Source organism: Salipiger marinus (assembly GCF_035481585.1).
GTDB lineage: Bacteria > Pseudomonadota > Alphaproteobacteria > Rhodobacterales > Rhodobacteraceae > Salipiger > Salipiger marinus.
Map to the genome: position 1 here is coordinate 1 of NZ_JAYKSL010000025.1, position 55627 is coordinate 55627.

The 55627-nt window shown below is 60.3% G+C and carries 57 protein-coding genes and 4 pseudogenes (1 of these 61 cut by a window edge); 18 read left to right on the forward strand and 43 right to left on the reverse strand.

Annotated features, from left to right (window positions below):
• The 5 genes and pseudogenes from VK682_RS22960 to VK682_RS22980 all read right to left on the reverse strand — a co-directional run.
• Nucleotides 1-379 (reverse strand): annotated as a pseudogene (locus VK682_RS22960) (endonuclease); the annotation flags it as partial.
• The gene (locus tag VK682_RS22965) at nucleotides 366-959 is read right to left on the reverse strand and encodes a helix-turn-helix domain-containing protein (protein ID WP_324782603.1); all 594 of its coding nucleotides are present in this window, start codon (nucleotides 957-959) and stop codon (nucleotides 366-368) included. The pseudogene VK682_RS22960 and the gene VK682_RS22965, both read right to left, overlap by 14 nt.
• 519 nt (nucleotides 960-1478) lie before the next feature.
• Nucleotides 1479-1685 (reverse strand): hypothetical protein, encoded by a 207-nt coding sequence (locus VK682_RS22970; protein WP_007120662.1) that lies wholly within the window; start codon nucleotides 1683-1685, stop codon nucleotides 1479-1481.
• Nucleotides 1686-2223: 538 nt separating this feature from the next.
• Entirely contained in the window at nucleotides 2224-3153 is a 930-nt protein-coding gene (locus tag VK682_RS22975; protein ID WP_100269158.1) for a DUF2493 domain-containing protein, read from the reverse strand.
• 819 nt (nucleotides 3154-3972) lie between these two features.
• Nucleotides 3973-4902: a LysR family transcriptional regulator gene (locus VK682_RS22980; RefSeq protein ID WP_230798262.1), complete on the reverse strand. Its 930-nt coding sequence runs from the start codon at nucleotides 4900-4902 to the stop codon at nucleotides 3973-3975.
• A 103-nt stretch (nucleotides 4903-5005) separates the two neighbouring features.
• Between VK682_RS22980 and VK682_RS22985 the strand changes: the two genes are divergently transcribed.
• On the forward strand, nucleotides 5006-5725 hold the full coding sequence (locus VK682_RS22985; RefSeq protein WP_045320533.1) for a putative quinol monooxygenase: 720 nt from the start codon (nucleotides 5006-5008) through the stop codon (nucleotides 5723-5725).
• A gap of 243 nt (nucleotides 5726-5968) precedes the next feature.
• Here the strand turns inward: VK682_RS22985 and VK682_RS22990 are convergent, their stop codons facing one another.
• From VK682_RS22990 to VK682_RS23070, 17 genes and pseudogenes are all read right to left on the reverse strand, one after another.
• Nucleotides 5969-6550, reverse strand: coding sequence for a rhomboid family intramembrane serine protease (locus VK682_RS22990; protein WP_076535532.1), 582 nt, complete (start codon nucleotides 6548-6550; stop codon nucleotides 5969-5971).
• Nucleotides 6551-6698: 148 nt separating this feature from the next.
• Nucleotides 6699-7106, reverse strand: coding sequence for a hypothetical protein (locus tag VK682_RS22995; RefSeq protein WP_324782604.1), 408 nt, complete (start codon nucleotides 7104-7106; stop codon nucleotides 6699-6701).
• Nucleotides 7107-7391: 285 nt separating this feature from the next.
• On the reverse strand, nucleotides 7392-8120 hold the full coding sequence (locus VK682_RS23000) for a DUF736 family protein (RefSeq protein WP_108693639.1): 729 nt from the start codon (nucleotides 8118-8120) through the stop codon (nucleotides 7392-7394).
• Between the two features lie 124 nt (nucleotides 8121-8244).
• Nucleotides 8245-8546 (reverse strand): annotated as a pseudogene (locus VK682_RS23005) (hypothetical protein).
• Between the two features lie 100 nt (nucleotides 8547-8646).
• A complete protein-coding gene (locus VK682_RS23010; protein ID WP_084615404.1) occupies nucleotides 8647-9108 on the reverse strand; it encodes a DUF6915 family protein in 462 nt (153 codons plus the stop codon).
• A gap of 1 nt (nucleotide 9109) precedes the next feature.
• Nucleotides 9110-9496 carry a DUF6878 family protein gene (locus VK682_RS23015; protein ID WP_324782605.1) on the reverse strand — a complete coding sequence of 129 codons (387 nt, stop codon included), beginning with the start codon at nucleotides 9494-9496 and terminating at the stop codon, nucleotides 9110-9112.
• 122 nt (nucleotides 9497-9618) lie between these two features.
• Nucleotides 9619-13881, reverse strand: coding sequence for a strawberry notch-like NTP hydrolase domain-containing protein (locus VK682_RS23020; RefSeq protein ID WP_324782606.1), 4263 nt, complete (start codon nucleotides 13879-13881; stop codon nucleotides 9619-9621).
• A 357-nt stretch (nucleotides 13882-14238) separates the two neighbouring features.
• Nucleotides 14239-14595, reverse strand: a complete 357-nt coding sequence (locus VK682_RS23025; RefSeq protein WP_037275584.1) for a YnfA family protein — start codon at nucleotides 14593-14595, stop codon at nucleotides 14239-14241.
• A 32-nt stretch (nucleotides 14596-14627) separates the two neighbouring features.
• Nucleotides 14628-15866: an MFS transporter gene (locus VK682_RS23030; RefSeq protein ID WP_037275586.1), complete on the reverse strand. Its 1239-nt coding sequence runs from the start codon at nucleotides 15864-15866 to the stop codon at nucleotides 14628-14630.
• Nucleotides 15863-16531 carry a cytochrome c biogenesis protein CcdA gene (locus VK682_RS23035; protein WP_037275588.1) on the reverse strand — a complete coding sequence of 223 codons (669 nt, stop codon included), beginning with the start codon at nucleotides 16529-16531 and terminating at the stop codon, nucleotides 15863-15865. Before VK682_RS23035 ends, VK682_RS23030 begins: the two co-directional genes overlap by 4 nt.
• Nucleotides 16532-16660: 129 nt before the next feature.
• Nucleotides 16661-18013, reverse strand: coding sequence for a dihydrolipoyl dehydrogenase family protein (locus VK682_RS23040; protein WP_037275590.1), 1353 nt, complete (start codon nucleotides 18011-18013; stop codon nucleotides 16661-16663).
• Nucleotides 18014-18036: 23 nt separating this feature from the next.
• Nucleotides 18037-19467, reverse strand: coding sequence for a mercury(II) reductase (gene merA / locus VK682_RS23045; protein ID WP_037275592.1), 1431 nt, complete (start codon nucleotides 19465-19467; stop codon nucleotides 18037-18039).
• A 1-nt stretch (nucleotide 19468) separates the two neighbouring features.
• On the reverse strand, nucleotides 19469-19606 hold the full coding sequence (locus VK682_RS23050) for an SHOCT domain-containing protein (RefSeq protein ID WP_157057501.1): 138 nt from the start codon (nucleotides 19604-19606) through the stop codon (nucleotides 19469-19471).
• Nucleotides 19603-19989 carry a mercury resistance system transport protein MerF gene (gene merF, locus VK682_RS23055; RefSeq protein ID WP_037275593.1) on the reverse strand — a complete coding sequence of 129 codons (387 nt, stop codon included), beginning with the start codon at nucleotides 19987-19989 and terminating at the stop codon, nucleotides 19603-19605. Before merF ends, VK682_RS23050 begins: the two co-directional genes overlap by 4 nt.
• Complete coding sequence (locus VK682_RS23060; RefSeq protein WP_045685387.1) at nucleotides 19986-20240, reverse strand: hypothetical protein; 255 nt, start codon at nucleotides 20238-20240, stop codon at nucleotides 19986-19988. The genes merF and VK682_RS23060 overlap by 4 nt, the downstream gene beginning before the upstream one ends.
• A 17-nt stretch (nucleotides 20241-20257) precedes the next feature.
• Entirely contained in the window at nucleotides 20258-20563 is a 306-nt protein-coding gene (locus tag VK682_RS23065) for a heavy-metal-associated domain-containing protein (RefSeq protein WP_037275594.1), read from the reverse strand.
• Nucleotides 20564-20578: 15 nt separating this feature from the next.
• Nucleotides 20579-21046 (reverse strand): mercuric transporter MerT family protein, encoded by a 468-nt coding sequence (locus tag VK682_RS23070; RefSeq protein ID WP_230798174.1) that lies wholly within the window; start codon nucleotides 21044-21046, stop codon nucleotides 20579-20581.
• Nucleotides 21047-21062: 16 nt separating this feature from the next.
• Between VK682_RS23070 and VK682_RS23075 the strand changes: the two genes are divergently transcribed.
• Entirely contained in the window at nucleotides 21063-21476 is a 414-nt protein-coding gene (locus tag VK682_RS23075) for a MerR family transcriptional regulator (protein WP_172794922.1), read from the forward strand.
• Between the two features lie 269 nt (nucleotides 21477-21745).
• On the opposite strand, the gene VK682_RS23080 is transcribed toward VK682_RS23075, so the two are convergent.
• The 14 genes and pseudogenes from VK682_RS23080 to VK682_RS23145 form a co-directional block, all read right to left on the reverse strand.
• Nucleotides 21746-22264, reverse strand: coding sequence for a type II toxin-antitoxin system YhaV family toxin (locus tag VK682_RS23080; RefSeq protein WP_045685393.1), 519 nt, complete (start codon nucleotides 22262-22264; stop codon nucleotides 21746-21748).
• Nucleotides 22261-22587 (reverse strand): type II toxin-antitoxin system PrlF family antitoxin, encoded by a 327-nt coding sequence (locus VK682_RS23085; protein WP_044352810.1) that lies wholly within the window; start codon nucleotides 22585-22587, stop codon nucleotides 22261-22263. Before VK682_RS23085 ends, VK682_RS23080 begins: the two co-directional genes overlap by 4 nt.
• Before the next feature lie 127 nt (nucleotides 22588-22714).
• A complete protein-coding gene (locus VK682_RS23090) occupies nucleotides 22715-23368 on the reverse strand; it encodes a DUF6927 domain-containing protein (RefSeq protein WP_324782607.1) in 654 nt (217 codons plus the stop codon).
• Between the two features lie 102 nt (nucleotides 23369-23470).
• Entirely contained in the window at nucleotides 23471-24064 is a 594-nt protein-coding gene (locus VK682_RS23095) for a regulator (RefSeq protein ID WP_324782608.1), read from the reverse strand.
• A 74-nt stretch (nucleotides 24065-24138) separates the two neighbouring features.
• Nucleotides 24139-26121: a ParB/RepB/Spo0J family partition protein gene (locus tag VK682_RS23100; protein ID WP_324782609.1), complete on the reverse strand. Its 1983-nt coding sequence runs from the start codon at nucleotides 26119-26121 to the stop codon at nucleotides 24139-24141.
• Between the two features lie 155 nt (nucleotides 26122-26276).
• Nucleotides 26277-26666: a DUF3768 domain-containing protein gene (locus tag VK682_RS23105; RefSeq protein WP_230798156.1), complete on the reverse strand. Its 390-nt coding sequence runs from the start codon at nucleotides 26664-26666 to the stop codon at nucleotides 26277-26279.
• A gap of 87 nt (nucleotides 26667-26753) precedes the next feature.
• A pseudogene (locus tag VK682_RS23110) lies at nucleotides 26754-26964 on the reverse strand (DUF6330 family protein).
• A gap of 23 nt (nucleotides 26965-26987) precedes the next feature.
• Complete coding sequence (locus VK682_RS23115; protein WP_230798155.1) at nucleotides 26988-27926, reverse strand: ArdC family protein; 939 nt, start codon at nucleotides 27924-27926, stop codon at nucleotides 26988-26990.
• 40 nt (nucleotides 27927-27966) lie between these two features.
• Nucleotides 27967-28451, reverse strand: a pseudogene (locus VK682_RS23120) (hypothetical protein).
• A 359-nt stretch (nucleotides 28452-28810) separates the two neighbouring features.
• The gene (repC, locus tag VK682_RS23125; RefSeq protein WP_230798154.1) at nucleotides 28811-30091 is read right to left on the reverse strand and encodes a plasmid replication protein RepC; all 1281 of its coding nucleotides are present in this window, start codon (nucleotides 30089-30091) and stop codon (nucleotides 28811-28813) included.
• A gap of 338 nt (nucleotides 30092-30429) precedes the next feature.
• Nucleotides 30430-31452 (reverse strand): ParB N-terminal domain-containing protein, encoded by a 1023-nt coding sequence (locus VK682_RS23130; RefSeq protein ID WP_092765122.1) that lies wholly within the window; start codon nucleotides 31450-31452, stop codon nucleotides 30430-30432.
• Nucleotides 31449-32804, reverse strand: coding sequence for a ParA family protein (locus VK682_RS23135; RefSeq protein WP_012187063.1), 1356 nt, complete (start codon nucleotides 32802-32804; stop codon nucleotides 31449-31451). Before VK682_RS23135 ends, VK682_RS23130 begins: the two co-directional genes overlap by 4 nt.
• A gap of 779 nt (nucleotides 32805-33583) precedes the next feature.
• Nucleotides 33584-34747 (reverse strand): ATP-binding protein, encoded by a 1164-nt coding sequence (locus tag VK682_RS23140; RefSeq protein ID WP_012187061.1) that lies wholly within the window; start codon nucleotides 34745-34747, stop codon nucleotides 33584-33586.
• A 119-nt stretch (nucleotides 34748-34866) separates the two neighbouring features.
• Entirely contained in the window at nucleotides 34867-35748 is an 882-nt protein-coding gene (locus VK682_RS23145; protein WP_012187060.1) for a recombinase family protein, read from the reverse strand.
• Between the two features lie 244 nt (nucleotides 35749-35992).
• On the opposite strand from VK682_RS23145, the gene VK682_RS23150 reads away from it, so the two are divergent.
• Complete coding sequence (locus VK682_RS23150) at nucleotides 35993-37042, forward strand: hypothetical protein (protein ID WP_045685478.1); 1050 nt, start codon at nucleotides 35993-35995, stop codon at nucleotides 37040-37042.
• A 173-nt stretch (nucleotides 37043-37215) separates the two neighbouring features.
• On the opposite strand, the gene VK682_RS23155 is transcribed toward VK682_RS23150, so the two are convergent.
• Both VK682_RS23155 and VK682_RS23160 read right to left on the reverse strand, forming a co-directional pair.
• On the reverse strand, nucleotides 37216-38535 hold the full coding sequence (locus VK682_RS23155) for an MFS transporter (RefSeq protein ID WP_045685098.1): 1320 nt from the start codon (nucleotides 38533-38535) through the stop codon (nucleotides 37216-37218).
• Between the two features lie 8 nt (nucleotides 38536-38543).
• On the reverse strand, nucleotides 38544-38804 hold the full coding sequence (locus tag VK682_RS23160) for a metal-sensing transcriptional repressor (RefSeq protein ID WP_007120627.1): 261 nt from the start codon (nucleotides 38802-38804) through the stop codon (nucleotides 38544-38546).
• Nucleotides 38805-39305: 501 nt separating this feature from the next.
• Here VK682_RS23160 and VK682_RS23165 point away from each other — a divergent pair.
• From VK682_RS23165 to VK682_RS23220, 12 genes are all read left to right on the forward strand, one after another.
• The gene (locus tag VK682_RS23165; RefSeq protein ID WP_009820205.1) at nucleotides 39306-40034 is read left to right on the forward strand and encodes a HupE/UreJ family protein; all 729 of its coding nucleotides are present in this window, start codon (nucleotides 39306-39308) and stop codon (nucleotides 40032-40034) included.
• Between the two features lie 17 nt (nucleotides 40035-40051).
• Nucleotides 40052-40675, forward strand: a complete 624-nt coding sequence (locus VK682_RS23170) for a hypothetical protein (RefSeq protein ID WP_037275469.1) — start codon at nucleotides 40052-40054, stop codon at nucleotides 40673-40675.
• Nucleotides 40676-41330: 655 nt separating this feature from the next.
• Nucleotides 41331-42770, forward strand: coding sequence for a multicopper oxidase family protein (locus VK682_RS23175; RefSeq protein WP_075571762.1), 1440 nt, complete (start codon nucleotides 41331-41333; stop codon nucleotides 42768-42770).
• Nucleotides 42771-42810: 40 nt separating this feature from the next.
• A complete protein-coding gene (locus VK682_RS23180) occupies nucleotides 42811-43266 on the forward strand; it encodes a DUF411 domain-containing protein (protein ID WP_009820203.1) in 456 nt (151 codons plus the stop codon).
• A gap of 66 nt (nucleotides 43267-43332) precedes the next feature.
• Nucleotides 43333-43467 (forward strand): hypothetical protein, encoded by a 135-nt coding sequence (locus tag VK682_RS23185; protein ID WP_007121580.1) that lies wholly within the window; start codon nucleotides 43333-43335, stop codon nucleotides 43465-43467.
• A gap of 149 nt (nucleotides 43468-43616) precedes the next feature.
• Nucleotides 43617-44042 (forward strand): c-type cytochrome, encoded by a 426-nt coding sequence (locus VK682_RS23190; RefSeq protein WP_045685118.1) that lies wholly within the window; start codon nucleotides 43617-43619, stop codon nucleotides 44040-44042.
• Nucleotides 44039-44635 (forward strand): DsbE family thiol:disulfide interchange protein, encoded by a 597-nt coding sequence (locus VK682_RS23195; protein WP_009820201.1) that lies wholly within the window; start codon nucleotides 44039-44041, stop codon nucleotides 44633-44635. Before VK682_RS23190 ends, VK682_RS23195 begins: the two co-directional genes overlap by 4 nt.
• A complete protein-coding gene (locus VK682_RS23200; RefSeq protein ID WP_037275463.1) occupies nucleotides 44632-45144 on the forward strand; it encodes a TlpA family protein disulfide reductase in 513 nt (170 codons plus the stop codon). Before VK682_RS23195 ends, VK682_RS23200 begins: the two co-directional genes overlap by 4 nt.
• A gap of 82 nt (nucleotides 45145-45226) precedes the next feature.
• Entirely contained in the window at nucleotides 45227-45517 is a 291-nt protein-coding gene (locus VK682_RS23205) for a hypothetical protein (RefSeq protein WP_007121402.1), read from the forward strand.
• Nucleotides 45517-46221: an SCO family protein gene (locus tag VK682_RS23210; RefSeq protein WP_045685125.1), complete on the forward strand. Its 705-nt coding sequence runs from the start codon at nucleotides 45517-45519 to the stop codon at nucleotides 46219-46221. The genes VK682_RS23205 and VK682_RS23210 overlap by 1 nt, the downstream gene beginning before the upstream one ends.
• Nucleotides 46218-46709, forward strand: a complete 492-nt coding sequence (locus VK682_RS23215; RefSeq protein WP_007121400.1) for a hypothetical protein — start codon at nucleotides 46218-46220, stop codon at nucleotides 46707-46709. Before VK682_RS23210 ends, VK682_RS23215 begins: the two co-directional genes overlap by 4 nt.
• The gene (locus tag VK682_RS23220; RefSeq protein ID WP_040652296.1) at nucleotides 46706-47446 is read left to right on the forward strand and encodes a cytochrome c biogenesis CcdA family protein; all 741 of its coding nucleotides are present in this window, start codon (nucleotides 46706-46708) and stop codon (nucleotides 47444-47446) included. The genes VK682_RS23215 and VK682_RS23220 overlap by 4 nt, the downstream gene beginning before the upstream one ends.
• On the opposite strand, the gene VK682_RS23225 is transcribed toward VK682_RS23220, so the two are convergent.
• From VK682_RS23225 to VK682_RS23245, 5 genes are all read right to left on the reverse strand, one after another.
• Nucleotides 47443-48552 carry a permease gene (locus VK682_RS23225; RefSeq protein WP_007121398.1) on the reverse strand — a complete coding sequence of 370 codons (1110 nt, stop codon included), beginning with the start codon at nucleotides 48550-48552 and terminating at the stop codon, nucleotides 47443-47445. The genes VK682_RS23220 and VK682_RS23225 overlap by 4 nt on opposite strands.
• 87 nt (nucleotides 48553-48639) lie before the next feature.
• Complete coding sequence (locus VK682_RS23230; RefSeq protein ID WP_230797761.1) at nucleotides 48640-49404, reverse strand: MauE/DoxX family redox-associated membrane protein; 765 nt, start codon at nucleotides 49402-49404, stop codon at nucleotides 48640-48642.
• A gap of 22 nt (nucleotides 49405-49426) precedes the next feature.
• Nucleotides 49427-50296, reverse strand: a complete 870-nt coding sequence (locus VK682_RS23235) for a DUF305 domain-containing protein (protein WP_045685131.1) — start codon at nucleotides 50294-50296, stop codon at nucleotides 49427-49429.
• Between the two features lie 107 nt (nucleotides 50297-50403).
• Nucleotides 50404-50823 (reverse strand): Cu(I)-responsive transcriptional regulator, encoded by a 420-nt coding sequence (gene cueR / locus VK682_RS23240; RefSeq protein ID WP_037929540.1) that lies wholly within the window; start codon nucleotides 50821-50823, stop codon nucleotides 50404-50406.
• 19 nt (nucleotides 50824-50842) lie between these two features.
• On the reverse strand, nucleotides 50843-53350 hold the full coding sequence (locus tag VK682_RS23245; RefSeq protein WP_045685139.1) for a heavy metal translocating P-type ATPase: 2508 nt from the start codon (nucleotides 53348-53350) through the stop codon (nucleotides 50843-50845).
• 138 nt (nucleotides 53351-53488) lie between these two features.
• Here VK682_RS23245 and VK682_RS23250 point away from each other — a divergent pair, with 138 nt between their 5' ends.
• From VK682_RS23250 to VK682_RS23260, 3 genes are all read left to right on the forward strand, one after another.
• Nucleotides 53489-53698: a heavy-metal-associated domain-containing protein gene (locus VK682_RS23250; protein ID WP_045685143.1), complete on the forward strand. Its 210-nt coding sequence runs from the start codon at nucleotides 53489-53491 to the stop codon at nucleotides 53696-53698.
• Between the two features lie 328 nt (nucleotides 53699-54026).
• Complete coding sequence (locus VK682_RS23255; RefSeq protein ID WP_237273213.1) at nucleotides 54027-54293, forward strand: hypothetical protein; 267 nt, start codon at nucleotides 54027-54029, stop codon at nucleotides 54291-54293.
• A 294-nt stretch (nucleotides 54294-54587) separates the two neighbouring features.
• On the forward strand, nucleotides 54588-55627 hold the 5' portion of the coding sequence (locus VK682_RS23260; RefSeq protein WP_230797760.1) for a TolC family protein. 424 nt of this gene lie beyond the right edge of the window; 1040 of the gene's 1464 nt are visible here — the first part of the coding sequence; its start codon is at nucleotides 54588-54590; its stop codon lies beyond the right edge, outside the window.

Here is a 55627-nt window from a genome sequence, read left to right on the forward strand (position 1 = left end):
CGATGGGGAAGGACATGAGCATGTGGGTGGTCTGTCCGAGCTTGGGCTTGAAGCCCGCATCCCACCGCTTGGCAAAGCGCTCGGTGAGGTCCTTGATGTCACCCGCCTCGAGCTTCGCCTTGCCATCCAAGAACCCACTGGAGTCGACGATATGGGTGGACTTGGTCGTGAGGTAATCGAGCTGGTTTGCGAGCTGCGATTTGGTATGCGTGCCCCCGCCCCGGATCGCCTTGAAGACCGCTGGCCGATGCCCCGCTGCCGCGCGAGTAAGCTGGGTCTGCTTGGCCACGTGCAGCCCCTGCATTGAGCCCCGGACGCGGCTCCAGCCATCCTGGAAGACCTCGCCCGTAACGGCATGGACGGCATCATTCAGCCGCATGCGCAAACTCCCTCAGCGCGGCCGTGGCCTGCAGCTGCATGGCGTCCCGACGGCGGCGCAGTAGCAGGTCGATCTCGTCAGCGGAATCCAGAATGAACCGCGCCAGCCCGCGCATCTGCGCAAGACGCAGTTCGGTGAACTCGGCACTCGTGCCCCCCACGGCCCCCTGCCCCATCCGGTTGGCCTGCGTCATCTGCTTGGCAATCTGCGCGACCCCATTGCCGACCTCGTGCAGTGAAGCGCGGTAGCGCGCCATCTCGGCCGCCATCTGCGCGTCCGGAACGAACACCCCGCCTGCCGCCTGAATGAGCCGCCGCAGCCCCTCGGCCCGGCTCTCGATCCCCGCCTTCGCCAGCACCGCGTCGAGCGCCGCAAGCTCAGCGGCCGTGACCTTCACACTGACCGCTGAGACCGGAATTGCGGCATCCGTCTGGCGCTCGGCATCGGCTTTGAGCGTGTACTGGATCGCCCGCACCGACACGCCAAACCGTTCCGCCAGCACTGAAGTGGAAACGCCTTCCGCAGCTTCGCGAACGATCTCCATGCGGTCCGCATCTGTGAGACGTTTTGAGCGCGACATGCGAAGAAAGACCCCCTATTTCCTGCCACCTTCCACCAAGGCTGCCCCTACATTACGATAATATACTAAGCTGTCAATTATATACTTACGTTGCATTCAGGCTCAGGCAGCCTTGGTGTCCGCTTCCCCCGCGGCCCGCAGGGGCGCGGCTCTGCCGCCCTCACCACCGGGCGACCCACCTGCCCTAAGGGTCCCGTCCGCCAGCCCCGCCCGAGGCTCTGGCCGAACACGCATGTGTTCGGACGGAACCGCGGGCGGGCGCAAACCCCACCGACAGGGCGGACAGTCAGGGTCAAGGAGGGCCAGATTTGGCTTGCCAAATCTCTGCCGCAAAAACCGGGAGGCCTTGGCCGATAGGTTTTTTGCGGATGGCCCCCTTGAGGCTGACTGGCCGGTCTGTCGCGGCCTGGTCATTCCGGGGGGAGTGCGTCCGTTTAACGCGCGGGGGACCGGCATCCCTGGAACAGGGATCGGGCCGCCCCAAGATCGTCCTGGGGCGGCCCATCCTCGTCAGAGGATTTAGTCCTGGGGATCTTTCGCGCTCGGTGGGAACATCACCAGCTCCGAGACCGCGACCGGGAAGTCGAGCTTGAGGCTGAAGAACTCCGATCCATCCCCGTTGCGGGTGTTGCGGAACATCGCACCCACGCGCTGAAAACGGGTGCGCTCCTGGCCATCGGTGTCGGTGAACTTGACGGGGACGGTGGCGACGTAGTGGTTGGTCATTTGGGTTACTCCTTGTTGCGATGGGGATCATCCAGCACGGGGGCAAGAGGCCCGGTCGCAAGCGCAAATGCGGAGGGTCCGCGGCCAGCCGTGGAAGCCGTATTTGTGCTTGCCGAAGCGGGAGCGGAGGGCACGGACGGGCCGACCCCGTGCGATCCACATCTATGAGCAAAAAGGAGTGATCCGGATGACCCTTGCCATCACGCAGCCGCCACCATCCGCGTCCGCGTCCCGCCGAGCCTGGCCGGGGTGCTGACGGAGCCCGCCCGCGTGGATGCGATGTTCCGAAACACGCCCCGAGGGACGTGCAGGTCTTCAGCCTCATGTGCGACGTCTCGACCCCTCGCGTCTTGCGCTGCTGACGATGTGCGTCATGGGCTCACCATCCCCATCCCGTACCGATGCGGATGGGCCGCACTCTGACGGACTGGGTAGAGGGATGGCAGTGCCGGCCGCTGCAGACTGCCGATCACGCATGACCGATCGCACGCGCCATGAGACATGACGAAAGGGCCGCGCCAAGCGCGGCCCCCTCTCTTCAATCCTGCGACGCCTTCTTCGCCGGGTCCGCAACCCGCATGACCGTCAGGCCTTTCGCTTCCGCCTTCTGCCCGAGGTTCAGTGCGACCCCGTTGCCGCCGAAGAGTACAACCCCCGTCGCCGCGAACTTGTCGTCCAGCATCTCATCGTTGCACTTGAACGGTGCCGCCCGCCCGTGCGCGGACCAGCGCGGATCGAAGCGCGCCTGCGCGACCCCGCGTGCCCGGGCCCACCGAGCCGCAATCATCTCCGCCCCGTGCTTGCCACCCTTGTGGCAGAGGAAGATCTCCTGGTTGCGGTTCTGCTTGATGCGTTCGCGAACCTTGTCGAGCGTGTTGAAGATCACATCGACATCGGTCCAGTCGGTGGCGCCTGAGACGATCAGGGGAACCCCCTCGACTTTCGATTTCTCGGCAGTCTCGCGGTCGTGCTGCTCCAGGAGCTGCCGTGCCTCGAAGACCGCCCCGGTCTCTTGCGCCCGGACGCTTGCGCGGGAGCCTGCCGCCGGGATGAAGGCGTGGCCCGTTTCAATCTCGTAGCATTCCGCCGCCGCCTCGCTCATCACCTCAATGGCGCTGACGATCTCGCGCAGCTGCACGAAGCGGGCCTGCGCCTCTTCGAGCGCGGTCTCGGCGATCTCCGATCCGTCGTGGGATTTTGCCAGCGCGCCGATCTTGTCGGCGGTGCGGTCGACCTCCTTGCCAAGCGCCACCTTGCGCCGCTGCAGGATCGTCGCGAGCCCATGGGCCAGCGGTTCGATTTCGGCTTCAAGCCCGGTCCCGCGCAGCTGACCGAGCAAAGCCTCGAAGCTCTCGCGGATGATGTGGTCGGTCAGGACGTGATCCTCCGGGATCGGGAGCTGCGCGTCCCTCTCGGTCAGCCCGAAAAGTTCGATGGTCTCGTAGGTGTTTGCGGTGTCGTAAGCCATGTCTGGTCTCCAGTGTTCGGTTATAGAGCCACCACGTGAGTGTGGGGGCATGGCCGAATGTCTGGTTTCCGAATCTGCCCGGGTCAGGGACGGCGCAGCCGCCGGCTTGCCGGGCGCAAAAGTTTTCCGCGCGCAACACCCGAGACACGCGCGCCCTCACGCACGGGACCGCGCCGCACCACAAGCGGCGCCCTCGCCGAAAAGTTTTGCGATCCTTGACGCGGGCTGATTTGGGGGCCATCCGGAGGATATGCTTCCGCACTCATGTGTGTGTGTTTTGACGGTAGGTTTGCCCGACCCGAGCAGGCAAACGGCCCGACCGGACGCGGAAGACGGATGGAGCGGCGGGATCGTTTTGGCCTCGGGCCAAAACAGACCAGAGCGCAATCCGGCGGAGCGGCCGGGGAGGGACGTGCTCGCGAGGCGGGCAAACCGGGATGCCAGGCGCGACGCCGCGGTGAGGCCGCATGGCCGAATGCGCGACGGACCGAAGGGCCGTTCTCCCCTGCGACACGCGAAGCCGAGCAGGGGAGGCCGCAAGGCTCTGGCCACGGTTGATGTGCAGGGACTACGCTGCCGACTATAGGGATTGCTTGTCCAGGCATTCGACGTGATCGGCGGAAAGCGGACATTCACTGCGAGTGCGAAAGCATACTGTCTGAGACATGATTGCGACAATTATTGTCTCAGCGTCAGCGCCAGTTTGACCTGCCCCCATTTTCAGAACCACTCGTAAGTCGAGCCTGATGGCACGAAAGCATCGTTTGAGCCCTAATTGCAGAATGATACACGATGCGCCCGGGTCGATAACCGGCGTCGTTATGCTGGCGTGCGCATAATCTCACGGATCAGATCATTTGTTTCTGATCTCGTCGTTTGGTGCCGATATCGAACGGCCAAAACAGTTCGTGTTATTTCAAGGCCATCGATGGGTTTCGACACCAGGCCCATGTCTGATGGAATAGCGGTGGCTGGTAGGATCACCGCACCCGAACCCTGCCGGGCAAGTTCGATTAACCAATCCACGCGATTTGACCGATAGGCCGCGTAGAGGTCGTAACCTTGATCTGCGCAGGTTCCATGTAAAGTATCCCGCATTTCGCAATTCAGTCTGTCAAGCATGTCAGTTTGAGCAAGCGTCGAAAGAGAAATTGTATTTAGTTCAGACAATGGATGCGACTTTGACACCACGACCTTGTAGTCCTCTTCATAGAGAATGTCTATACGATAGAGGTCTTCACTGACCTTGTCCGCGGTGACGACAACGTCAAAGTCACCATCTCGTAACCCGGAAAGAAGCTCGTGGGATGACGCAACGATCAATTCGATTTCGGCTTGCGGCACGCGCTTGCGCATACGCTCCATAGCTGCCGAAATTCTGCTGTGGCCAATCGTTTCGCCGACACCGACAGTGATAGGAACTCGCTCCAACCGCATATGACGGACTGCCTCGGCCTTCGCCTGTCGCGTCTCGTCGTATATTTTCTGCAATCTTGGCTGCACGAGTTTTCCCAGCGCGGTCAGCCTGCAGCCTGCACGGTCTCTGACAAACAGGTCACCTCCAAGTTCGTCTTCAAGTTTCTTGACCGCAGTCGTCAAGGAAGGTTGGGAGACATTGGAGGCACTGGCCGCGTGGGTGAAGTTTCGGTGCTCGCAGACAGCGAGAAAGTATCTGATCTGGTTCATTTCCATCGCCGCATTCTCCGTCACATCTCCGGCCGCGCCATCAAAACAAGTTCGATAGCCCATGTCTATCAAAGAATAGCATTTCGGAATTGGAGTCCACCGCATCCGGCATGGGACAAGAGTGCATCGAAACCAAACACGATGCACTTCAAAGCAGGGGCCGACCATGAAATCGCAAATTCTTCAGACACTCGCCGCACTGGCTCTGATCGCAACTTCTGCAACTGCACAGGACAATCCAATGGAAAATCATACCGCCAGCTACATCGCCATGCCCGCCGCCGAAGGCCAGTCCGAAGCTTTCGCGGAGTTTCTGGCGGGTGCCGCACCTATCGTGCGGGACACAGAGCCGGGCACCGTCCTTTGGTTTGCTCTGCAAGCCAACGATACGCTCGCAATCTTTGACATCTTTGCAGATGAAGAGGCACGGAACGCTCACTTCTCAGGAGCGGTTGCTGCGGCTTTGAACCAAAACGCCGACACACTGGTCGACGGAGGATGGGACGAAGGTGTTGTCGCGAATATCAACAACTCCGATGTCCTGTCGGTCAAGGCGCCGGTTGATCTCACCACGGCAACGACCGCAACTTACATCAAGCTTGAAGCTGCGCCGGGGAAAGGCCGCGAATTGGCAGCCTTGCTGACCGCCGCCGGCCCCATCGTCGCAGATACCGAACCCATGACATTGTTCTGGGCGGCGCTGCAAATTGACGAGAACAACTTTGCCATCTTCGACATCTTTGCCGACGATGCTGGCCGCGAAGCGCATTTTGCCGGACAGGTCGCCGGGCTACTGAATGAAAGGGCTTCGGAATTGGTCTCGGGCGGATGGGACGATGGTGTGGTGGCAAACGTCCGCAATTTCGACATCCTTGCTGCCAAGTAATCTCGAGCTGCGTTAACAAAGAAGTGCCCGGTGCAACCCATCGGGCACTTTGCTATTTGAGTTGAGAGTAAAGCCAAGTCGGTCGATTAACCGCAGCGAAATGGCATTTTATCCCAGTCTGCTGATGCTTACCCATTGAAAATTCTGCCGCCTATGCAAATGACCGTTCTAGTGCAGCTGCGCTCCAGCGCCGGACAGCTCGCCGAGCGGCAGCTTAGGGCCGACCAAGTCAGGCGTACTGCTTCAATCCAGATCGACGTCGCCCAGACGCGGCGCATGGACATGCGTTCGGACAAGAAATGCAGCGGCCGCGCCGGCCAAAGCGCCGAACAGATGAGCCTCCCACGAGACGCCAGGCTGACCCGGAAGAACGCCCCAGAGAATGGAGCCGTAGAGCAAACCGACCACCAGTGCCGCGCCCAGCGTGATCAGTGAGCGATCCACGAGGCCGCGCGCGACGAGGAAGCCAAACCAGCCGAAGACGAGCCCTGACGCGCCGATATGGATGGCCGAGCTTCCGAACAGCCAGACAAGACCGCCGCCGAGGCCGATCACCACGGCGTTCACCGGCAGCAAGGCTCGCGTGGTCGTTGCCACAAGCAGCCCACCCATCACCAGGAGCGGTGGCGTATTGGCCATAAGATGCGCGAAGCTTCCATGCAGGAGGGGCATGGCGATGACACCATCCAATCCGCTGACGTGCCGGGGGATCAGGCCGAAGGCCGGGTTCAAGCCGTAACCGATAATCCAATTGAGGAGGTGAACCGCCCAGAGCAGTGCGACAAAGGCGACAAGCGCCGCGGCGCGCCGAAAGAAGGCACGCATGTGTTCCCGGTTCATCATGTTGGCGACAGTAGACGTCACCACAGCACCTTCAACGGCTTTCGCGCGCTGCACAGGATGCCACCTCCAGGAAAGGGGGTTCGAGGCGGCCAACCTCGGTACGGCTCAAGCCAAGAGAATGGCTCCGATCTTACACGGTGTTCCCCGGGCGAAAGGGCTGCGGTTCACGCTCGGGGCGCTTCAGGGCTTCGGCGAATTTGCGGGCATTGTCATCGATCGTGCCGTGCCAAAGCTTCGAGACGAAGGCCCGGGCGTCTTGGACCGTCATGTCCTTCAGCGAAGAGGACAGCGCCATGAAAAGCTCATCCTCGCTGATCGCAGCGGCGCGGTGCATGGCGTCCGCGTAAAATGACGGGTCGTTGAAAACCTGCTGGTTCAGCGGCATCCGCGCGAGGTTCTCTTCCGGGATCGCCATGAAGATCGTGTCCTGCAGGTCGGTCAGATACGCACGCCGCGATGTGGATACCGGCTTTCCAGCTGCCTTGGCCTCCAGATATGCCTGCCTTGTCCTGTCGAGCTTTGCCCTTGCATGGGTCATGAGGACATCACGCTTGCGGTCAGGCAGCGCAAATCCGGTGCAGCGCTCGATATGGGCGAGGAGATCTGCAACCTCTGACTCAACATTAAAGCTCTCGAACCATGGAACCGTCCCTGATCTAGCCGCCACGCGCCCGCCCTCGATATTGCGATAATATATTATTGTATCGCATTTACACCAGATCGCAAGCGGGTGGCGTCCTTCACGCAAACGGACATGGAAAAAGGGGAACCGTGGTCCCACGGCTCCCCTTTGGGTTCAGATCGTCTCCCCCTCGCGCGCCGATTAGGCGACCAGCGACAGCCCCGCGCCTGCGTCTTGCGGCTGCTCACCGCTGTCGATGAACGGGATGATCGAGAAGGTCTGCCCGCCGCGCTGTTCTTCGTTCTGCACGGCGTTCACGCGCAGGTCGCCATCGGGCGTGTTGATCAGCAGCGACAGGTAGTCATTGCCCGTGCGGCTGCTTTTGGCCATCCACGCCGAGCCGACGCGGATTGGTTTACCCCGGGGCGAGCTGACCTCGATCCGGTAATCCGGGTGGGTCTCCTCGGATTTGTAGCTGTTCTCGATCAGCATGAACTCCAGATCGAACATCATGTTGGCGATGTAGCCGGTGAACGCGTTGTCGGCGTCCATGGCGGTGAGCTCGCCTGAGATCGAGCCGGATTTCATGAGGCCGTTGGAAACCAGCGGGATGATCTCGAACTCGCCGCTTTGGGCCGCGCGCGCCTCTTTCGTCTGCACCGCGTTGACCCGGAACGGGCCGAGGCCGACATCGATCTGCATCGAGATGTAGGGGTTGCCGCTGGTATTCCCGGTCTCGTTCCAGGCCGTGCCGATACGCACCTTGCGGCCTGATTTGTTGACTGCCGTCACGTCGTAATCCGGGCTGCGAGCGGACATCTTGGCCCGTGCCTCGAGCTGGATGGCGATGTCAAAGCGCGTCGAATGGATCATGCCGGTGTACTCGGCGGCTGCGGTCTCGACATTGCGGGTGAGGGTTCCTGCGAACATGGGATGGTTCCTTTTGGATTGGCCGGTGCCTGACGTTTTTGCCAACGCATCCAGGATTGCTTTCTCGACCCCTTGAGGGATCACAAATCAGAAAGCCTGCTTTCCTTTCAGCCCCGCCCACGGGTCAAAGCTGCCGTCCGAGTGGGAATGCCCCCGCGCCTCCGAGTGCTACGCCCTCCCCTGCCCGTCCGGTCTTGATTGGTTGCCCGGATTTTCCGCGCCGTCCTCCAATCGCGCGATGAAGAACTCCGCCTCTTTTCCGTTCAACCGGTGCCCGCCCCGGTCGGTCAGACCGATGCAGCTACCATTCGGCACATAGGTGATGAGGTACTGACCAAGCCGGTCCTTGTGGACAATGTAGCCGGTATTGGCCCAATGCACTGTCTGGCCGGCATCGACGGCCGCCTTGATGTCATCGAGTGTCATGGCGTCATCCTTACGAAGAATGGTGGGGAAACGACGCAAGAAGCCCGGTCGTCCAACCGGGCTTCCATGCAGCATTCGTTTGGCAAACGACCGAGATCTGTCAGGCACCTTGCGCGGCTTGCGTCGCGCGTGCCGCCATCCAATCCTTCAGGCCAAGAACCGTTCTTCCGGCGGCGACCTCGGAGGCCCAGGCAACCCTTGGGTCGCCGCAGGGCTCATCGCCAGAATGCCGGTCGATATGGCCATTGGCCATCCATGGCTCAGGCTGGATCCGTCGCAGCCAGTCCGCCATGCTCGGAATGCGGCCCTGACAGTCTTCGCGGACATGCTGCTCGCCGATCCAGCGCACGGGGATTTCTCGACCAGCGCTATTGGTCAGGGTCAGGCCGAAGACACGTTCGGCCTCGAACAGGCCTTGAGCGTGGTGGCGCATGGCTCGGTGCGTGAAGAGCGCGAGATGCTCTTTCGAGGCATCGAACCAATCGTGCACAGCCTGATAGTCAGACGGCACCCCGCCGAATTTCCGGGCAGAGCTTTCGGCATGATGAAGCGGATGGGCCATCTCAAAGACCCTCGACATAGCTGTGCGAGCATTCGACATAGCGGTCGGCATGATCCAAGGTGATACTGTCGGCGGTGATGTCCCAGGACAGCGTGCCGTAGCCGCCCTCGTTGTTTTCGAACCCCGGGTGATGGTGATAGGCGAGCGACCAGGCGAAATCGCCAACTTCTGTGACAAGCGGCTCCGGCAGGTTGACCTCTGCAGGCTGCACCGTCACATCCTCGACACTGCCGGAGTCGCCATAGCCTTCGTAATCGACAGCGACCTCGCTGATGCCAAGCGCACGTAGCTGAGCGAGCAGCTCCACTCTGGATGCCTTCAAGGTGGTTTCACGCTCTGCGCGCCACTGAGCCGCCATTGCGGCATAATCGATCTGGGGATTGGTCATGGGTCTGTCCTCTTGTCTGAAGTTGGGGGGGCCAGACGTGGCATTGGTCTGCGCGCGCCCGGAAAGCGCAGACCGGTGAAATCCCGATCCACGCCGCCCGACCGGAAGCTCGCTTTGACTTTTCAGGCGGCTTGTTCTGCAGCTCTAGCGGCTCCCTGCCCAACGATCCGGGCCAGAATGCTTCCCGTGTCGATCCCGTCCCCATGCGGCAGGAACACCCGCAACTGGAAGGCGATGATCTCCGTGAAACACCCCATGGCCTTGAGACCTTCAATCATGCCCCGATCCGCACCGCCCAGCTCGAGACGCATCTCGCCTGCGACCCGGCGACGGGTCAGGGTGAGACCCTGGCCCAGATCAACCGGCGCCGTGGTGCCGAGCGCAGCGGTCAACATCTCCTGCGGTGTTTGCGGGTTTGAGACGAGGAAGCGGGCGCGCAGCGCGGCCGCCCCTTCTTCGCTCAGCGTGCGCCCGATCATCGCTGTCGCCCCGTCCGGCGTGACCCTGTAGATGCGTTCATTGGTGGTCGGGATGTCCTTCCAGATCGGCAACAGCAGTCCTGTCAACAGGTAGAGCTTGGTCGTGGTGGTCTTGGGCAGGGATGCGGCCTCGGCATCCCAAAGTCCTGCAAACTCGGGCCTTCCGATGTCTTCCCAGGCCGAGGACTCGAAGCGCGTCTCTTCGAGGTAGCTGGAGCCATTGGGCCGCACCGCCTTGCGCATGAGCGTGACGATATCCTCGTCATACATCTGCATGGGCCGCGCCGCGATGAGCGCCGCGCGGCCAGACGCTCGGTTGACCATCGGCAGCTTGTCGGGATTGCGCGACATGGCCTCTTCGGCCCCAAGGACGTGGACCGGGTCGGTCACCTCCAGCCCGATGATCCGCGTCACGGCGCCGGATTTCGGGCAGGTCCAGAGATCCTCTGTGGAGACCTGTTCGATCTTTTCGCCGCGCAGGGTTTCGACGCCAAGATCGAGCGTGCCCGCCGCGCGCGCCCGTTCAGTCTGATCAGCGATCCGGCGCATGAACTCGGCAAAGAGCGCGTTCTGCATGTGGATGGGAAGGGCAAGCACCCGGTTGAGAAACCGCTGGATCGGGGGAAGCTCCTCAAGGAGAACCCCGTCGTTGTCGATCAGCCGCAGGGCCGTCCAGTCGGTGAAGCTCTCGTAGCTCATCGCCTCGGCCCGCCCGGCAGCAAGATCGGCGAAATACCCACGCAGCGCGGCCCGTGCGATCGGGCTTTCGAGATTGTCCTCCTCGCGGAACATGCCCTGCGAGCCGGTCTCGCGCTGACCCTTGGTCAAAGCCCCCAACTGGTCGAGGCGCTTGGCTATAGTCGAGGTGAAACGCTTTTCGCCATGCACATCCGAGGTGCAGACCCGGAAGAAGGGCGCGCTGATCTGGGCAGAGCGATGCGTGCGGCCCAGCCCCTGGATGGCCGCATCCGCGCGCCAGCCGGGCTCCAGAAGATAATGCCGGCGCCGTTTCTGGTTCTTCGCCGTTTGCGCCGCGTGATAGGACCGGCCCGTGCCGCCTGCATCGGAGAAGATAAGGATATCCTTCTCGCCGTCCATGAAGGCTTGGGTTTCGGATGAATTGCTGCTGGCGGCGCGCTTTTCGATGAAGAGATGACCATCCTCGGCCTTGAGGGGCCGGATGGACCGCCCCGTGACTTCTGCGACGGCCTCGTCGCCAAAAGCCCAGAGGATCTGATCGAGCGCCGAGGGGATCGGAGCCAGCGTCATCAACTCCATCATGGCCGCGTCACGCAGAGCGAGCGCCTCGCGCGAGACGACCAGCGCGCCAGTTTCATCGCGGAGCGGCTCGGCCACCATATTGCCATCGATCTCCACGAGCTTTTGAGCATGGATTGGGAAGGCCTGTTCGAGGTAGCCGAGAACATAGTCGCGCGGCGTCAAGGCACCCTCGACGAGTTCATCCTCGGGATCCATCGTCTCAAGCCGGCGTTTCAGCAGACTCTCGCCCGTCGAGACCACCTGGATGACGCAAGCCTTGCCCGCCGCCAGATCGTCCTCGATGGCGCGGATAATGCTTGGAGCCTTCATGCCCATCAGGAGATGGTTGAAGAAACGCTGCTTCGTGCTCTCGAAGCGGGACTTGGCCGAGGCGCGAGCGGCCGAGGCATTGGTCTCGCCAGAGGCGTCGTTGACGCCGGTCGCCGTCAGCGCGGCTTCGAGATTGTGGTGGATCGTCCGAAACGAAGCCGCGTATGCGTCGTAGATCTCGATCTGGGCCGGAGTGAGCGCGTGTTCGAGCACGTCATACTCCACCCCATCAAAACTGAGGGCGCGCGCCGTGTAGAGCCCGAGCGTCTTGAGATCACGGGCGACCACTTCCATCGCCGCGACACCGCCCGCCTCCATCGCCGAGACGAAGCTCTCGCGGCTTGGAAATGGGTATTCGGGCCCCTGCCCCCAGAGACCGAGACGCGCGGCATAGGCGAGGTTGTGCACGCTCGTGGCGCCGGTAGCCGAGATGTAGAAGACGCGGGCGCGGGGTGCTGCCAGTTGCAGCCGCAGGCCAGCAAGGCCCTGCTGGGAGGGTTTGACCCCCCTGCCCTGCTCGGACCCGGCCGCGTTCTGCATGGCATGGGCCTCATCAAAGGCCAGTACGCCTTCAAAGTCTTCGCCCATCCAGTCGAGGATCTGGCTCAGTCGTGTGGTGCCGCATTTGCCCGCGGACCGCAGCGTGGCGTAGGTGACGAAGAGAATACCGTCACCCATAGGGACGGGCTGGTCCGGTTTCCATTTTGAGAGCGGCTGGATGTCGGCTGGCGAGCCGCCGAGATCGGTCCAGTCGCGGATGGCGTCCTCGATGAGCGTGGCGGATTTGGAGACCCAGATCGCCTTTCTGCGACCGGCCAGCCAGTTCACGAGAATGAGCCCCGCGCATTCGCGCCCCTTGCCGCAACCGGTGCCGTCGCCGAGGAAATAGCCAAGGCGATAGGCACGTGCATCCGGGTCATCATCGGCGCGCGTCAGCTTGGTCTGGTCGTCATCGATCGCGAACCGACCCGGCAGGTCGCGCCCATGGGCGTCATGCGCCATGATGATGGTTTCCAGCTGCGCCTCGGATAGATGTCCCTCCTCGATCAACCGTGCGGGCAGTCGCAAGTCATCACTGCCCGTATTTGAGGGCATGGGCGGGGCAACCGAGGCCATGGCGATGCTTTCAACGAGCGGCGTGGGATGTTCCTGCGCATCCGCAATCTCGATCCGTTGCGGACGGTAGCGCGCATAGATGTCCGAGATGGGCATGTTGTTGCGCGGGGTCTGAAGGCTCGTGAAGCTGAGCGGACGGACGGCATTGGCCCTGGCTGTGGGGGCGGTGATAACACCGGCAGCGGTCTTGCGCGGGACAGATGATCGAACGGTCGGCCGAGCATGAGGGATCGCTTCAACCCGTTGGGCCGGGCTCATCTCGGTCCGTGTTGCGGCCACGGCATCGACAAATGGAAGGGCTTCATCCAGATCGAACAAAGTGGCGCGGATCATCTCGCCGCCCTCCTGCACCTTGTCGAAGACCATGAGCTGGGTTTCGACAGAGGTGCCGAGCTTGCGGTAGACCTGCCCCGGCATCGTCAGCGCCAATCGTGGCGTCAGGAGACCGCAGGCGCGGGACCAATGCGCGGCATCGCGTTCGGGCGTGAACCCCGGCGGCATGATCGCCACCAGGCGCCCACCTGGTGCCAGGCGCTTTGCAGCCGCAATGAGATGTTTGGCAGCGATGTGCTTGTCGCGGGATCGGTCGACCGAGGAGGCGAAGGGCGGATTCATCACCACGACGTCGGGTAGAACCGGCGTCTGCAGCAGATCATCGATATGCTCGCCGTCATGGCCTGTGACCTCGCCGCCGAAAACCGCGCGCAGGAGGCGCTGGCGAAAGGGGTCGATTTCATTGAGCAGAAGCGTGGCACCGGCCCGGGCAGCGAAAGCAGCCAGGGCACCGATGCCAGCCGAGGGCTCCAGCACGGTCTCGCCCTTGCGGATCGCCGCCGCCCGCAAGACCAGCGCCGCAAATGGCAGCGGCGTGGAAAACTGCTGCAGCCGGATCTGCTGCTCTGACCGGCGAGTTTCCGTCAGGAGCCGTGAGGCAAGCAGCTTTGCAGCGGCGATGTCACCTGCTGCACCGTCCCCACGCAGCACAACCTGGATGGCCGCGGCCTGCATCAGGTCATATGCCATGCGCCAGTCCCAGGCACCGCCGGCATCGCTGCCATGAAACGTCTCGCGCATGATGCGCGCGAGCGCTGAGCTGCGCAGGGGTTGGTGGTCGACCTCCGCGCCGATCTGCGCGATGGCAGAGACGAGATCAGTGTCGGAGATTGGGAATGCCGGGTTTGCCGGATTGGGCTTGGTCATGGGGGTTTCCTTTGGATCAGGGTCTGAGTTCCAAAGGACAAAAAGCCCGCTTTCGCTTTTCAGGGGATCCGGCCCAAAAGCTATTAAGAAGGGCGGGCCGTCAACGCAATCCGCCCTCCTCAGCAACAAAGAGAAAGCCACGCAGCAAAACCGCCGAACTTGTTGATCAATAAAGCCGACATTGAGGCGGCGCGCGGCGACCGGCCGCTAGGAGCCCACTTTGACCGATGCTGCACAAAGGATGTATGGCTGCTTTCGAGGGCGGTAGAAAACCTGCTTGATCGCTGCCGCGAGCGGAAGGAAAGCGCAGCCGATCTGTTGGAACGCGTGAAGCAGAAGGCGATCTAATCGAACGTTTCAGCGCTTCACCCCGTCTGCGGCCGCCTCTCTAATACTGCGCGGTGCCCAGAGAATAATACCTGCACCGACAAGGCAAATTACCGCTCCGATAACATCCAATTGATCAGGGCGATGGCCTTCCACACCCCATAGCCACAACAGGGACGATACGATGTAGATGCCCCCGTAAACAGCATAGGCGCGTCCCGCCTGGTCAGCCGGACTGAGGGTCAAAAGCCATGCAAAAGCCGCGAGGGACAGCATCCCCGGCACCACCCAGAACACGCTCTTGTCCAGCCGAAACCAAGCCCAGAAGGCAAAACATCCGGCGATTTCGGCCAGCGCGGCCACGAAGTAAATCAGAATTGTTTTCATTGGGTCAGACTTACGTATCCAAGCAATCGGGTCTATTCCTTAACATCCATTCGCGCGAGAATGATGGCTTGTCCAAATGCCGCTAACAGAGCAGTCGCGAAGACTATCCATGTTCCCAGTGCGGCGACGGCAAAGCCTCCGACGAGCGGGAGAACGAAAGCGGGTGCCGTAAGCGCGTTGAAATACCCGCTATAGGCTGGACGTTGGTCGTCCGGCGAGATCTCCATCAGCAGCCCGATGACGGCAATCGTCAGCCCATTCATTAATGCGCCGAGAACGAAGAATACGACAAGCAGGATTGGTACGAGTGCCTCCGCCGGAACGGGTATGAGCAAAAGAACCAGAAGGGCGATTGGCGGTGCGGTGCGGGCAACTGCGATCCCGCGCATCAGGCTCAGTTTGCCCCGGCTATCGCCCCACCAGCCCCAAAGTGGATTGCCCACGAGGGCCCCGATGGTCTGGGCACCGAGCAGAAGTGCTACGTTTTCAAACCCCACCCCAAGCTTGTCGGCGGCGACGATAAAGAACGGCGCTGCGATGAGAACTGCACCTCCGCACCATTGCGCAAAAACGAAGCGGCGGAACACTGGGTCTTCTCGGAAGGTCACAGCACCCTCACGCAGGTAGGCGGTAAAACTCCCGGCCACTTTGAGGGGTGTATTTCGCTCAGGCTCGCCCATCACGGTGAAGATGAAAGACGAAAGCAACATCAGGATCGCCGCGATCCCCAGCACGGCGGCATAGGATGCTGGAAATTCAAGCGTCCGCAACAGCCTGTCTGCCAACGCCGCGACGAAAAGCGCTATGACCCCTCCGCCGAAGAAGCGGATCGAAAGCATCCTGCTCCGGTGTTCTGACGGGACGGATCGGGCAACGATATCATTGTAAGGAACACCGACGATGCCGCTGAGGAAAGCGTAAAGAACCCAAAGTCCAAGGGTCGCGGCACCGAGTGTGACATGAGCCCAACCAGCGGTCGCGCCAATCCAGAGAACAATTGCGAGGATTGCAATGGCCGCCGTCCGTCCAAACGCACCGACGACATAGAATGGCATTGAAGACGCACCGCGACCGGCGAAGTAGCCAACGAAGAGTTGGGGCAGAAGCCAGCCGAGGCGCAAAATCGTAGACACCGCGCCTACGGCGACCGAACTTCCAGTAAGTTGATAAACCAGCGCCGACATCACCGTTGCGCTGTCCACCGCCGCCGATCCTGCCTGGAACGCGGTGCCTGCGCCAGCTACGTGCCAGAAGCGACGGCGAGGCGTCATATCCCGCTCCAATTGATGGGCTCGACAAACAGACCAAACCAAACAGACCAGATGCCAAGCCCGACGAAGATCGCGCCCAATAGCCAACGACGCGGTCGCAGCCAATCGGCAAGCCGATCAAGGGGCCTGGCAAGGCTGGGAACAATAGAGAGTGGCAACAACGGGAGCGACAGCGCGAAGGCGAAGACCGCCATCATCACAAACCCGGTCATGGCCGACCCGCTTACAGTTGCGGCACCCATCAATCCAAACAGGATTGGGGCTGCGCAGGCCGGAATGTTAAGTCCGAACGCCAACCCCTGAACGAGCGGGTTGGATGCCGCCTTCCAGCGCTCCGGCGCGAATCCAATGCGGCGGCGCATCGATTTGTCCCACCCCGCGAAGATCGCAAGACCAAGGCCGAGGTAAATTGCACCAAAAATGAGCCACGCGCCAGTCTGTACACCGATAAGGCGTTGGCCCAGCACGACGATCATCCCGCCAAATCCCCCCATCACGACGAGCCTGGCCAGAAGAAAGGTCATCGCCGCGCCGAACCGCTGCCCCATCGGGCGAGACCTCTGGCCTCCCAGAAACAACATGTGAGCGCCGATCGTGCAGGGTTCGATGAAACCGAGCAGGCCAAGGCCAAATGCAAGCAACAGGGCCTGATAGGTGAGATCCATAAATGTCTTTCATTGTATGATAAGTTTGATGATGGGCCTTCCACCAACCATAAGGTCAAGCGCTGTTCTTGATGCCAAGCAGGCATTTGTATTTGACCGCGCGTTCAGTGGGTTCCGCCAACTTTCAAATCAGAGCAGCGAGCCCAAATCCGATCCGACGCTGGGATAGACGGCGGTCATCGACTTGAGCTGCTTTGCGGTCAGTCCCAACTTCATCGCCAAGCCGAAAAAGTTGATCAACTCACCATATTCCGGTCCGAATAGGTGTGCGCCGAGCAACTTGCCGTCCGACCTATCCACCAACACCTTTGCGGCGGCGGATTTTTCTCCAATTCGGTAGTTGGAATACCAGCCGCCCGTATCAGTGAACCGGACATCGACATCATAACCGGCCTCTTTGGCTTCAGCCTCCAACATGCCGACGCGGGCCAGTTCGGGTACCGTAAACACTGCGGTCGGGATGCCGGAATAATCCGGCAAGATCTTCTGATCCTTGAGCATGTTCGAGGCCGCGACCTTACCTTCGATCACGGCAACGGGCGTCAGCGGCATTCCCTTGGTATCGGCGGAATCTCCAGCTGCAAAGACGGCGGCGTTCGTCGTACTTTGCAGATGCGGAGCCACAACGATGCCCTTGTCGCCATACGCGACATCGGCGGCCTCAAGGTTCAGATCGGCAAGAGCGGCGATGCGACCCGCGCCATGCACGACCAGATCGGTCTCAATGGTCGTTGTGTTGTCGCCTGTCTTCACTTCAACGGCAAAACCCGCACCGGAGGTTGTGATCGAGACGATTTCGGTTTCTCGTTGCAGGTCCACACCAACAGCGGCACTGCGCGCGATCAGCATCTCGACCAGATCAGGGTCAAAAGCGTTCAGCGGGCGGGCACCGCGATCTACGATGACAGGCTCGGCCCCAGCACGTGCGGCGATATGCGCAAACTCAAAAGATACGAAGCCGCCACCGACAAACAGGATACGCTTGGGCAAAGCCTCAAGATTGAGAAAATCCGTGCTGTCGATCATCAGATCGGCACCGGCGAAGGTGACAGGTCTCGGGATCGCTCCAGCGGCGATAAGGAAACGTTTCGATTGATAGGACTGCCCGTCAACTTCGAGCGCGTTGGCACCGGTGAACCGCGCGGCACCGTGCAACGTCTCGACGCCGTTTCCGGTCAGACCCTTTTCCATCTTGTCCGGCACCGGATCGGTAAAACCACGTTTGTGAGCCATCAGATCGGACCAGTTGATCTTTAGTCCGCTGGGATCGATCCCTTTGCCGTCCATCAACCGTGCGGCATCGACGATTTCAGCGCCACGCCGCAATATTTTCTTAGGATCGCAACCACGCAAGGCGCAGGTGCCGCCGTAGGGCAGCGCATCCACGATGGCCACGCGCCAGCCTGCCGCACCGCATTTGTTCGCCGCCGCAACCCCGGCCATGCCCGCCCCGATAACGATCAGGTCATACGTCTCACTCATATTTAGATCCTTCTTACGTGTCTTTATCCGGCGCAGCAGCTAAGTTTTGCCACGTCCATATCGAAAGTCTGCGCGGCCAATTTCAGGCCCTCGACCGTCGTCAGATAGGGAAAGATCGTTGCGCCCAAGTCTTTGGTCGTCATGCCGAACTTCAACGCCATGACCAGTGTCTGGATCGTGTCCGATCCTTCGGGTGCGATGATTTGGCCACCAAGCAGTTTGTCGGTTTTCTTATCCGCCACAAGCTTGATCAATCCACGTGTGTCGCGGGCGGCAAGAGCGCGCGGGACCTGATCGAGTGGCACGACCGAAGTCTTCACGTCGAACCCTGCGTCGCGAGCCTGTTGCTCGCTCAGCCCGACCCCGGCAATCTGTGGATCGGAGAACACGACCCAGGGCATGGCAGAATTGTCATAGCGCTGATCATCGCCCAGAACGGCGTTCTTCACAGCCAATTTTGCCCCGTAGGCTGCCATATAGACGAACTGGTCGCGGTCTGTCACGTCGCCCGCCGCATAGATGCCGGGCACCGACGTCTGCATGTCGTCGCCGATGACGATGGACCCGCGCGCGTCGGTTTTCACGCCGACCTCGTCCAAACCCATACTGTCGGTATTGGCACGCCGACCTGCGGTCGAAACAAGATGATCCGCCGTGACCTCGACAGGCTCGCCGCCCTGCATAACCCGCAAGGTCACGCCCGACGCGTCACGTCTGACGTTCTCATAACTCAGGCCGGTCAGCAGGGTGATCCCCTCGGCGGCAAAAGCGTCCGTCAAAGCCCCGGACACTTCCGGTTCGGCACCGGGAAGCAGGTGTGACCGTGTCACCAGCGTGACCTTCACGCCCATCCGGCTCATCATCTGCGCCAGTTCCGCCCCGATGTAGCCCGCCCCGATAAAAATCAGACTTTCCGGCAGGGTTTCAAGCTCCAGCAAGCTGGTGCTATCGAGTGCGCCGACCTCCTCGATTCCGTCAATCGTCGGCAGGACCGGATGACCACCGGTTGCAATGATCATTTTCATTGCGGTCAACGTGCGACCCCCGACGATGACGCCACCCTCGATCAGCCGCGCCGGACCAGTATCGATATAATCGACACCCGCGTATTCCGGCAGCAGGTCTGCGTATTTCTTCTGACGCAAGGTCGCGACCAGATCGTCTTTCGACTCGATCAGCGTGTGCCAGTCATCGAGTTGTGCGTGACCGGACAGGCCAGGAAACCGCTTGGCGGCATGTGCGCCATGGATCGCCTCAGCGGCGCGGATCATTGCCTTGGACGGCACACAGCCGACGTTCACGCAGGTGCCGCCGATGGTGCCATGCCCGACAAGTGCGACACGTTTTCCCGCGTCAGCAGCGGTGATTGAAGCGGAGAAACCCGCCGAGCCTGCGCCGATGACGATAAGGTCGTATCCGCCATTTCCATCATCATTCTTGTTGATATCTTTCATTTCAGCGCGCCTCGTGCAGATCAGAGTTTTTTCGTTTGGCAACGACCAGATAAATGATCGCACCAATGGCTATGAGCGGTGTCAGCATGCCAAGCATTCCGAAGAACATGCCAATCCCTGTGCAAGATCCCATCATCATTGTGTCGCTTCCTTGGATTTCATTTTATTGAGGTAGAAAGCGTAGACGCCGACAGCCACGAAAGCGCCGACCGTAATGCGCAGCGCGAAACGGAACTCGATCCAGATGATGAGGATCGACAGAGCAGCGGCAATCGCCGTCGCCCAGAGTTTCGGGTTCGGCCCCACGCGCCCGGCGCGCAGCCAGAGCGCTTGCGCCACGACGGCAAGGCAAAAGAACAAAAGCGGGAACAGCGCGTAGTCGAGCCAACCGGTCAAAGCCGACAGGCCGACACCGGCCACAACGACGACCAGGAGGGGTGTGAAGCAGCACAGGGCCGCAAAGAGTGCGCCACCCAGCCCCCATTTTAGCAAGCGGTCGGGGTTCTCAATGTTCTGGGTCAAGTAGCGCTCTTTCTTTCTGGAGAATGATTGGAAATCGAGGTGCGGCCATTGGCGGACCGCCGGAATTCACGAACGACAAGGAAGGCGAGCGCCACAACCAGTGCGACGGCTATCCAGCCAAGCCCCGACATCCACGCTGCGAGGCCGCCGAACGCCGCAGCAAGCAGAGCTGTGCCGCCACCGCAGCACACGATCACGACCGGAGTCGCAACTCCGAAACCCAGTAGCCCGCCCATAAGGTTGTCACGCATTGCAAATTTCCCCGTGGTTAGGACGCCGTGTCCGGCAGAGCCTGGGCGGGGTAGCCATTTGCCGCCACTGCATCGATGATGCTGTCCACGCTGGTCTCGGCATCATCGAAGGTGACACTGTAAACGCCCTGTCCATACTCGGGACCGTCAACGAAGTCGTCGATCTGGACCGATGGAACGCCGCGCATCGAACTGGCAACGATGAACGAACAGGAGGGGCAGGTCAGTTCGCCGACTGCAATCTCGACGGTGCGCTCTTCGGCAAAAGCCGCTGGGGCAAACGCAGCAATGGCCAGCGTTGACGATAACAGTACGTGTTTCATGATTTTGTTCCTTGTTTAGAATTTCAGAATGAAGGGCGTGATGTAGGGAAAGGCCATCGCTACCGCGACGATTGCGGCGGCGGCCCAAAGTGTCACCCGCATCACAGTCCGGTTGATTGGCCGGGCACAGGTGCCATCGGCGCAGGCGTCCGTATTCACCGGCTTGTATGCCTTGTAGAACCCGTATCCGAGAAACGCGGCACTTAGCGCGAAAGTGTACCATTTGTAGGCATAGAACGCCCCGAGCTGCGCGATGAAGACGCCAGTCACGCCGAAACTCACCAGCACAAGCGGCAGAATACAGCACGAGGTCATCGCCAACGCACCGAGAACGCCGAAGCCGGTCGCACCCCAGCCTTTCGCGGTGTCATCGCCAACCTGACGCACGTGGCCGGATTTATGGTCTGAAATACTTTGCTCCATCGAATCGCCCTTGTTCTGTTCTTTCCATCGTTCTACGGTCTGTAGTTGATACAGGCTCAAGGGATTTCTGCGGATAATGGATAACAGAAGCGTGAAAGCACTCCGGCGGGTCGATCTAGCACGGGCCACGGGCTGCAATCTCGAAACCATCCGCTACTACGAGACGGTCGGTATCATGCCCGACCCACCGCGCACCGCAAAAGGGTATCGAAGCTATGATGATATTCATGTCAAACGGTTGAAGTTCGTCATGCGGTCCCGCGATCTCGGTTTCTCCCTGGAAGAAATTCGCGGGCTGCTCGGGTTGGTCGATGACCGGTCTCAAACCTGCGCTCAGGTCCAGACCGTTGCTGAGACGCATCTTGAAGATGTGCAGGCGAAAATAGCCGATCTCACGCGGATCGAACGTGTCCTGTCGGAAACCGTCGCTCGATGTACAGGCGACGCCGCACCAGAATGTGCGGTGATTGACGCACTTCTCGAAGGTTAGTCCACCCTGAAAAAAGGGAACAACGGACCTTCGTGCATCGCGCAGCGAAAGCCCGGAAAGTCCGCATCTTACCAGTTCGTACACGATGCAGCGAACGGCAGGTGTACGGATAGGGAGGGACTTCTGAGAATTTCATCGTACCAGCCATATGACACACCAATGTCGCCTCTTTCACTCGGCTCAAGGGTGACGGGAGATAATATCGCAGAACGAGCCCCTTACTGGCAGCCTTAGCGGGGGATTCTGCCCCCTCCGGAATTCGACCCCACTTACCGATCAGGCGCCGCTTCAAGGGACGTCTCGAACCGCTTGTCCGCCGCCACTGCTTCTTTCAAGAGCGCGTCGAAATTGTCAGGTGGATTGCCATCTTCCAGCATCCCTTTGAACGTCGCATAGGCATCCGTCTTGCTGCCGTAGGCGCGCAGGGTCTTGTCGTCATTCACCCATGCCACCACGATGACCTTCGCATCGCTGTTGAAGCGGTAGAACAACCGATACTGCTGGAAGAATTTCGCCCGGAACCAGTGCTTGCGGTGGTCGCCGAGTGTGCCGCCTTGCCGGAAGGCTGCGGCACCCGGATCTGCCGGTATGGCCTCGGTCACCAGCTTGAAGATGGCGGCCAGCCGTTTCGTGGAATTTTTCTTGCGCCAGGTCTTGGGATCGCGTGCCTTACGCGCCTCGACCTCCAGGGTCAGCCCTTCGAGCTGGTCCAGAAAGAGCGGATGCGCATAAATCGACCATCCGTTTACGACAAGGGGCGCTTGGGCGGGCACGCTATCGCCGCTCATTCATCCTCGAGCGATAGCGGCGCATCGAGATCGACGTCAACGTCTCCGACCAGTGCTGCAAGACGGTCATGCAAAGCCCCATCGAACGCCCGAATGCGGTCCGGATGCGCCTTGATATCGGCCTCGACAAAATCGAGAAAGGCTCCGACCACGGGATCTTCCTCGTCGCTGCGCACGGGCTCGATATAGACCCTGCCACTCGGCTCGGTACAGTAGCGAATCTGGTCGCCCTTGCCTAGCTTGAGCTGCTTGCGCACACCCGCCGGCACGGTCGTCTGATACCGATCCGTGAGTTTCGAGACATCTTGTGCGAGCGCTGTCATGGCAGTCTCCTGAAAGAACGGGGGGTCTTTTCTGCCTGCGATAGGTAATGCATTTGCATTGCCTTGTCAAGACAAGCCGCAGGATCTGCTGTCGCCGGGCAGGCCGATGAACCGTCCGGCGCAGCACCTAATTTCGCCTCGCCAGGAACTCCGCCAGCACGGGACTGGCCGCGCCTTTCGCGGAGCTGAGCAGCTCCGAGCCCGCGAGCGTCGCTTTCGACAGGCGCACGAGGCCGCCGGTTTCCTCGATGCGGTAGCAGCGGCGTTTCTGCCGGCCCCGCCTGTAGTGCGTCGCGGTGACGATCTGGCATGTACTGCCATCGGTGAGCGTCACGGGCGTTGCGAGCCTGATCTTGTCGCCTTCCTCGTAGTCCGGGATCGCAGCCCAATCCCGGCAGCGCTGGCGCCAGGCATGAGCATAGCTGTCTGGGTCTTTCAGCTCGGACAGCAGGGCCAATAGGCTCAGTGGCGCGCGGGATTCGACCGGTCCCGCACTTTCCTCCATGTCCTTGTAGCCCCAGCACCCGTCATCGTATCGGGTGAGGAAGACAGCCCCGAAAGTGATGGAGCCATCCGCATCGGTGACATAGGTCGTGTCTTCGACAGGGGTGCCGTCGAGATTGGTGACCTTTGCCGCCGCATACCAGGTTGAGCCGACCTTGCAGGCCTTGACCAGTTCCGTCTTGCGCGTGTCGCCATGAGAGGTGCAGAGCCGGGCGATTTCCGCTTTCTCATCCGCGTAGGTCTGGACGCGGCCGTCGGTGTAGAAGAGCCATCCCATCTCAGAGTCCTTTCTCTCATTGGGGAAATTGTTGTCGCCAATGTCCCGAGAGGGCCGCAGGCCCGGCAGGGTATTGGCGATGCTTGTTTGAGAAAGGGCGCGTTACGCCGCCCTCCGGTCATCGATTTCCATCAGCGCATCGAGCGGCACGCGGTAGGGCTGCATGGCGTCGAAATCCTCGCAATTGCCGCAGTTCTGCACGATCGCGAAGGTGTCGCAGGCATCCTTGAGGATGACCCGGAAGGTGCCGCCGAGGCCCGAGGGCACGTCGTAGGTCCCGCCTATGAGATAATCCGAGGCCCGGCGCACGAAGACGCGGATGCTGTGGCCATCGGTGGCGAGCCGGATCGTCCCCTGCCCCCGGTCGATGAGCACCTGCACGTCATCCAGGATGTCGGTATAGAACTGGCCGATCAGATCGCGAAACGCCATGCGGCGCTGCGCCATCCAGTCGGTGTCCCGAAACGGGTTCATGCCGTCGGCGAAGGCGAAGGAGGGATCGGCCTGTTCGGTGGAGACGATGCGGGTGGTCGTGCCATCGATGCCGTTCGAGCGCAGATGCACACCATTGCCGACGATGAGGATCAGGGCGGGCCTGTCCACGGGCCCGTTCCAGTTGGGCAGGAAGGTTTTGCAGGCGCGCGCATGCGCGATCTGCGCCGCAACTGCGGAGGCAGAGAACTTGAGAATAGCCATGGGGATGTCTTTCTGTTCGGTTTGGAAGGGTCGACCCGCGCGCTCGGGATGCTCCGCGCGGGTCACTTGATGCGTCAGGCCGCTTGCGCGACCTCGCTGTCAGGCTCCGTGGTGTCCGCAGTGGGCTCCGCCTCATCACAGGCGACACCGGCGGTCTGCATCATTGACGGGCACCAGGCGGCCACGGCAGCGCGCTGCGCGTCCGTGAGCGTGGCGAAAGGCTCGGCGAAGAGCTTGTCGCAGAAGGCGACAATCTCCTTCTTGCTCGACGAGGCCAGCGTCACCGCCTCCTGGGCGAGACCCAGATCCTCACCGAGGATCTTCAGGAGCCACGCCTTTTTAAAGCGATTGAAGAGCGCCGCGTTCGGCGTCCAGTGGGCGCGGATATCGGGCATGATCTCGATCTCGAACGCATGCATCAGGCTGTCGCGCGATCGGTCCCGCGCGAAGCAGGACTGCGTGGTGCTGGCGGTGGCATAGGCGACGAGCTTGGCCTTCTCGCCGGCCTTCAACGCGCGAAACGCCGCAAACTGATCGGCGGGCGCGCGGCTGTCATCGAGCCAGGACAGATCAAGCGCATCATGCGCCGCCGCCACTTGCTCGAGCGAGGTCTCGTCGATCTCGTCCATCTTAGCGTGGCTGCGGTATTCCTTGCGGGCATCGACCTTGATCGCCTGAGTCACGGCAATGCCGCTGGCCAGAACGTCGCTCACCAGCTTGAAGAGCGTCAAATCGAGCGTGGCCTCAGGATGCAGCGCCATCGCGGCCCCAAGCGCCATGGCCCGCTCGGTCTTGAGGTCCTCAGCAAGTGAGGCTGGATAGGTGATTTCGCCGGCGTCCGGGGCCTCCTCCCCGGTCGGGTTGGCCGAGGAGCCGCGCGCGCCCTCCTCTTTGACGGTGTCTTCCGGGCGGACGAGGCCAACATGGAGCGTGATCTGCCCACCCTGCCACGACGCGATCACCCCGGACCGCGCGAGGTCCTCAGCGCTGTAGGCCTCCTGCAGATCGCGGGCTTCCTCTTCCAGAGTGTCCACGCGGTCGTAAAGCGCATTGTAGGCATCGTCTTCGAGCCCCTCATCCTCCATCTCGAGCTGTAGTTGCTCAAGCTCGGCGGTGATCTCATCCACGCGCGTCTGGGCGGCCTCATCGGGCTCGATTGGGCCGGGATAGACACGGCCGTAGTCGGCCATGGTCGCGTAATCATAGCGCACCATCGCATCGGCCCAGGCAAAGCCCAACCTCATACGGGCCTCTTCGGCAGCGGCACCGAGCTTCTCGAGCAGGATGGTCTCGACCAGCGCCGCATTCTCGAGCACCGAATGTTCCTCCAGCAGATCGGCCGCGACAGCGCCGCCGCGGGCCTCGTAGTCCGCGCGCACGAAAGCCCCGATGTCGTCGCTGACCTGCACGCCGCGGGATTTGAGAGCCTGACGCACCGTGTAGGCTTGCAGGTAGCTGTCTTCCTTGGTGAGAGCCTCGTAAACCTCGCGCTGTACCTCCTGGCTCGGGTGCTCGGCGAAAGCTTTCATCGTGTCGAGCGTGATCACCTTGGCCCGGGCCGCGGCGCGGATATCGGGGTGGATCAGGCCATAGCGCAACCGGCCTTTCACGGCCGCCACCGTGGTGCCGAAGGTCTTTGCGATCGTTTCGGGAGATTGGCCATCGACCTCCATCATCCGGGCGAAGGCCTCGAACTCGTCGATCGCGTTCATCGGCGCCTGGGTGATGTTCTCGGCGAGCGACAGCGCCGTCGTCACGTCGCAATCCTCCGGCAAAAGGCGGCAGTCGATCTTGGTTTTCGCCGTGAACCCCTTGCTGGCCTTGTCGGCGATCAGCTCCTTCAGGGCTGCATGGCGCCGGCCACCGGCCAGCACTGCATATTTGCCGTCAAGCTTCTGGACGAGGAGCGGCTGGAGCAGGCCCAGCACAGCGATGCTGGCCTTCAGATGCGCGATGTTCTCGGAGTCATAAGTTTCCGGCGAGTTGCTGCGCACATTCGCGGGATGCGGGACCAGATCGCCGATGGCGACGGTGAGAGGGGCAAAGCTTGTGGTCATGGGATATCCTTCCAGGTGGGTGAGGTGTGGCCCGCGCGCGCGCGTAACCAATCCCCGGCTTCAGGGATCACCACGACAAAAGGCCCGCTTTGCCTTTTTGAGGGGCAGCGGGCCTTCATCGTCTCAGATGTCAGGGGGAGGAGTCCCCTGCCCTTCTACCAGTCGCGCGCCAGCATGATGGTCAGCACGCGCATGGTGGTGGCGGGATTGTCCGGAGTCTCAGCCCCGTAGCGGAAATCCGAGTCTGCTTCATAGAGATCGATTTTCCAGAACACGGTTTCGCCACGGATCTCGACTGCCCCGAAATCGTGCCATCCCTCGGGATCATTCTCGGGCTCGAATGCGGCAAACTCACCTGTCGCCTTCACCGCCTCGGCCATGAAGCCGTCACCGGCCTCCATGAGCGAGCGGGTGACATGCATCCGGCCCTGGATGGGCTGCGCGGGCGGCACCCCAAGGCACGCGAGCTTGCGAAACGCGTCGTTCTGCACCGCGATCACGGTCGGATCCGGACGGTCTGGCTGGGGTTGAACATTCATGGACATGGGGATCTCCTTTGAGAAGTTGAAACACACTTCCCAAAGCCCGCTTTCACTTTTCTGCTTGGCGGAAGGACCGAAGCAAAAGGCGCCTTACCCGAACAGCCCTCTGGCTCTGTAATTCGGGTTGGGGATGGTTTCGATCCAGCCGCCCTGTTCCTTGATGCTCTCGAGCGCTGCCGAGAGCGGATAAGCGCCCTCGGACTGGCTCCACCAATAGGCACCGCGCTCGAAGGTGATGATCCGGCTAGCGGCCGTCTTCGAAGCAGGCCATCCGCAGCGTCTTGGGTTCCTTGCGTGACATGCGAGTCTCCGTTCTCCGTGTGGTCAGGCGGCCTCGGCACTGCGCCCTGCCCTGCCCGTCTCTGATCTGGCGATCAGGTAGTCGCAGGCCCGCTGCGCGTCCGCGGCGTGCCGGAAGATCGCACCCTTGTCCGACCGAAGAACGCGCAACCAGTTGTGCAGGTAGGCGGCATTCATCTCGAGCGTATGCGCCGTGAAGCCGAGCGTCTGACCCAGGAACACCGAGGTCAATTCCGCGACGATCTCCTCGCGCGCATAGGACGTGTTGCCAAACTTCGAGAACCCGAAATCACGGTTCAGCCGATGCGGGGCTTTCGTGGCATGGGCCAGCTCATGGGCCCAGACCCCGTAGAAATTGCGCGGGTCCTGGAACCGCGTGATTGACGGCATGTAGACCTTGTCCACGGGCGGCAGGTAGTACGCTTCCGTTCCTGTGAAGACGGTCGTGATGTCGATGGCATCGAAAAACGCCTGCATGTGTGGGATGGGCTCGGACGGCGGGTGTTCGGGCGCTGACTCAGGATCGGGGAAGAAGCTTTCGGGCAAGCCCTCGATCTGACAGGCATTGAACACGCGGTAGGATTTCTGAAAGCGAAAGATGTGGGCTTCCTCGGAGCGATCATCGCCATCGCTGCGGTCGTCCTCGCCGCCCGTGTCTTTCCGGCTTTGGCCGTAATAGACGACAACAGAGGATTTCTCGCCCTTGCGGACCTTTGCGTCCAAGGCATTGGCCTGAGGCAGCGTCATCCAGAAGGGCGAGCTATGGCCCGCCATCACGGTGCGCATCGTCAGCAGGAAGTTGTTGACCCCCTGGTAGGGTTCCCCGCCCACGCGCAGGGGACGAGAGCTGCCGCTTGCGGTCCAGGGCTTTCGCCAGGGCAGGACGCCGCGCTCAATGATACGGATGATTTCGTTTGTGATGACCTCGGAGGCATCGAATTTGGGCGTGCGGGATCGGGCCATGGCTGGCCTCCTTTCGAGTTTTGGTGAGAGTAAGTGGTGATCAGGTTGACTGACGGGGCCGCGGATCGTTGACGATCCTCGCGCCGAGCCCTTCGACCATGTCGATGTAGGTGGTCAGTGAGACGGAACTTCCAGGGCCCCAGGGTTCAGGGTCGATCGATCCGTCCCGTGTCACCCGCGGCAGGTTCGCGAAGGCGATAACATCGGTGACGGGTCGGATATCGATGAACGGCGTGCCGCGCGAGACTGCAAGAGTGGCCAAGGAAAGCGCTCGATCGGCGCAAAGGTCGAAACGGTGGTCCAACCAAGATGGATGAACGTGCCGCCCTCTCCGCAGATCACATGCGCGTTCGGCAATAACGCCGCCTGCTCCAGATAGCCGAGATCACGCAGGACGATCCCACGCTCGCGCCGCTGTGCCAGCCCCGTCTGGCCGGTTCGGCGTGGTTTCTTGTGTCGCCACCACGAGGCAGCGGTCGCGCGCAACACGCGCAAGACACCTGTTTGCATCGGAATGCCCCTCATCAGGAACGGCAGACCGGAATCCGGCCCGGACCCATCTGAGGGACCCCAAAGGCCCTCATCCGTCAGTCACAAAACCCGAAGGACACTTTCACTTTTTTCGGGCATTGACCCTGTCCTGGCCAATTTCAGCGGATCCTCACCACACCGCGCCATGCCTGCGTTTTTGTCGAAGCCATTGATTTGGAACAGCAGAGGCATTTGGGGACGCAAAATCGGCAACGGGAATTGGCAAAATCTTGCACAAGTTGCTAAATTATCGTTATTTGGCAGATAGTTAGCAGATTCATCAGATCGGCAAGATATTTTTCTACAGCCCTGCCTACATCTGCGGATGCGTAACATCTTTTAATCTTACCCTCTTACGCCGCTTGCCCGCTGAGCCTGCCATAAAAGCTACGCTCAAGATGCAGCTCCCCTGCCCCGGCTTTCTCGACCATGCCGCGCAGATATCCGCCTGGTGAGGCAACCTCGCCCGCGCTGTGCTTCTCGAACACAAGTGCAAACGCAGCCGTGGCCACCTGAGTGCCCATTCGGTCCTGAGCCACGTTCCAAGCATGCTCCGAAATCCCGATCATCGGCCTGAGTTGCCCGGCAACCCGATGCAGATCGCCCCAATCCTTCAGGAATCCGCCCATATTACGCGCCCAGGACGCGAACTCTGGACAGGCCTGCATGATTGTTGGCAGGTCAAGCGCGGTTCGCTTCTTGCGCACCTCTGCAACCCAGTCTTCCAGTTCCCCATCAACCCGCTCCTCGGGTCGTGCATTGGGCACGACATCCGCCGCTTCCTCTTTTTCAGAGGAATTACTTATTACAGGAATAAGTTGATTTGTAATTAGTATATGAGGTTCAGAAATGACTTCCCTGGGGTTCATTTCTTGAGTCTTCTTCATAACTTGGGCGTCATTTTTGTCGGTGTTTTCCACAGGGTTTATCGCACCAGTCGCCTTGAGATAGGCCGCCTCGACTCGTTCCTGAAGTTCCTTGAACCACGCCAGTAGTCGCTCCAGTTGTTCAGAGGCTTGATGGCGGCGCGGAAGTCGGTCCAGAAGCTCCTCGAAGAGACCCGTGAATTGCGTCCAGGGCCCGCGCAACGCGCCGCTTACCGCCGCCTCGATCCGCGCGCGGATCATCCGGCGCGCAACCGTGATCTGACGCTTCAAGCGCTGGCAGAGCTCGCGCTCGGCCTGCAACTCGGCCTGCAGCTCTTCAAACTCCTCGACTCGAGCCGAAAGCGGCGACAGATCGAAGCCGTAGGCCTCGACGATACGCCCCTCAGCGTCTCTGCGGCCCCACCGTTTGCCATTCGGGCTATCCTGGAAAGAGATCACACCGTTCTCTGCCAGACGCCGCGCATGACGCTTCAGTGCCGACAGAGAGAAGCCGGTCTGTTCCATCAGATAGGCGTTAGAGGCCCAGACGATCGGGCGCTGCCCCTCCTCCCAGTCCTGGGCCTGCGTGAAGGCCCCCAGTGTATCGAGGAGCATCATGTCGCCGGCCTTCAGACCGATATGCGCTCCAACGCGCTTGAGCGCGACAAATGCCCGCGTCTTGGGTACTGCTACCCGTTCACCGGCTTGGGCAAGCTGCTCAGCAACCCCAAGACCCGGTGTCGGCTTGCGCCAACCTGTATGTTTCATGCCTGTATCTCACCTCCGGTTGTGTGGAGGCAAAAGAAAGCCGTTCGCTCAGAAGCGTTCGTCGTTGACAGTGAATCCTGTGAGACTTATCTTGAAGGTGACCAAACCATTAAGATCAGCTCTCAGGCCACNGTGTGGAGGCAAAAGAAAGCCGTTCGCTCAGAAGCGTTCGTCGTTGACAGTGAATCCTGTGAGACTTATCTTGAAGGTGACCAAACCATTAAGATCAGCTCTCAGGCCACACCGCTTGGGGGCTTTTCTTTTGCCGTTAATTCACTTGTCGTTCCTTTTTTGCTCCTTGCCTCATCGTTCCGAAGAACATCTCACCAACGCTGTCTTCAGTCGGTATCCTTCTCCGCGTCTTCGACGTTCAAATAGCTTGCGACTAAGTCTCCAAGCTTTTCGAGACGCTCTTGGTCAATCGGCACTCCTGCAACCTTGATTGATAGGTTTCCATCGACGGAAGTGACCGAAAGATTTCGGTTGCCCACCTTGCGCTTTACGGTGAGTTTTTGGGGCTTTGTCTTTGGTTTTGGCTTGGCTTTGTTCGTTCTCTCCAAGCTCGCTAAGGCACCCTGTAAATCGCGAAAGCTCATGTCGTAGACGTTCTTGAACGTGTTCAAGATTTGATCCTGCGCAGCGAAAACGGACCGTGCTCGCGAGACTAGGCTCTCATGCACACCAATTTTCTTGGCGAAGGCCACAGCTGTCAGTTTCTCTTCGCCAGAAGCCAGCGTCTCATACATTTCACCAATCGAAACCAATCGCTCAAAAGGGCTGAGATTCTCGCGCTCCTCATTCTCGCGAAACCGCAGAAACAACATTTCAAACTTGCTGTTCTCAGCGTTTCGCGCGTCAGGCGGAGCAAGTATTGCACGAAGGGGTACACCGAGCTCTGACGCGGCAGCCAGTCGGCGGCGTCCTGTCAGCATCACGAATGGAACCCCCGCGATATTCGACGGGTCCAACGGATCCGGCTGCCAATCCGGATCCTCCGGCCACACTAGAATGGGCGTGTCCTGCCCGTTCGAAGCGATGCTGTTTACCAAAGACCTGAAGGCTTCCTGGGACATCCAGTCTTGTCGGCGGTCGGTTCCCATTGGATCGGAGATTTGATCTGGCGACAGGCTTATCTCATGGCGACCGTTGAGGATATCCAAACAAAGCTCGGCTCTGCTTCGCTCTACTGCAGCTTGCGACTGCGCAAGCGCTCCTGATTTCCAGGCACTGCCGGCCCCCTTGAAAGGAGTCGAAACAGCATCACTCGATTCTGTCCTGCCTTCGGAGCCGCTCGCACGTTCCTTGTTTGTATCGAGATTGGTAGCCTTGCTGACCAGCGACCTTGGAATACTGCGTTTCATGCTTCACCCTCGCCGTCATCTTCATAGAATTCGTCCATCCAAGTATTGGCGTAGCCACGTTCGAGTCCTGGCCAGAGTCGCGATATTATGGCGTCGTTCACGGCGTCGGCATTCGTGATGAACCGGTTGATCCCCTTGCGCTTTCCCGGCGTGTCTGGCTCGTATTCGTATACGGACTGATAGACGTCCGAAGCGTTCGAGATCGCGTCGGAACGCAAATAAAACACGGGCAGAATCTCCGTGGGGCAATGTTCTAGCAGGTTTCCGATGTGGTTAAGATCCTGCGCATTGGACCGTTGAACGATCGTTGGCAACAGCATGTTCGCACCGGTTCCGATCTCGATCCTTTCATGGGCCAGGATGTGCTGAAGCATCCCAAGCAGGCCAGTCACAAAGGTCGACAACGTCGCAATGTCGAACCCCTTCATGGTTTGCGGTATGACCAGCGAAGTAGACGCAATCACGTTATTCAACTGGAACAGTGTGAGCGCGGGTTGATAGTCGATGATGATGACATCCAGCGTCTCCGCTAGTGCGGTGTCGAGCCGCTCCTGGTCGACCTTGCCGTCGACTACCAATTCGTTGGGTAGCGTTTTCGGTGGGTGGCCCGCTTTCCAGCGGTCGATGGCATCGCGTAGGTAGCGGTAAAAGCTCTTTCCGGCGGGGGCTTCGCGGACAAGCCGCGCAATCTGGATCTCGCCCTCGGATGTTTCGCCGTGAGCTGGAAGCAGACGCAGGCCTGGCCAGGAGGTCTTGAGAAGGAAGCTATCGAGCGTTTGCGCATCGTGGTCGGTATATGGCGCGTCTTCCGACTGAAAGAGTCCAGCAAAGTCCACCATGGAGGCGGTGTTTTCGTCGGGCATTTGGGGAAGGCCCTCTCCCCCGACGAAGTAGAGCGTTATTGTACTTTGTGGGTCAGCATCCATAACACCGACACGCATGCCGTAGTGCAAGCTGAGATACTGGGCAAAATGCGCGGCGCTCAGACTTTTGGCGGTCCCGCCTTTCTGGCTTGCAAACGAGATGACGGGCAAAGGTGCGTCAGGCTTCCGCCAGGCCAGGTAGTCGTACGGCCGCTTTGCCGAGGCTGCCAGAAGGGCCCGCATGTGCATCAATTCTGAAAGCGTGAAAACACGCTCTCTTCCAACATATTCTCCTGCGGGAAAGTCATCGCTCGAATTGGCGAACTTGGTCAGATACTGAATACTCACATTGAGAAACCTAGCGCACTGGCGCATGGACCAGGTTCGCTTGATGCGCTGACGCAAGGTGAGTTCCTTGTTCACTGCCACCATCGTGCGCTCAAGCCCACGTGACAGATCCGTCAAAAACTGTTCTAAACTACCGCTCATTTATAAGCCCTGACTTCGGTTGGGTCCGAGTTCGACTCGATTCTGCTTCAATGGTAGCACGGTTCTGAGTAAAAGATAAAGATACCACGCGCCTATAGGTTTCAGGCGCATATTTTGAGGCTCAGTGGCTCCAGAAACTCCAATCTTGAACGCGTTCAAGATTGGAGTTTAAGTCGGCTGACGAGAGCGAAGCCGATCAACCATGCATGTTTCACGCCGCGTCTTTCGGACCCCAGGAGATGACCGTCCTAGTTGGTGGCTTTGCCCATGTTTGCGTTGAAGCCGTGATCACAGATGCTCACCGTGAAGTAGCCAGCGCCGGTCTCCCCTTTCTGAATCTTCTAGATGCCGCCGCACTCGGTCAGCTTGCCTCACGGGGAGCGTCCGGCGACGCGTTGCGCGAAGGCCGTCCTGTTCGACCTCGCGACGGGTTCGATGGTAATTTCCAGGTCGGAGGTTAAGATGGAGATTGAGCCGAAGCTTTTGGCGGTTTCATTGTCGGCGCTTGTGAAACTGATGCAGCCCGAAGGGTAGCTGCGCGGTTGACCAAGGCCTGACCACGCTGGATGCGAAGCGCCGCATAGAAGGGTAGGGGAGGAAGATGGGCCACAGCCGTTGTAGACGGGGCGGCCGCTGCGATGTGCATTCCATGCAACCGGTACGCACCGGGAGACCTGCGGGGACCGGAAAAAATGCCACAGGGAAATGCGCGGCGTACTTAAAACTGAACAAAACAAGTAGACCCCTTACTCTCGTGCACGCGCGCAACAAGCGTTGCGCTATAGTGCTCTCAACAGCCCGATCCCTTGCTCAAGAGGCATTGCACGAACGCCTTCGGCCACGGGGACGTCATGCTCTCCGGCGTAGATCAACAGCTTCCGGCTGGCCTTGATGTCTTCCGCGCCCACATAGAACCCGCGCGAGACCTTTGGCGCAGTCGTGCGCTTGATCTCAACGGCCCAGATGTCGCCCCCAGGCAGGCGAAGGACCAAGTCAAGTTCAGCTCCGGCAGAAGTGCGATAGAAGAAGGGTTCGGTGCCGGTTGGTGCAGCGGCAAGAAGGGCCTCGATACAGAACCCCTCCCAACTGCCGCCAACGACGGGGTGCCCGAGCAAGCCCTCGATTGTCCCAATGCTTAACAGGGCATGCACGACCCCGCTGTCGCGGACATAAACCTTTGGCGATTTCACCAAACGCTTGCCGACATTCTCATGCCAGGGCTGCAGTCGCCGCACCAGCATGAGATCAACGAGCAGATCGAGGTAGCGTCCAATCGTTTGGCCGGAGACGCCCAGCCCCTCGGCGAGGGCTGCAGCGTTCAATAGACCACCTTGCACATGCGCAAGCATTGTCCAGAAGCGCCGCAAGGTTGCGGCTGGAATACGCGGTCCGAGGGCAGGGATGTCACGTTCCAGATATGTACGCAGAAAATCCAGACGCCAATCCATGCTGGCTTGATCGCTTGAAGCCATGAAGCTGTCAGGAAAGCCACCACGCAGCCAGAGCGCATTCAACTGATCAGCCCCCACCTCGGTAAGCTGTAGAGGGGGCATTTCGATATACCTGACACGTCCAGCAAGGGATTCTGCCGACTGTTGGAGTAGGACGTTGGAGGCTGATCCCAAGAGCAGAAACTGGCCCGCTCGAAAACCGGCCCGCCTGCGCTGGTCGATCTGACCACGCAGGCTCTTGAACAGGCCAGGCATCTGCTGCACCTCATCGAGGATGACGAGTTTTCCCGCCTGTTCATCCAGATATAGATCCGGTTCGGTCAGGATCTGCCTGTCCGCATCTCGTTCTAGATCAAGGTATACCGATGGTTGCTCCGAAGCGATGTCTAGAGCGAGCGTGGTTTTCCCAACCTGCCGGGGGCCGAGGAGGACAACTGCAGCTTGGCTCTCGAGCGCGGATTGCACAAAGTGATGAGTTTGGCGCTTATACATACCTTGCAATTACTCCACACGATGGAAGATTTGCAAGGATAAACTGCTTAGCAGGTAAAGTTGCCACTCAATTGGAGATGTCGCCTGATGTGACGAACAGGCTTAGCGTCAAAACTCACTCATAGTATCCCAAGCCGCTTCGCCCGCTCCAGCAACATCTTCACTGATGATGGCTGCCAGCTTGTCCGGCCGCGGGGTGTGCGCTCACGCATGTTCTCCAAGCGGGCGCAGATGGCCTGAAGCGTAATGTCGGGATCGGCGCCCTTGATACCCGCGACGATGGCGGGCAGGCGATCATCTCGCGCACGCGGGCCCGCGCGATCAAGCACGGTCGCGGGGAGGAACCCATCGCGGACGTAGGCGTTCACAGCGCGCAGCAGACGGCTTTGCGTCCAGCGCCGGGCCTCGGGTAGGGGGCCGTTGATGATGCGCACCACATCTTCCCAAGCCAGATCGGGGCGCAGCCGACGCACATGGGGCACCCAGTCCTGCGCAGTTTCATTCAGGCGTTCCATATATCCGTCCTGTCGCGCCAGTCGGACCTTGCGTAGCGCAGCCGGATCCCGGGCGCGCAGGCCAGGGTTTCCGCCGACCCGCCCCTTTGTTCGTGCGCTGGCAAGCCCAGCTTTGGTCCGTTCACGGATCAGGGCGCGCTCGAACTCGGCTGCTGCACCCAGAACCTGCAGCGTGAACTTGCCCTGCGGGGATCCGGTGTCGATCGGGTCCTGAATCGAGCGGAAGAAGGCGCCCTTTGCTTCCAGCCGTTCGATCACCTCCAGCAAATGCGACAGCGACCGCGCCAGCCGGTCGATGCGCACCACCACCAGCGTATCGCCCTTGCCGATCCGTTCCAGCACCCGCGCCAGCACAGGCCGCGCACGATCACCGCCAGAAGCCTGTTCCTCATGGATTTCGACACAGCCCGCTGATTTCAGCGCCTGCGACTGGGGCAGGGGGGTCTGATCCTCGGTCGATACTCGCGCATAGCCTATCAACGGCATCAAATCCTGCCTTTTGCAGTTTGGGATACGGCTAATAAACGACCGTTTGTAAACGAATGCAAGGGCGTGCACTGTGGCGCTGCTCAGCAGAGAACCCTTGGTTTCCATACGCTGAGCGCGATCAGCGAGCTCTCGCAGACCATCGCGCGCCCGTGCTATATAGGGTGTGCAGGCGCACCCTGACAAAACACTTGGGTAAAATGCAAAAGTGCCGTATTTTGCACACATGAAGACTCAAGTATCTATGCAGTATGATAGTTTTTACGATCCTCTAGTGGATGCGATGGGGCTTGAAGAGACGTCTGAGGACGACCTGTGGTTCCTGCCCGGTCCGATAGAAGAGGAGCCGGATTTTCTGCCGCCCAGACCAAGGGCAGAGTTGCGTGAAACTGAAGTCCTCGACGATTGGCGATGCGCTGAGGCGGGCAGTGCCGCCCGTCTTGCCCGCGTGGCTGGCCGGATCGGCGCGCTGGACGACCGGCTGCGCCGTGGCCCGAAAGGTTGGCGGCACAGGCTCGCGCTGATGGAGGCGGCAGACCTCAGCTGGTTTGTAGGCGACCGAATTGGCCCGGATCGGCTGGCGCTCTGGAAATCCATGCGCTTGTCCGGCGTGCAGGACGACACCGCGGCGCTCGCGCGTGTCGGATGGGCAGTGCGGCGTCTTACAGGCGGCCCTGGACCGGAAGTGGACCTGTCCGCCTTCCTCGACCGCCGCGACCCCGAGAACCTCGGCGTCGAAGCCGAACCCTTCGCGGATCGCGCGGGCGGTTGGCTCGATCTCATGGCGCAAGCCGCCGATCTTCACCCAATCACGCGCGCTTGCATGGGCTTCCATCTCTGGAGTCTCGCGGGCCTCGGGCAGCACGGCGACCGGATGGAAGCGGCGGTCACAGCCGCACGGATCGTGGCCAGTGAGGGCAAGGGGGCACTCTTCGCGCCTTTGGCCATGGGCGGGGCAGGAGGATTGCGCTTCGGTGGCCCACCCGCTGACCGTCTGTCTCGTTGGCTTGACGGGATGGAGACCGCATGCCTGACCGCAATGCGTCACCTCGATGATATCGAGGCATGGTCGGCGAGGGCGGAAGCCGAGATGAGCCCGCTTTCAGGCCGCACGCCCCCGGCCTTGTGCGCGGTACTTACCGAATGGCCGCTCGTGTCCGCTCCGATGGCCGAGGCCCTGATCGGCGCCAGCCGGGCTGCCGTCCAGCGCAACCTTGCTTGGATGGAAGCGCGTGGTCTGATCCACGAGATGACGGGGCAGGGGCGGTATCGGATGTGGAGGGTCGCAACTTAAGCCGTGCTCTTTGTCGGGGGGCCGACAGTTTATGTTAGAGTCAACGCTTCTGTCCGCCAAACTTGCAGAGAATTCGCGCATCTAGCCCAGTTTGACGAATGTTGCTCGAAGCACGAATGTCCGCACAGATGAAAACGAACCGCCCGTGTCCAGTCTTCGTCTCTTGCTGCGGCTTATAAATGCGTGGCCCAGCGAGGATGGCTCTCGTCAATGATCAAGGCATGGCTGTGCCTGCGATGTCCCCTTAGGTGGGGATGGTCGAGTGGCAAATTATCGTGGGTGTGCTCAAGCTCAACGGGATCGCCGGACGGCCAGAGTTTCAGCGCGGCGAGCATTCCACAAGCCGCGAGGAGCGCCAAACCGATCAACGCTGTAACGACGCCATAAACTGTCAGGAGCCAGCCCGACAGCGGATAGGTCACCAGCCAGCAGGCGTGGGATAGGGCAAACTGCGCCGCGAAGAGCGCCGGGCGGTCCTCCGCATGCGTGGAGCGGCGCAGCAACCGGCCGGAAGGAGTGAGAACGGCGGAATATCCGATACCCACCAATAACCACGCCACCAAGAGGATGGACCAGCCAAGTCCAGCGGTCAGGACCGTCGCACCCAATCCAAGAAGGGTTGCTACCATCAGTGAGGCGCCGCCGAACATTACGGGCCGGTCGGGCAGCCTGTCCAGCAGGCGCGGTAGGATTAGCGCCGCCGTCATGGAGCCCGCGCCAAAGGCGAACATCGTCCAGGCCAGCGCGCTCTCTGACAGGCCAAGAGAGCCGCGCACCAGAACGACTGTATTGACCAGCACCATCGCACCTGCCGCCGCCGCCGCGAGGTTCAATGCCAAGAGCCCGCGCAAGCGGGGCGTGGCCAGATAGATGCGGATGCCGCGCGTAGTGCGGTCATAGACACCGCGCGGCTCGGATGGGCGGGGACTGGGCAGCACGACCGAAACAACCAGAAGGGCCGATGCGGCGAAACCGAGGACCGTGCCGAGGAAAAGCGAATTGTAGGACATCACCGCGAGCAGAAGGGCCGCCAGCGTCGGGCTGACGATGTTTTCCAGATCGTAGGCCAGCCGCGACAGCGACAGCGCGCGGGTATAGCGCGCCTCTTCGGGCAGAACGTCCGGGATCGTCGCCTGAAAGGTCGGCGTGAAGGCGGCGGAAGCCGATTGAAGAAGGAAGATCAGGACGTAGACCTGCCAGACCTCGGTCACGAAGGGCAGTGCGAGCGCGACACCGGCACGCACCAGATCGAGCGTCACCAGAAGCGCGCGGCGCGGCACGCGGTCTGCGAAAGCCCCTGCAATGGGCGCGATGCCCACATAAGCAACCATCTTGATGGTGAAGACTGTGCCGAGGACCAGCGCCGCCCCGTCGCCCGAAAGATCAAAGGCGAGCAGGCCGAGTGCGACTGTGGCGAGTCCGGTACCCAGAAGGGCTACGACCTGTGCCAGAAACAGGTGCCGATAAGTGCGGTCGGAGAGAATATCGAGCATGGTCAGCCTCAGAGATATCGGGCGATCGCCCGCAACTCGGCGCGATCAGTTTCAGAACTTTCAACGTCGATACAATGGTCCATGTGATCATGGATCAGCGCACGCTTGGCGTTCGTCACGGCCTTTTCGACCGCTTGCATCTGCTGAGCAATCTCCAGACAGGGTTTGCCCGCCTCGATCATTTCGATCACGGCGCGCAAATGGCCGTCAGCGCGTTTCAGCCGGGCGACAAGGGCGGGATGGGTTGCATGGACTGGATGTTTTGTCATAAAGTAGTTCTATCCCCCCCGGGAGGATAGAACAAGATGGTGCCACGACGCACCACGCTAGAGACGGGCAGACGGGCAGATCCTATGGATACCTTGAGGACAGTTGTAAACGCCGCGTTTGCGACACTCTTATGTTTGGCCGTACTCCTCTGGTCTGTGGTGCCCGCAACCTCGCACGCACCCTCAGTCATCGGCGTCCTTCAAGAGCACGCAGAAATGGTTGCTGAGCACGGTCATTCGCATGGACTGGAAGAAGACCTCGCCTGGGCCATGCATGGACATAGCCATGACAGCATCGATCACGATCACAGTCAGGCGGTCGTGCCTGGCCCCGACCGATCGCCGCACCCGCTCGATATTTATAGAGCCGCATGGCCGTTGAGTTCGGCCACGTCGAACACCTTGCAGACATACCAAATCGAAAGACCTCCGCGCGTCTGATCGACTGCGTGCCAACAGCGCGCTGCATTCGATCATCAACACATATGCGGAGTTCAATCCATGAATACAGTCCACCAGGGCTGGACCGATCCCGGCATACGCCGGATCGTGATCCTGTCCTTCATTGCCCTTTCGGCGCTCGTCCTGGGTGCGGAAAACGCTCTTGCCCATGCCGTCACAGAAGGTGACGCAGGCTATATCCAGGAAATCTGGGGGGTGAACATCATCCCCTTCATGTATCTCGGCGCCAAACACATGGTCACGGGATACGATCACATCCTGTTCCTGCTCGGCGTCGTCTTCTTCCTCTACAAGATGAAGGATGTAGGCATCTATGTCAGCCTCTTCGCCCTCGGGCACTCGACCACGATGCTGGCCGGTGTCTGGTTCGGCTGGGGCATCAACGCCTACATCATCGACGCGATCATCGGCCTTTCGGTCGTCTACAAGGCGCTCGACAATCTCGGGGCTTATCAGCGCTGGTTTGGGTTCCAGCCGAACACCAAGGCCGCAACGCTGATCTTCGGCTTCTTCCACGGCACGGGCCTGGCCACGAAGATCCTAGACTACGAGATCGCGTCAGAGGGCCTACTGGCCAATCTTCTGGCGTTCAACGTGGGCGTCGAGCTTGGCCAGATCATGGCGCTTGCCGTGATCCTCATCGTCATGGGCTTCTGGCGGAAATCCCCAAGCTTCTTCCGCCAAGCCTACACCGCCAACGTCGTCATGATGTCCATGGGATTCATCCTCATGGGCCTGCAAATCACCGGCTACTTCGTAGCCACCTGAGAATTTAGGAGACCAAAATGTTTAACGCAAAAAAACCGAGCCTTGATGAGCTTCCCAGCTCCGCGCAGCTTATCCGTTCCACTGCCATTGCGGCGGCCAGCGCCGTTGCGATCCTTGTGACCGTCGTGCTGCCTGCCGAATACAACATCGACCCGACCGGGATCGGCGGGGTTCTCGGGCTGAGCGAGATGGGTGAGATCAAAGCCCAGCTTGCGGAGGAGGCCGAAGCCGACAGGCTGTTGGAGATCGAAGCCGAAGAGCAGTCGAGCCTTATGAACGATATCTTTGGACTTTTTGTCGGCACGGCATATGCACAGGACGCCGAAATCTGGCGTGACGAAACCACCTTTACGCTTGCACCCGGCGACAGTGCCGAGTGGAAGCTGGTCATGGAAGAGGGCCAGACGGTGGAATACCGAATGCTGGTCGATGGCGGTCGGGTGAATTTTGACATGCACGGCCACGGCGGCGGCAATTCGGTGACCTATGAAAAGGGCCGCGGTTCGACGGGCGACGAGGGCGAGATCATCGCGGCATTCGACGGCGAACACGGATGGTTCTGGCGGAATCGGGACAGCCAGCCCGCAACCGTGACTGTCCAGGTGCGCGGCGAATACACCGAATTCAAAGACGCAAGTTGACACAAGGGCAGCCACCCGCATGAAAAGATGCGGGTGGTTGCCTGGCTCCGAAACAGACCTTGGATGAGTCCGCAGTCTCGCCTCAGATTTTCCCCCGAAACCAACCTCGGGCATCTTTTGGCCAATCAGTGAGTACCCGCGTGGCAATGTCACGCCTATGTTACGGGATACTTCTTGACCTCCCCCTACTGGAAGCTTGCATAAGGATCGCATGATCTGCGTTTTCCGCCTCATTTTGATTCTTGCATTGAGCTTCGGTGCCGTGGTTGCGCCGGATGTATCGGCAGCGAATGCGGCTGAGGCAGCAATGGCTCAGATGGTGGGCGCTGAAAGCGGGGACGACCATTGCGGCGGATGCGATCCGATCGGATTTGCTGACGGGATAACCTGCGAGGGTGGGTGTACAGTCCCTTGTGGCGCGGGAACTACGGCCGGTATCGTAGCTCGTACGTCAGCGATGACGCTTGAGATGGCCTTCGGTGTTGTCATCCCGGTCGCGGGACCTGTGATCCCGATTGGCGCGGTTCCCTCCCTTGATCCATTTCCTCCCAAGCTGCCTGTCTGAACCTGATAGCGGCCTCGCTTGTTGCGGGGCCTGACCGTTGCCTTGGCCGAAGCTGGCTGAGTGCGACCCTTTCAGATCAAGGCAGAAGTAATGACCCTCAACAGACTGATTTCACGACGGCACGTGCTGCGCACCGGTGCCGCTTTCACGGCCATATCCACTCTGTCACCGGCACGAGTAGCGATGGCAGGTCCGACAGAGGACCCATTCTTGCTACGCGCTGCGGCCGGACAAGCCGCCCTGCGACCGGCACCCTACGGCCCTACCGACGTCTGGAGCTACAACGGATCCCTCCCCGGCCCCGAGATCCGGGTGCGGCAGGGAGACCGAATTCGGGTTCTGGCCCGGAACGGGCTAAATGAAGGGACGACGGTCCACTGGCATGGCATTCGCACACCCAATGCGATGGACGGTGTGCCGTTCCTGACACAGGACCCGATCCCGGTCGGTGGCGAGTTTCTCTACGAATTCGATGCGCTGGACGCAGGTACATTCTGGTATCACCCGCACCAGCGCAGTTCGGAACAGGTCGGGCGCGGGCTTTACGGGCCGCTGATCGTCGAGGAAGCAAACCCGATCCGCGTGGATCGCGATTTGACCTGGATGCTCGATGACTGGCGGATGACCGGCGACGGACAGATTGCGACAGATTTCGGAAGCCGGCACGACGCGATGCACGGCGGTCGTATCGGCAATTCCGTGACGATCAACGGCCAGATCCCTGACCGTATCGCGGTGCGATCCGGGGAACGCATCCGCCTTCGGCTGGTCAATGCAGCGAACGCGCGGATATTCGGGCTGGATTTCGGGGGGCTTGCGCCGGTCGTGGTCGCTCTGGACGGTCAACCCGTGTCACCTCATGTACCAGACGATGACATCGTGGTGGTCGGTCCGGCCATGCGTGTCGATCTGGTGATTGATATGACCGGCAAGCCCGGAGAGAGCCTGACCATCACCGATGTCTTCTACAGGGATCTGGAATACCGTCTGGTCGATCTCGCCTACGGGCCGGATCGGTTACGGGACGCGGTCCCGGACTGGTCGATGGAACTGCCACCCAACCCGCTGGCCGAACCCGATATGCAAGCTGCCACGCGGCATCAGATCATCTTTAATGGCGGCATGATGGGGCAGATGATGATGGGCGGCGGCATGGGGTCCATGATGGAGCAGATGCGCGAAGGCAACATGTGGTTCATCAACGGCAAAGCAGCAACGGGGCACATGATGGATCCATTGCTGGTCCTGCCGCAGGGCACGTCGCATGTGCTGCAGATGGACAATCGCACCGCGTGGCATCACCCGATGCATCTTCATGGACATTCGTTCCGTGTGATCACACGGAACGGGCAACCGACACGGCATCGCGAATGGCAGGACACCGTCCTGATGGCACCGGAGGAACGGGTCGAGATCGCCTTCGTGGCGGACAATCCGGGAGACTGGATGTTCCATTGTCACATCTTGGAACACCAGGCGGCCGGCATGATGGGCATCATACGTGTCGATCCTGGCACGACCAAAACCTGAAACAATCTCACGTAACGATCACCACGAAAGGAAAGAACCGATGAAGAAACTAATTGGACTTGCCAGTCTTGGCACCGCAGGTGCTGCCGCTGTCCTTGCAATGAGCCTGAATGCCGCGCCTGCAGCAGCGCAAGAGGCCACGCTCTACAAGAACCCGCAATGCGGATGCTGCGAGAGCTATGCGGACTACCTGCGCGAGAATGGCTTCACGGTCGAGGTAAAGCCGACCCATGATCTGGCTCAGATCAGCCGTGATGCAGGTATCCCGGACGATTTCCAGGGCTGCCATACGACCTTTCTGGGTGACTACGTCGTCAGCGGTCATGTGCCAATTGATGTCGTCAACAAGTTGCTTGATGAGCGCCCGGACATTGCCGGTCTGACACTTCCCGGCATGCCGTTGGGATCGCCGGGTATGGGGGGCGCGAAGCAGGAACCGTTCAAGATTTACACCGTCGAAGAAGGTGTGAACCCGACCGTCTATGCGGTCGAATGATTAATTGCGCGGACTGGTGCGATCCCGTGCCTGACCGGTTTCAAGGGAAAACAAAGGATGAAGTGCATGATGATGGATGGTGGAATGATGGGTGGCGGCATGATGATCGCGATGGGACTGGTTTGGTTACTCATCGTGGCGGTGCTGGTGCTCGCGGCAATCGCCTTGGTCAAATACATCCGCTCGGACAGCGGAAAATAGAAATGCGCCAAGATGCGGAATGAGGGCGACAGCAACGGCGACGGCCTGTTGTCGATGGGGATTGGTCTGGGGGCGTGCGTCCTGCTTGTCGTGGCATCGATAGTAGCACTCTCGTTGTATTTGGATAGCCAGAAGAAGGCACAAGCGACATGAAAAACACCATTAGGCTCGCCGCAGTCTTGCTCGCCACAACGGTCTCTCCCGTTTCGGCGGAGAGCGACTTGCGCATGGGCGAGCGTCTCTATCAGGAGAATTGTGCCAGTTGCCATGGCGCAAACCTGGAGGGGCAGCCTGATTGGCGCACCCGATTGCCGAACGGCAGATTGCCTGCCCCGCCGCATGATGCGTCGGGTCATACCTGGCATCATACGGACCGCGTATTGTTCGACATCGTGAAACGCGGACCGGCGGCGATTGTCGGGGCCGGTTATGAAAGCGACATGCCCGGATATGAGGGCGTACTGACAAATGACGAAATCACGTCGATCGTCGACTACATCAAGAGCACCTGGCCCGACAAAGAACGTGCCTTTCAGAGTGAGCGGACCCGCGAGGACCAGCAAGCAAAGCCATGACCAGCTATCGTGACAATATGACTGTTCCCACGCCCCGCCGGAGAAATCTCGGCTTTGTGCTGGTGCCCGTCGTGGCTTTGGCCCTTATGGTCCTGTTTGGCTGGGGGCTTTTCAGCGAGGGCGATGATCTGCCGTCCGCGCTTATCGACAAGCCCGTACCGGAGTTTGCACTCGCTCCGGTGCTCGGCCGCGAGGAAGGTCTTTCGACGCAGGACCTGATCGGCCATGTTTCGCTGGTGAACGTCTTCGCCTCGTGGTGCGTGCCCTGCCGCGCCGAACATCCGCTATTCATGGAATTGAGCGCCACGGGCGAAGTGCCGCTCTACGGGATCAACTACAAGGATCCGCCCGAACAGGCGCGCGCCTGGCTAGACGAACTGGGTGATCCCTACACCCGCATCGGGGCCGACATAAACGGACGTGCGGGCATCGAGTGGGGTGTTTACGGCGTGCCTGAAACCTATGTCATCACGTCCGACGGCACCATTGCCTACCGCCATGTCGGCCCCATCACGCGAGCGATTCTGGAGGAAACCCTTTTGCCGATCGTCCGTGATCTGAAAACCCAAGCCGGCAAGGAGCCAACGCCATGAAATATCTAAAAACGGCGCTGCTCGTCTGGGCATTGTCCGTCGGCGCTGCGTTTGCCGGGCCGCAAGGCTTCGCACTGCACGACACGCCGCAGCCGGTGATCAATGTGCGCTACGAGACCGAGGACGGCAGCCGTGGGGACATGGAGGATTTTCGCGGCAAGGTGATCCTCGTGAATGTTTGGGCAACCTGGTGCGTGCCATGCCGGGAAGAGATGCCGACGCTGGATGCGCTTCAGGCGGAACTTGGCGGCGACCGGTTCGAAGTGGTCGCCCTGTCCATCGACCGGGCCGGATCGCCCGTCGTGCGGCGTTTCTACGACGAGATCGGTGTCACCAATCTCAAGATATATGTCGACAAGACCATGCTGTCGATGACCGCGCTGCGCACCGTCGGTCTGCCGACAACGATCCTGATCGACGCGCAGGGGCGGGAGCTTGGGAGACTGGTCGGCCCGGCCGAATGGGATGATCCCGAGATGGTCTCCTTCTTGCGAGGCTTTATCGAATAAGCGCCCCTGAAAGAGCGCCGCCCGCCCTTGACCGCCCAGTTATCAGAATGACCAGTACTCAAACTTCAGAAGGATTTTCCGGATGACCGACATATCATCTTCCAACGATGCGGGTGCCGCCGACATCGAAAGCGCAGGCAACTGGCCCCGGTGGTTGACGCGCAGACGACTGCTGTTCGTCGGTGCGGCAACCGTTATGGGCGGCGGCATGGCGCTGAACTGGGGATGGCTCACCGCGATCGGTCTCGCGCCTGTCTTGGTTTCGCTGGCACCCTGTGCCGCGATGTGCGGGCTTGGTCTGTGCATGAAGGGCGGGTCCGGCGGGAAATGCGACGATGCGGGTGGTGGCAAGCCCGATCAATCCGAAAGGTGATGCAGTTGATTGTCTATCTGACCCGGCGCGCCGCCTTGGCGACATTTGCGGCCACGATCGCCTTTCCGGCCTCCGCCGATCATCCGGGTGAAAATCTGGATGCCCGGATGTTCGAGATGGAGCCATACTTCCAGGCCATCGACGCGGCACAGGCCCCGGATTTCGAGTTGCAGAATGCGGAGGGCAATCCTGTGCGCTTGGCGGATTTCAGCGAAAGGGTCGTCATCCTGCATTTCATCTACGCCAACTGCCCGGATATCTGCCCGCTCCATGCGGAAAAGATCGCGGCGGTCCAGGCTTCGATCAACGACGGGCCGATGAGGGATCTGGTGCAATTCATCTCGATCACAACCGATCCCGTGAATGACACGCCGGACGTTCTGCGCGACTACGCGGACCGGCATGGGCTCGATCCGAGCAACTGGGTCATTCTGACCAAACGGCCCGATCAGAGCGACGACGCGACGCGCCTTGTGGCGCGGGACTATGGGCTCGAGTTCACCACGACCGCCGACAGCGACATGATGATGCACGGTGCGGTCACCCATGTCGTGGATATCGGCGGGCGGTTCGCCGCAAAGTTCCATGGCATGGATTTCAAGAATGTGAACCTGATCCTCTATGTCAGCGAGTTGATCAACAATGCCCAGCATCGACGCCGGGAACGCAGTTGGTGGGACCGGGTGACAGGGGTGTTTCAATGAGTGTCACCGCGACTGGCGTCATGCCATCTTCGGCGGATGGAATATCCCTGACAGCGCTACGTCGGTATTTTTCGGTAATCATCCCGGCCAATCTGATCTGGGAGTTCGCCCATATGCCGCTCTACACGATCTGGAACGAGGGCACCTGGGGTGAGATCGTCTTCGCCGCGGTTCATTGCACGGGTGGCGACATCCTGATTGCCATGAGCGCGCTGGTGCTTGCCTTGATGCTGACCGGCCGTGGCTGGCCCTTCGTGGCTCCGACGCGACGCTCGGTAACCGTCCTGACGGTGGTGTTCGGGTTGGGATATACGCTGTTCAGCGAATGGCTCAACATCGTGATCCGCGCGGCTTGGGCCTATTCGGACCTGATGCCGATCATTCCGGTCCTCGATGCAGGGCTGTCGCCCGTGCTGCAATGGATCGTAATCCCGCTGATTGCCTTCTGGTGGGCGGCGCGACCCTTCAGCGCCGAGCATAAAGCATGATGGATATTTCCGGCATCGGCATCTTCGCGGCCTTTCTGGCGGGGGCCATTTCCTTCCTGTCACCCTGCGTCCTGCCACTGGTTCCGGGCTATGTTTCCTACATCGCAGGCCAGCCGGATTTGCGCACGACGCGATCGGTCGGCCTGCGGGCACGCGCCGGGGCACTTGGCCTAAGCACCTGCTTCGTTCTGGGGTTCTCCACGGTCTTTGTCGCGTTGGGGGCCGGGGCCAGCGCGCTCGGGTCGTTGCTGCTGACTTGGCGCACTGAGCTCAACTATCTGGGCGGGGCGATCATCATCCTGTTCGGACTGGTCATGCTGGGTGCCTTCCGTCTGGAAGCGTTCTCGCGTGACACCCGCTTCACACTCGACATTCCGGGGGGTCGCCCGCTTGGAGCCTACGTCCTGGGCTTGGCCTTCGCCTTTGGATGGACGCCCTGCATCGGGCCGATCCTCGGCGCAATCCTGACGCTCAGTTCGACATCCGGCGGTATGTCGGACGGCATCTGGCTGTTGTCGATCTATTCCGCAGGGCTGGGCGTGCCGTTCCTGCTGGCCGCGCTGTTCACCGACGCCATCGCCGCACGGGTCAGACAGATCGGCAAAGCCGGTCGCTGGCTCTACAAGGGCGCGGGCGTCGCCATGATCATCATGGGCGTTGCCATCATGACCGGCCAATTGTCCCGGTTTGCCTACTGGCTTCTGGGAACCTTCCCATTCTTGGCCTCAATCGGTTAGTCTTCCTCGGCATTCCTGATGTGAAGCCAGATCAGTGCTGACCCGATGACAAGAAAGATCAGGTTGAGGAAGAACGTGTAATCGATGCTGAACCGGACCATTTCCTGAAGCGAAGGCCGCTCGGTCGGGATCATCCCTACGAGAGCGAACAGGTAATGCACCGTAATGCCCGCAGCGACCATGCACAGGTACAGCAAGCCTGAAAGATAGAGCGCATACTGCCAGCCGTAATATTTTGCGTGCACCCATATCACCGTGGCAGCAACAAGATCGGCTCCGAGAAAGGCGATCACGCCTCCGAACGACGCATCACGCGACCAGAGCATCGCAGCCAGGGGGACATTGCCCATCGACCCGATGAAGGTGAAGAAGGCCACGACCGGTGCCACCAGCGCGTTTTCAAGAACGATCAGGAAGCCCGGCGCGTCCTGCGCACCGCCATCTCCGACCAGAAAGATCGCGTTCCAGAAGCTCTGCGGCACAAAGACGGAAATGAAACCCGCGACCGTGAAGCCGAAGAGGATCTCCTTCCAGACCATCTTCCATTCCATGAAGAAAGCGCGGGCGATCCGGTCCCATCCTTCGCGGGACAGCAGTTTGTCGCGGAACGAACCCTTCATGGTCTGGTCCCTGTCCATACCTTCGTCGGACTGGGCCTTCTCCGCATGCTCTTTTGCGCTTTCGACAAACGACCTTGGAAGCCATATCAGGGTGAGGGCATAGGCGTAGATCGTCATCAGGATGCCAAGCATGAAATTTGCCACCATGAATTTCCAGCCCAGCAGGACCAGAAGGACGATTCCAAGCTCGATCACCAGATTTGTCGATGAAATCAGGAAGGCGATCGAATTGACCGGATGCGCACCCTTCACGAGGATCGAACGCGACGCGGCAAGAGCCGCGAAGGAACAGGACGATGACACAAACCCAAAGAAGCCGGCAATGCCTGCCTTCCTGGCACCACGGTCGCCAAGAACACGCGCCATCTGATCCCGTGTCACGAAAATCTGGATGCCTGCGGAGATGATATACCCGAAGATGAGCGCCCAGAGCGCCTTCCAGAGCATGCCCGCCCCGGTCGTGAATGCTTCGATTATCTGGTCCATTCAGCTTGACCCTTTTTCGCAGTGCTGTCCGACTTGCGCATCTATCGGGAGAACGAGTCCGAGGGATATGAAAACGGCACCCGCCTTTCAGCCGATCAGATAGACCCTGATCGGCATCCAGATCCCCATGACCATCATCATCAGGTTCTCTGTGAGCGAGACAAAGCCGAGCGGTACGTTGCTGTCGCCGCCGACGCAGGCGCACTTCAATTCACGCTTGTCGATATAGACCGCCTTGAAAACCGATACTGCGCCAACAGTGCCGATGAACAAGGCCACCGGTGCCGAAAGCCAGGTCAGCGCCCCGGCGACCATGAGGATACCTGCGAAAGCCTCTCCAAACGGATAGATATTGCCATAACGCACCCACCGACGCGCCAGCAGGTCGTAGTTCAGGAACATGGTCGAGAAGCTCTCGACATCCTGAAGTTTTTGTACCGCCAGAAAGCACATCGAGATCGAAATGAACCATTCCAGCCCGCGCAGGGTGAAAATGTTCTCGAAGCTGTACCACGACAAACCGAGCGCCATCAGGAACGCGACGGCAAAGATCGTGATCACCGGCTGGTAGGACGTGTCCGAGCGTTCGTCTTCCGGCGCATCGATGCCGAAATGGACCCGAAGGTCGTCATATCCGCCGATCCGCTCGTCCCCGATCCAGGTTTGCGGGGTGGTTTCGACGCCGTGCTCTTCCATGAACGCGTCGGTTTCCTCACGCGTGGTCAAAGGGTGATCCTCGACTTCGAAACCCTTGCGCTCCAGCAGGTCCTTGGATTTGAGCCCATAGGGACAGAGGTGGTCGGGCATCACCATCCGGTAAAGCTTGGCTGTCTGGGTTGTGTCTCTTGGCATGTCATATCCTCCGTTTCAGGGTTCAGGCGTCGCAGCCATAATAGCCGCGATAGCCTGCCCGCAGGCCGGCATCGAGTTCGAGCACGAGGTTGGCGTCCTGCACTTCACCACTGTTTTCCAGCGCCGCAGCCCCGTCCGGCGCACTGAGGCTTACGGACATTCCTTCGGTGCTCAGGGTGCCGGTTGCGTCGGTTGAACCAAGACGCACCAGGTCGCCGCTGATCTTTGCCAGCGCCGCCGGGGCACCGTCGATCTGTCCTGTGGCAAGCACAGGTTTGCTGGTCGTCGTATACTTGAAGGTGCAGATGGCCCCATCCGGGAAAAGCTGCGCGATCTCATCGCCAGTCAGGAATTCCAGATCAAGGATGGCGATTTCGGCGGATGAGAGTGCCTCGTTCAGATCGACGATGCGGGCTGAACCATCCAGACCCTCATCAGCCGCGTCACCATTCGTGTCGATGTCATTCACCAGATACCGCATTTCGGCGATTTCTTTGTCTTGGGCAAAGATGATCTCGTCAGCCAGTTTGCGCACCCGAGGGTCAGAAATGTTGGCGCGGCTCGATGTCATGATCGCGATCGAATGGTGCGGGATCATTGCCTTCATGTAGCTGGTATCGCCCACGGTCACCTGGCTCCGGACCAGCCAGAGGGATCCGGCAAACACCACGGCGCCGCCAATAAAGATGGCAGCGTTGATCGCCTTGCTGGAGTACATCGACAGCATGAAGCCCAGCATGATGATCGCCATTATGGCCCCCATCAGCACGGCCATATAGGCGCGTGTTTCGGACCAGAAGATATGGCTCAGCAGATAGGTGTTGAGATACATCAGGATGAACATCACCACCGTGGATGTGGCGATCATCGCGAAAAAGCGTATGTATGTCATTGGAAACCTCCAGTCTCGAAAAATTGATGTCCTATAGAAGGAACAACATTGCTGCGCTGGAATGTTCCGTAGTTTTCGGGAAAGTTCGGCTTTTGCAGACGTCAGAGCTATCCGGACGCCTTGCTGATACTGCCCGCCTTTTGTTCCATCGCCAGATCGGCCAAGATGGGGCAATCGGGGCGGTGATCACCCGCGCATGCATCCACAAGATGCGACAGCGTCGCGCGCATTTCGGTTAGTTCAGCGATCTTGCTGTCAATCCGATCAAGATGCTCTTCGGCAATCTGCTTCACCTCGGCACTGGCGCGGTCAGTATCGGCATAAAGCTTCAGCAGGCTCCGGCAATCCTCGATGGTGAATCCAAGGGCCCGTGCCCGGGCGAGAAAGGCCAGCTTGTGCACGTCGCTTTGCCGAAAGCTGCGATAGCCATTTGAACTGCGCAGCGGTTCGACAAGACCGATGTCTTCGTAGTAGCGGATCGTTTTGGCGGGAAGGCCGGAAAGGTCGGCCACATCTCCGATGTTCATAATCGTTTCCTCCTTGAGTTCATTCAGCTGGAATCGGGGATGCCGAGGCTTCGGAGACGGGGCGCGCCGTTTCGTCCATCGCCGGGCGCACGCGGCGCAGCCGCAGCGCATTCGTCAGCACGAAGACAGAGCTGAGCGCCATCGCACCGGCAGCCAGAACCGGTGAAAGCAAAAGCCCCGACACCGGATAAAGCACGCCCGCCGCCACCGGGATCAGGGCGACGTTATATCCGAAAGCCCAGAACAGGTTCTGGCGGATGTTGCGCATGGTGCTTCGCGACACTTCGAGGGCGTTCACGACGCCACGCAGATCGCCGGACATCAGCACCACGTCGGCGGATTCGATGGCCACGTCGGTGCCGGTGCCGATGGCGATCCCAACGTCCGAATGGGCAAGCGCGGGTGCGTCGTTGATCCCGTCGCCAACGAACGCGATGCGTTGGCCCGCGCCGCGCAGATCGTCCAGCGCGGCCACCTTGCCGTCGGGCAGAACGCCGGCGATCACATGGTCGATGCCGATTTCGCGGGCGATAGCCTCTGCCGTTTCGCGCTTGTCACCGGTGATCATGGCAACCTTCAGTCCCTGTGCGTGCAAGGCGCGGATTGCAGCGGCGCTGGACGGCTTCACGGGATCGGCTACTGCAATGACGGCGGCGACACGACCGTCAATTGCAGCGAAAAGTGCGGTGCGGCCCTGTTCGGCCAGACGGCGCTCCTCATCGGCCAGATCGCCAATCTCCAGCCCCTCGCGGGTCATCAGGCGGTCGGCCCCGACAAGCACCTCGCGGCCCGCCACTTTTGCCCGCACGCCGTGGCCGGTGATGGATTCAAAATCCTTGGCGTCATGCCGCGCGACGCCCTCGACCTTTGCCGCGCGCACGATTGCCTCGGCGATCGGGTGTTCCGATTGCGCCTCGACAGCGGCGACAAGCGCCAGCACCTCGGTGCGGTCAAAGCTGTCCGCAAGCACGAGATCGGTCAGTTCCGGGCGGCCCTGGGTAACCGTTCCGGTCTTGTCCAGCGCCACCACATCCACGCTGGATAGCTGTTGCAACGCGTCGCCCTTGCGGAAGAGCACGCCCATCTCGGCGGCACGTCCCGTGCCGACCATGATCGACGTCGGCGTGGCGAGCCCCATCGCGCAGGGGCAGGCGATGATCAGCACAGATACACCGGCCACCAAAGCAAAGGACAGCGCGGGCGAAGGACCGACCAACAGCCAGACAATCACCGTCAAAAGCGCCAATGCCATGACAGCGGGCACGAACCAGAGCGTGATCCGGTCCACCAGCCCTTGAATCGGTAGCTTGGCGCCCTGCGCCTCTTCGACCATCCGGATGATCTGGGCCAGCGTCGTGTCGGCGCCCACACGCGTCGCGCGGAAGTGGAAGGCACCGCTGCCGTTGACGGTGCCGCCTGTGACGGGATCGCCCACGGATTTGGCGACCGGCACCGGTTCGCCGGTGATCATACTCTCATCCACACGGGCACTGCCTTCGGTCAGTTCACCATCCACTGCGATCCGCTCGCCAGGGCGCACGATCAGAATGTCGCCAGCGACGATTCGGTCGATGGCCACATCCTGCGGCTCCCCGTCAACCAGCACACGGGCCGTCTTTGCCTGAAGGCCCATCAGCTTCTGGATCGCAGCCCCGGTCCGGCCCTTGGCGCGGGCCTCCAGCCAGCGGCCCAGAAGGATCAACACCACGATGACCGCCGCCGCCTCGAAATAGACCGCGCGCGATCCCGCGGGCAGCAGCGTCGGTGCGAAAAGCGCCACAAGTGAATAGATGTAGGCCGCCGATGTGCCAACCGCGACAAGGCTGTTCATGTCCGGCGCGCCTTTCAACAGTGCCGGGAAACCGCGTGTGTAAAAAGTACGTCCTGGCCAGAGCAGGACTGCCGTGGTCAACACGAACTGGATCGTCCAGCTGGTCCAGTGGCCGATGGTGTTACCGATCAGACCGTGCATGCCGGGGATCAGATGTGCGCCCATCTCAAGTAGAAACACCGGCAGGGCGAGGGTCGCTGCCACGACAGTCCGTCGTGCCAGAACCCGCGCCTCTTCGTTCCTACGGGCTCCTGCGTCTTCCGATGAACTATCTTCGGCCTGAGTGGCGGGGTAACCTGCGTCGCTGGCCGCCCTGATGAGGTCGACAACCGCGACCGCGCCCTCCAGATAGGTGACCGTAGCGGTTTCCGAGGCCAGGTTGACGTTCACGTCCAGCACGCCCGGCAGCACTGCCAGTGCCTTGTCCACCCGACCGACGCACGAGGCACAGGACATGGATGAAATGTTCAGACGTACGCTCCCGGTACGGGCCGGATAGCCGATCTCCTGAAGGGTCGTGGCGATTTCGGCGATGCGCTCCGGTGCGTCGATCTGCGCCTGGGCGGTCTCGTTGGCGAGATTGACACGGATATCGCTGACCCCCGGCAGACGCGTGAGGCCACGTTCCACGCGGCCGACGCAGGAAGCGCAGGACATGTTTTGCAGGGAAAGCCGAAGGGTGCGCGGATCCGACATGAGAATCTCCTTGTTCTGATACTCCTGCAGATAGGGCCTCCAGTTACTGGAAGGTCAACAGGCATGTAGAATAAAATTCTGGCCATTGACCTTCCCGCGCCGGAACGCCTTACATGCATGTCGTCAAAGGAGATTGCGATGTTCAGATTCAGCGTACCGAACATGAGTTGCGGCCATTGTACCGCTTCCATCCAAAGGGCCATTATGGCGGCCGACCCAGATGCAACGGTTTCGTGCGATCTGACTGCACGTATCGTCGACGTCGACAGCACTCTGGATGAAACTGCATTGGCCGCAGCGATCAGCGATGCGGGCTACAGGTCTGAGAAGCTGGCAGAGGTTCAGTAGCCAAGATGCGTCAGCAACGCTCCGCTGGACGGAGATAGTGGCTCTCTCTATGTCGCTGATATGCAACACTCTCTGACAGCAGCGGCCAAAACTCGCCTGTTTCAAAAAAAGCGACAAACCTTCCTGCGCAGGACGGATTGACTGTACTGCATCGCTCTCCGATATTCGCGGCATGAGCTTTCGAGTTTTCATATCAAGCTGGACAAGGGCGTTTACGTGCATTGCGTTTGCGCTGGCATTGGTGTTTTCACCACCTTCTGCCGCTCACGCGGCATCCGGCATGCATGACGGACATCAAGCCAGGTCTGTTGGTGTCGTTGGTGCTGCCATGACTCATGACACCGGAAGCGATGCGCATCACGCGCATGAGAAGCTTGGGGTCGCAAGCGACATCGACATCGCAGCGTCCGACAAGGATGGCAAAGAGCAACAATCCCAAGAGTGTTGCAACGGCATCTGTATTTCTGTCGTCTTCATCGAAGACAGCAGGATCAGAGCAGAGCCGGTTGGTACAAGTGAATATGTCATTCTGGACGGTCAAACGTATTCGGTAGAAACAGCAGGGTTTCTTCGGCCCCCTCGATTCCTGATCTGAACCGGCGCCCAAATCGGGTGTGAGCCTTGCGCAGATTCTGCGTGAGATAACGTTCACCAATCAGGTTACTTTCATGAAAATTCATCTACTTGTGGGGGCTTCGGCCCTCGGGCTTGGCGCATGCGCCTATGAGCCCACCCCGTTGCCGTCCGTCGCGACCCAACAGGCCGTCGTCAACGCGGCAGTTTCGTCACCGATCAGCTATCAGGACCCCTTGGCGGGCTACACCTATCGCGGCCCTACAGGTCCCCGCGACTGGCGTTCCGTCAATCAAGAACAGACGGAGGGCAACTGATGCGGGTATCGAAATTTCCGCTGGTTTTCGGCTTTCCGCTAATCTTGGGTGCCTGTGCTACAGCAGTGCCGGGCATCTACACGGAACCAAAAGCTGGCTTCGCCAATATTTCCAGCCAGGTCACACCAGCCATCGGCAAACGGACAGCCTTCGCCGAAACCCAGGCCGAAAACGAGGCCTTGAAGAAGCAGGTGCACGCAATGGTGCACCGCAAGACCATTTCGGCGGACACCGCCGTTCAGGTTGCGCTTCTGAACAACAAGGGGTTGCAGGCGTCTTATGCGAATGTCGGCCTATCCGCCGCTGAGGCCTGGCAGCAATCGACCCCGGAAAACCCGATCGTTTCGATTGGTGTATTGGGCATCGGTGCGCCCGAACTGGGTGCCTACAGAGCGATCGAAGGACTGATACGGTCGAACGTACTCGATGCCACCACCCGTAAACAACGTGTGGCCATTGCTGACGCAAGCTTCCGGCAGGCACAGCTCAACGCGGTGAACGACACACTCGCGCTGGCCAATCAGACGCGGAAGGCATGGGTCGATGCCGTAGCCGCCTTCGAGGCCGTGAGCTATCTGCGCCGTGCGAAAGCGACCTCTGACGCCGGATCGGAATTGGCGATGAGGCTTGGCGAGACCGGCGCGCTCAACACAGCCGGGCAGGCCCGTGAACAGGCATTCAATGCCGAACTCGCCGGACAACTTGCCCAGGCACGCTTGAATGCTACCCGGTCCAAAGAGCAGCTGACCAGGCTCATGGGGCTGTGGGGCACCGAAGTCGACTATTATGTGCCCGATGCCCTTCCTGCGCTGCCGCGTTCCGTCGGCCGTGTGACTGACATCGAAGCGAAAGCATTGCGAAATCGGGTTGATCTGCGCGTTGCCAAACTTGGCCTGGAAGCACAGGCCAAGGCGTTTGGTCTGACTGATCAGACTCGCATTATCAGCGATCTCGAATTCATTGCCGGGTTCGAAGCGGAGCGGGAAATTGAGGACGGAGAAACGGAGACCGTGACCACCCCTCAGGTGGAGGTGGAGTT

What these genes read in the sequence shown, in the direction of transcription:
- VK682_RS22965 (WP_324782603.1), bottom strand. Translation starts at nt 959, where the DNA reads ATGTCGCGCTCAAAACGTCTCACAGATGCGGACCGCATGGAGATCGTT.
- VK682_RS22970 (WP_007120662.1), bottom strand. Translation starts at nt 1,685, where the DNA reads ATGACCAACCACTACGTCGCCACCGTCCCCGTCAAGTTCACCGACACC.
- VK682_RS22975 (WP_100269158.1), bottom strand. Translation starts at nt 3,153, where the DNA reads ATGGCTTACGACACCGCAAACACCTACGAGACCATCGAACTTTTCGGG.
- VK682_RS22980 (WP_230798262.1), bottom strand. Translation starts at nt 4,902, where the DNA reads ATGGGCTATCGAACTTGTTTTGATGGCGCGGCCGGAGATGTGACGGAG.
- VK682_RS22985 (WP_045320533.1), top strand. Translation starts at nt 5,006, where the DNA reads ATGAAATCGCAAATTCTTCAGACACTCGCCGCACTGGCTCTGATCGCA.
- VK682_RS22990 (WP_076535532.1), bottom strand. Translation starts at nt 6,550, where the DNA reads ATGCGTGCCTTCTTTCGGCGCGCCGCGGCGCTTGTCGCCTTTGTCGCA.
- VK682_RS22995 (WP_324782604.1), bottom strand. Translation starts at nt 7,106, where the DNA reads ATGACCCATGCAAGGGCAAAGCTCGACAGGACAAGGCAGGCATATCTG.
- VK682_RS23000 (WP_108693639.1), bottom strand. Translation starts at nt 8,120, where the DNA reads ATGTTCGCAGGAACCCTCACCCGCAATGTCGAGACCGCAGCCGCCGAG.
- VK682_RS23010 (WP_084615404.1), bottom strand. Translation starts at nt 9,108, where the DNA reads ATGGCCCATCCGCTTCATCATGCCGAAAGCTCTGCCCGGAAATTCGGC.
- VK682_RS23015 (WP_324782605.1), bottom strand. Translation starts at nt 9,496, where the DNA reads ATGACCAATCCCCAGATCGATTATGCCGCAATGGCGGCTCAGTGGCGC.
- VK682_RS23020 (WP_324782606.1), bottom strand. Translation starts at nt 13,881, where the DNA reads ATGACCAAGCCCAATCCGGCAAACCCGGCATTCCCAATCTCCGACACT.
- VK682_RS23025 (WP_037275584.1), bottom strand. Translation starts at nt 14,595, where the DNA reads ATGAAAACAATTCTGATTTACTTCGTGGCCGCGCTGGCCGAAATCGCC.
- VK682_RS23030 (WP_037275586.1), bottom strand. Translation starts at nt 15,866, where the DNA reads ATGACGCCTCGCCGTCGCTTCTGGCACGTAGCTGGCGCAGGCACCGCG.
- VK682_RS23035 (WP_037275588.1), bottom strand. Translation starts at nt 16,531, where the DNA reads ATGGATCTCACCTATCAGGCCCTGTTGCTTGCATTTGGCCTTGGCCTG.
- VK682_RS23040 (WP_037275590.1), bottom strand. Translation starts at nt 18,013, where the DNA reads ATGAGTGAGACGTATGACCTGATCGTTATCGGGGCGGGCATGGCCGGG.
- merA (WP_037275592.1), bottom strand. Translation starts at nt 19,467, where the DNA reads ATGAAAGATATCAACAAGAATGATGATGGAAATGGCGGATACGACCTT.
- VK682_RS23050 (WP_157057501.1), bottom strand. Translation starts at nt 19,606, where the DNA reads ATGATGATGGGATCTTGCACAGGGATTGGCATGTTCTTCGGAATGCTT.
- VK682_RS23060 (WP_045685387.1), bottom strand. Translation starts at nt 20,240, where the DNA reads ATGCGTGACAACCTTATGGGCGGGCTACTGGGTTTCGGAGTTGCGACT.
- VK682_RS23065 (WP_037275594.1), bottom strand. Translation starts at nt 20,563, where the DNA reads ATGAAACACGTACTGTTATCGTCAACGCTGGCCATTGCTGCGTTTGCC.
- VK682_RS23075 (WP_172794922.1), top strand. Translation starts at nt 21,063, where the DNA reads ATGGATAACAGAAGCGTGAAAGCACTCCGGCGGGTCGATCTAGCACGG.
- VK682_RS23080 (WP_045685393.1), bottom strand. Translation starts at nt 22,264, where the DNA reads ATGAGCGGCGATAGCGTGCCCGCCCAAGCGCCCCTTGTCGTAAACGGA.
- VK682_RS23085 (WP_044352810.1), bottom strand. Translation starts at nt 22,587, where the DNA reads ATGACAGCGCTCGCACAAGATGTCTCGAAACTCACGGATCGGTATCAG.
- VK682_RS23090 (WP_324782607.1), bottom strand. Translation starts at nt 23,368, where the DNA reads ATGGGATGGCTCTTCTACACCGACGGCCGCGTCCAGACCTACGCGGAT.
- VK682_RS23095 (WP_324782608.1), bottom strand. Translation starts at nt 24,064, where the DNA reads ATGGCTATTCTCAAGTTCTCTGCCTCCGCAGTTGCGGCGCAGATCGCG.
- VK682_RS23100 (WP_324782609.1), bottom strand. Translation starts at nt 26,121, where the DNA reads ATGACCACAAGCTTTGCCCCTCTCACCGTCGCCATCGGCGATCTGGTC.
- VK682_RS23105 (WP_230798156.1), bottom strand. Translation starts at nt 26,666, where the DNA reads ATGTCCATGAATGTTCAACCCCAGCCAGACCGTCCGGATCCGACCGTG.
- VK682_RS23115 (WP_230798155.1), bottom strand. Translation starts at nt 27,926, where the DNA reads ATGGCCCGATCCCGCACGCCCAAATTCGATGCCTCCGAGGTCATCACA.
- repC (WP_230798154.1), bottom strand. Translation starts at nt 30,091, where the DNA reads ATGAAACATACAGGTTGGCGCAAGCCGACACCGGGTCTTGGGGTTGCT.
- VK682_RS23130 (WP_092765122.1), bottom strand. Translation starts at nt 31,452, where the DNA reads ATGAAACGCAGTATTCCAAGGTCGCTGGTCAGCAAGGCTACCAATCTC.
- VK682_RS23135 (WP_012187063.1), bottom strand. Translation starts at nt 32,804, where the DNA reads ATGAGCGGTAGTTTAGAACAGTTTTTGACGGATCTGTCACGTGGGCTT.
- VK682_RS23140 (WP_012187061.1), bottom strand. Translation starts at nt 34,747, where the DNA reads ATGTATAAGCGCCAAACTCATCACTTTGTGCAATCCGCGCTCGAGAGC.
- VK682_RS23145 (WP_012187060.1), bottom strand. Translation starts at nt 35,748, where the DNA reads ATGCCGTTGATAGGCTATGCGCGAGTATCGACCGAGGATCAGACCCCC.
- VK682_RS23150 (WP_045685478.1), top strand. Translation starts at nt 35,993, where the DNA reads ATGCAGTATGATAGTTTTTACGATCCTCTAGTGGATGCGATGGGGCTT.
- VK682_RS23155 (WP_045685098.1), bottom strand. Translation starts at nt 38,535, where the DNA reads ATGCTCGATATTCTCTCCGACCGCACTTATCGGCACCTGTTTCTGGCA.
- VK682_RS23160 (WP_007120627.1), bottom strand. Translation starts at nt 38,804, where the DNA reads ATGACAAAACATCCAGTCCATGCAACCCATCCCGCCCTTGTCGCCCGG.
- VK682_RS23165 (WP_009820205.1), top strand. Translation starts at nt 39,306, where the DNA reads ATGAATACAGTCCACCAGGGCTGGACCGATCCCGGCATACGCCGGATC.
- VK682_RS23170 (WP_037275469.1), top strand. Translation starts at nt 40,052, where the DNA reads ATGTTTAACGCAAAAAAACCGAGCCTTGATGAGCTTCCCAGCTCCGCG.
- VK682_RS23175 (WP_075571762.1), top strand. Translation starts at nt 41,331, where the DNA reads ATGACCCTCAACAGACTGATTTCACGACGGCACGTGCTGCGCACCGGT.
- VK682_RS23180 (WP_009820203.1), top strand. Translation starts at nt 42,811, where the DNA reads ATGAAGAAACTAATTGGACTTGCCAGTCTTGGCACCGCAGGTGCTGCC.
- VK682_RS23185 (WP_007121580.1), top strand. Translation starts at nt 43,333, where the DNA reads ATGATGATGGATGGTGGAATGATGGGTGGCGGCATGATGATCGCGATG.
- VK682_RS23190 (WP_045685118.1), top strand. Translation starts at nt 43,617, where the DNA reads ATGAAAAACACCATTAGGCTCGCCGCAGTCTTGCTCGCCACAACGGTC.
- VK682_RS23195 (WP_009820201.1), top strand. Translation starts at nt 44,039, where the DNA reads ATGACCAGCTATCGTGACAATATGACTGTTCCCACGCCCCGCCGGAGA.
- VK682_RS23200 (WP_037275463.1), top strand. Translation starts at nt 44,632, where the DNA reads ATGAAATATCTAAAAACGGCGCTGCTCGTCTGGGCATTGTCCGTCGGC.
- VK682_RS23205 (WP_007121402.1), top strand. Translation starts at nt 45,227, where the DNA reads ATGACCGACATATCATCTTCCAACGATGCGGGTGCCGCCGACATCGAA.
- VK682_RS23210 (WP_045685125.1), top strand. Translation starts at nt 45,517, where the DNA reads ATGCAGTTGATTGTCTATCTGACCCGGCGCGCCGCCTTGGCGACATTT.
- VK682_RS23215 (WP_007121400.1), top strand. Translation starts at nt 46,218, where the DNA reads ATGAGTGTCACCGCGACTGGCGTCATGCCATCTTCGGCGGATGGAATA.
- VK682_RS23220 (WP_040652296.1), top strand. Translation starts at nt 46,706, where the DNA reads ATGATGGATATTTCCGGCATCGGCATCTTCGCGGCCTTTCTGGCGGGG.
- VK682_RS23225 (WP_007121398.1), bottom strand. Translation starts at nt 48,552, where the DNA reads ATGGACCAGATAATCGAAGCATTCACGACCGGGGCGGGCATGCTCTGG.
- VK682_RS23230 (WP_230797761.1), bottom strand. Translation starts at nt 49,404, where the DNA reads ATGCCAAGAGACACAACCCAGACAGCCAAGCTTTACCGGATGGTGATG.
- VK682_RS23235 (WP_045685131.1), bottom strand. Translation starts at nt 50,296, where the DNA reads ATGACATACATACGCTTTTTCGCGATGATCGCCACATCCACGGTGGTG.
- cueR (WP_037929540.1), bottom strand. Translation starts at nt 50,823, where the DNA reads ATGAACATCGGAGATGTGGCCGACCTTTCCGGCCTTCCCGCCAAAACG.
- VK682_RS23245 (WP_045685139.1), bottom strand. Translation starts at nt 53,350, where the DNA reads ATGTCGGATCCGCGCACCCTTCGGCTTTCCCTGCAAAACATGTCCTGC.
- VK682_RS23250 (WP_045685143.1), top strand. Translation starts at nt 53,489, where the DNA reads ATGTTCAGATTCAGCGTACCGAACATGAGTTGCGGCCATTGTACCGCT.
- VK682_RS23255 (WP_237273213.1), top strand. Translation starts at nt 54,027, where the DNA reads ATGACTCATGACACCGGAAGCGATGCGCATCACGCGCATGAGAAGCTT.